The sequence below is a fragment of the Nitrospirota bacterium genome (genome assembly GCA_004296885.1).
In the GTDB taxonomy this organism is placed as follows: domain Bacteria; phylum Nitrospirota; class Nitrospiria; order Nitrospirales; family Nitrospiraceae; genus SYGV01.
Genome location: SCVN01000003.1, coordinates 1 through 57,671 on the forward strand (window position 1 = coordinate 1; position 57,671 = coordinate 57,671).

Sequence of the window (57,671 nt, forward strand, 5' to 3'; positions counted from 1 at the left end):
GGATCGGACCGGCAGGGGGGCAGGTCCGCCGCATACTCGGTCACCACGGTGATGCGGGCCTTCATCAATTCGTTGGACAGGAAATCCAGCACGCCTTTGAGGATCGCGGCGACCGAGCAGAGTTGCAGCGTCGGCTGGATCGGTCTGGCCAGAGTCAGAAACCGCTGGGCGATGCCGCCCATGCGCTGGGCCGCATCCCCGATCTTTTGCAAATCCGGCTCGAGCCCGTCGTACTCCCGGTTGGCCAGTTTTTCCTTCAGCAATTGGAGACGGCCGGTCACGACGAACAGCGGATTCTTGAGTTCGTGCACGATCCCGCCGAGCAGTTGACCCATCGACGCCAGTTGCTCGATCCGCTGCGCATGCCGCTCCATCTGTTTGCGTTCGGTAATGTCCAGCCAGATGCCGATCAATTCCTTCGGCTGGCCGGCCTCATCCCGGACCAGCACCGACCGATCCAACAGCCAGCGGTACCGGCCGTCCGCGCATTGCCAGCGATACTCCGAAGAGGCGCCCCCACGTTCGACCGCCGCGCGCATGCTCGCCAGGGCCGCCGCCCGGTCATCCGGGTGGAGGCGTGAGACCCAGAGGCTCGGGTCGTCGGTGAAGCGTTTCGGCGGAAAGCCGGCGACCTGTTCGATGTTGTCGCTGACCCAGGTCCCGCCGTAGTCGCCGAATGGCCGCGCCGTGTACAGCACCATCGGGACGGAGTGGAGGATCAGCGATTGCCGGGCTTCGCTCTGACGCACGGCCTCCTCGGCCCGCTCGCGCTCGGTCACGTCGTTCAGCGAAAAGACGAGCGACTCCACCGCTCCTCGCCGATCCAGGATGGGGGTCAGCGTCCAATCCCAGTACGTGACGCCCCACTCGGGATGGTCGGGGAAGGCGAAGGGGCGCGCCACGGTCTGATAGGGTCTTCCGGTCCTCACCACCTCCTCGAAAATCGCTTGGGCGTCGGACGGGTAGAATTCGAAGTGGTTGTGGCCGGCGAATTCCGAGACCTCGCGCTGACAAGCCTTGGCGTAGGCCTCGTTGACCCGGATGAAATTGAACGCCCTGTCGAGAATCACCAGCGGGGTGACGGAGTGGAGAAAGAACGCGTCCAGCGTCCGCCCCTGGCTGATGAGCTGCTCGCTGAGCCGCTGACGTTCGGCGCGCAGCCGGAGCTGCCGCACCCCGTACGCCGCGTCGTCCGCCAGCTCAGCGAGCAACTCGACGGCCTCGGCGTCGAAGGCGTCCGGGTCTTGCGAATGAATCTGCACCAGGCCGATCCTGTCCTCGCCGGACAGGAGGGGCAGGGCGATGAATGAGGCGTAACCGAATCGGCTGGCCTCGTCGCGCCAGCGAGCCCAGACCGGGTCGGTGAAAATCCGTCTGGCCGCCGCCGGCCGGCCCGTTCGCATCGCCGTCGCGATCGGTTCCATCCGCTGAAGGTCGGCCCACGTGAAAGTGACCGACGCCAGATAGTCGGCGGGGAACCCATACCGGCTTGTGGATGGCTCGGCCGTCCCCGCGGCAGGCTCCAGCACGCAGACGCAGGCCGTTCGGTATTCCCCCGTCTCCACCAGGATGCGGCAGATCTTTTCCAGGAACGTCGCTTCATCCGAGGCGCGGATCAAGGCTTGGTTGCAGAGGCTGACCATTCGTAGATCCCGGTTGATCCGCTGCAACCGCTCCTGCACCTGCTTCTGCTCGGTGACGTCTCGAGCGACGGCATAGATCAATCCCCCCCTCGCCTGGGCGGTCCACGCCAGCCAGCGATAGGATCCATCCTTGCACCGGTACCGGTTCTCGAAATAGGTGAGCCGTTCTCCCTCCGCCAGTCGCGCCACAACCTGATTCGTGCCGGCTCGGTCATCCGGATGGATGAATTCGGCGAAGGGGACGGCAAGCAGTTCGGTTTCGGAATGGCCAAACGTGCTGACGAATGCCCGGTTAACCCGCTTGAAGTACCCGTCGACGCCCACGATGCACAGGAGGTCCAGCGAGAGGGCGAAGAACCGTTCGAGATCTTCCTCCGCCTTCTTGCGTTGGGTGAGATCGACCCCCATGCCGACGAGGTAACTCCGATCGTCGGCCTGGAATCTGACCCCTGTGAAGAAGAAGGGTTGACTCACCCCCTCCTTCGACACCAGGCCGGCTTCCGCCTCGGCCCGGCCGGTGGCGAAGCATTCGCGAATTCTTTCCGTAATGAGCGCCTTATCGTCTCCCTTGAATAAATCCAATGCCCTCATCCGGCGGATTTCGTCGGCCGTATACCCGCTCGTCGTTTCCAAGTTCCAGTTCCACCGGAGGAAATGCCCGTCCTCGTCGATCAGATAGAAAATCCCCGGCAGACTGTTGAGCGTGGCTTCCGAGAAGCTCTTTTCCCTCATCAAGGCTTCCTGCGCCTGTTTACGCTCGGCGATGTCCCGGAGAATGCCGACCGCGTTCCACCGGCCGCCCAGTTTCACGGCGGAGACCGACAATTCGATGGGGAACTCGCTCCCATTCCGTCTTTGTGCCACAAGCTCCAGAGTCTTCCCCACGACCGGGCCCTGACCCGTCTCTCGGAACTGAGCCCAGCCCCGCCGATAAGCTTCACGGAATCGTTCCGGCGCACAGACCCGGTGCAGCTCCCGACCCAGTGCCTCATGGGCGGGATACCCGAAAATCCGTTCCGCCGCCTGGTTCCAGAAGCTGATCTTCCCTTCATGATCGAGCAGAATGACGGCATCCTGGGCCGACGCGCTGATAGCCCGGAAGGTCTCCTCGCTTGCGCGGAGCGCTTCCTCTGTCTGCTTTCGTTCCCGGTATGAAACCAGGCTGTCGGCCACCGCGTTGATCAGGTTTCTCTCTTCGGCCAAGAAAGGCCCTTCGACTTCATCGGGTTTCTCTTCAAGGTAGACCACCTCGATCGTGCCGCGCTTGCCGTCCGCCGTCTCAAACGCCGCGCTCTGTTTCCACGGGGTCTCGGCGAAGTTCGGCGTGGCACTGGCCTGCCCATCCAGCGTGATGCGAGCCGCGGTGATCTCCGGATATTGCCAGGCCGGGGGCAACAGCGCGGCCAGTTCCTGCAGCAGGTCCGCGGGCAGCTTTGTGCGGTCCTGCAGCAATCGCGCGCTCTTGTAGAGGCAGGTCAATTCCTTGACCCGCTCGCCCCGGTCGTGAATCATCCGGCGCAGCGTCGCGTCCATCTGCTTGCGCGCCGCCAGATTGTTCAGCCATTGCTCCAGCCTGGCCTCCGACCGATCCTTGGCCAGAAAGGCGGCGGGTGGCAGGTAGTAGGGGTTGTCGTGGAGCTCCGTGCCCACCGCCACCATCGGATGGGTGGCCAGGATGTCGAGTTGGACGTCAGGGGTGAACCGACGCCGGTCATATTGGCAGAGCGCCAGGCAGCGGCTCCCGGGAAAGAAGTTGTTCAGCTTGGCTTCGTACTCGATCAGCTGTTCCGAGCCGGGCAGCCCCCGCAAGGCCCAGGTCATCTCGCCGGTGACGCGCAAGGCCGGGTAGCCTTCCGCCACCGCCTGTTCGGTGGCCGCTCGGAGCAACGCGATCATCCGGTCCGGGTCGAACGTCCCCTCGCGCAGGTAGGCCTCCCGAACCGTCAGGATGCCCAACTGGCCTCGCTTCAAGAGGGGGTCCACGTCCAGCCCGTCGTTCCGCAGATACGAGAGGATCGTCTCCGCGGTCCTGGCGTCCACGATGTAGAGAACCTTTTCGCCCTGTTCCAGTCCTTGACGGAGAAACGGGGTGAGCAAGGTCCGGTGCTCCTCCTCGGTCTCGTAGAGCGAACACAAGTGCGCGCCCGGCTTCAAGGTCGAGAGGGTCGGCAAGGCATCGGGTCGTGTGGCGGTTATGTCCATGGTTTCCTAAAGAGCGATCAGCCGTTCACTTTCATCCCTCAGCGTTGCTCTCACGGCTGATAACTGATAGCTGATGGCTGACCGCTGTTTTCAGCCACCGGCAGCCGGACGATAAAGGTCGCGCCTTGACCCACGTCGGACTCGCAGGTCACGGTGCCCCCGAGGGCCATGACGGTTGTGCGGACCGCCCAGAGGCCCAGGCCCGTGCCTTCTTGGGGCGGTTTCGTCGTAAAGAACGGATCGAACAGCTTGAGACGGTGCTCCGGGAGAATGCCGGGCCCGTCGTCTTGTATCCTGACTTCTATCCATCGCTCTCCATCGCCCCTTCCCCGTGTCACCCCTTCACCGTGTCCCGTATCGGCCGACTCGGAGACGGGGAGACGCGGAGACGCGGCGACGCGGCGCTCTCCGCGTCCCCGTGTCCCCGTGTCGGTCACAAGCCGCGCGCTCACCCTCAATGTCCCCTTGCCATGCGCCTTGACCATCGCCTGCATGGCATTCATCATGAGGTTCAGGAACACTTCCTGGAGTTGCTTCGGATCGGCTTGGACCAGGGGCAGATCCGACGTGATGGCGGTGTCGACTCGAATCTGGTTTTTCATCAGTTCGTTGCCCAGAAACTCCAACGTCTGCCTCAGCGCCGTCGGCACGGCGCAGGGCTCCAGTCGCGGCTGGGAAGGCCGGGCCAGGGTGAGAAACCGTTCGGTGATCCGGCTCATACGGCCGGCGGCCGCTTCGATCTTCTCGAGATCGGCCGGCAGCGTGGCGTATTCCTGCTGGAGCAACTTCTCCCGGAACAGTTGCAGATGGCCGGTCAGGATGAAGAGGGGGTTCCGGAGTTCGTGGGCGAGCCCGCCCAACAGTTGTCCGATCGCCGCCAGCCGCTCCAGTCGTTGCCCCTGCGCCGCGATCTCTTTACGGGCCGTGATGTCACGGATGACGACGAACATCATCTCTTCCCCTTGATATAACAACGGCACCGCCGTGACCTCCACATCAATGGGCGTTCCGTCGAGACGGACGTAAGTCTCTTCGAGGAGGGGCGCGGTCGTATGCAGGTCGCGGTATCGCTTGATGCGATCCCGCACGATCGCATGGAACGTCGGGTGAAGGAACTGAAACACTGATTTGCCAAGGACTTGATCGGACTTGGTGGCGCCCAACAACCGCAAACCGCCGCTGTTGATGTAGATGATTTGATCGACCGATGTCCGATTAATGAAAATGCCGTCGGGGCTGGTTTCCACCATGGCGCGAAACCGTTGCTCACTCTCCCGAAGCGCCTGCTCCGCCCGCTTGCGCTCGGTGATGTCCTGAGACAGACCCAGCAGATAGCGGGGTACGCCCTGTTCATCCAGGATTGGAATCTTTTTGGTATGCAGAATTCTCTGGCCCTTATCCCTGGTCTGGATCAGTTCTTCCGGGATGTCCAAGAGCTGCCCTCCGGCCAAGACGTCCCGATCCTTGGCCGCGAAGAAATCGGCTTGCTCTTTCGGAAAGAAGTCGTGATCGCACTTCCCGATCAGCTCCTCCTGCGAGCGGCCGATCAATGCCTCACCGGCCCTGTTGAACAACACAAACCGCAAATCTCTCGCGTCCTTCACAAAAACCATGTCGGGAAGGTTCTCGATGATCGAGTCGAGGAAATGCTGGAGCCGGCGCTGCTCTTCTTCACTTTGCTTGCGGTCCGTGAAGTCATAACAGGACCCGACATACCCGGCGAAGGTCCCGTCCAGGTCGTTGAACGGTTGTCCCACATCCATCATCCAGCGATAGGCCCCATCGTGGCGGCGCAACCGGTACTCCAACACAAAGGGCCTGTGGGCGTCGAACGCCTGACGATAGTCGTGGACGCAGCGGGCCCGATCGTCCGGATGCACCCCTTCCACCCAGCCGTCTCTCAGCTCCTGCTCCAACGTCCGGCCCGTCAAGTCCAGCCAAGTCTTGTTGAACCAGTTGCACTTTGCGTCCAGACCGGCTCGCCAGACGGGGGTCGGGAAGTCATCGAGGAGCTTCAGGTAAAAATCCCGCGAGGCCTCGATCATCTCCTCCGCCCGCTTGCGGTCGGTGATGTCGCGATCCGTTCCGCGATAACCGAGAAACTCTCCGTTGCCGTCGAAGACCGGCATCCCGCTGGTCTCCAGCACGATTCGACGTCCATCCTTGTGGAGGTTCGTGTTCTCAATGCCCGTAAAAGGCGCATGCACCGAAAGGAATGCCTCGAAGGTCACGGCCACGCGCTCGGCTTCATCGGGAGGCATCAACTCGAACGGCGTTCTTCCGATCACGTCCGCCGGCTCATAGCCCAATAGATCTTGAATGCGAGGACTGACATAGGTGTACCGCCCGTTCCGATCAATCTCCCAAATCCAGTCGCCGATTGTCTCGACCAAGGATTGGAACCGTTCTTTAGCCAGACGAACCTCCTGCTCCACCCGCTTGCGCTCGGTGATGTCCGTCAGCGAGCCGACGATGGCCGTCGTCTTGCCGTCGCGAACCACGGGCGCTTCATGGACCTCCACCCAGATGACGCGTCCATCCATCGCCTTGAGTTCCAGTTCATAGGCCGGCTGGGCTTGTCCCGTGTCAATCGCGCGCTGGGTCAGTTCGAAGCCCTGTTGGTTCACCGGATTGTCGGTCAGAAACTCCGTCCATTTGGTCTGCCCCATCGCCGGCGCACAGGCCAGAAGCGCACTGGCTTGCGGGCTCAAGTAGGTCAGAACATGGTCCGGGGTATGGGCATAAAACACGTTCGTGCTGTGCTCGAGAATCTCGCGGAGTTTTTGCTCGGCCTGACGGAGCGTCTCCTCCGCCCGCTTCCGATCGGTGATGTCGCGAGCGATGGTGGAGAAGAGCGTCACCGACCCGTCGGGGCCTTTGTGTGCCAGGACGACCTGGGACACGGGAATCTTCCGTCCGTCTCGCGCCAGCAATTCCGTCTCGCCCGACCACTGTCCTTCGCGCGCCGCCGTGGGGAGTCCTTGTTGCAAGAAATCGGCGGGCCCCTGGGGCTGATCTTCGTCGGCGATCCTGAGTCCGGTCAGATCTTCGTCCTCCCCGAATCCGATCAGCCGCCGCCCGGCCCGGTTCACATACAAGACGTGGCCATCCCCATCGGCCGTGGCGACGAAATCCGAGGTGGAGTCCAGGATCGCCGCCAATTGCCCGTGCTTCTCTTCCAGACGCTTGCGCTCCCATTCCTCCAGCCTGAGCGCGACCTGGTTGGCAATGGCCACGGCAAACGCCTGCTCATCCTGCGTCCAGTGCCGCACCGGGCCGACATGCTCGTGGCACACGACTCCATCCGGCACACCGCCCAGTCGAATCGTCGCATCCATCATGGAACGGATGCCGAGGGGTGTGAGGTAGCTCTCGGAAAACTCGCGCGTCCGCGGGTCGGCATGCGCGTCACTCGCGTCGATGACGTCGGCCTCGGACAGCGCCAGGAAGTAGCCCGGGTAATCGCCGGTACGGAGTTCCTGTCCGGACGAGTGCCGGTCGACGTCCCGTTCGTAGAGGTCCACGCACCGCAGGACCGGGCGCGCCGGGTCGAAACGCCAGATGCTGACGCGCGCGACGCCGAGCGTCTTCGCGGACATTTCGGTGATGCGTCGCAGCGACGCCATCACGTCACCGTGTTGCGTCGCCGCGCGCTTGGTCAGAGCGATGAGCGCGGCGACCTGTCGGAAGCCTCTGGCCACGCCCTCCCGTAACGCCGCCTCCGTACGTTCGTGCTCGGCGATCTCCGTTTCCAGCTTCCGGTTGGCGGTCTGAAGCTGCGCCGTGCGTTCGACGACCCGCTGTTCCAGCTCGGCATTGAGCCGACGGACCTCTTCTTCCACGCGCCGCTGCTCGTCGATGTCCGTGTTGGAGCCGAACCACTTGACGATGCAGCCCGACGGATCGCGCAGGGGGACTGCCCGCGTCTTGAACCACCGATACAGCCCGTCCGCCCGGCGGATGCGGAACTCCACGTCGAACTTATTGCCATCCCGCACCGCTGCGTCCCAGACATTTTGGACATGCCGGCGGTCGTCGGGATGCAGTTGCTCCGTCCACCCGTAGCCGAGCTGGGGGGCCTCCGGAATACCTGTGTACTCGATCCATTGACGGCTCAAGTAGTCGCACCGACCGTCCGGCAGGCAGGTCCAGATCAACTGCGGCAGCGACTCCGTCAGGGTCCGAAACCGCTCCTCTCTCTCGCGTAACTCGTCCTCCACGCGTTTCTGCTCGCTGCTCTGGATGCGGGCCCACCGTCCTTCCCGTTTGATCAGCGCGAACTGATGGTTGGACACCACGTCAATGACCTCGGAGGCGCCGCACTTGTCCAGCGAATAGGTGCAGAGCGCCATCATGCGGAATTGGCCGATGACGCTGTTCACTTTTTGCTCATAGTCGGCGAAGGCGTGCCATTCCTGCGATTCGAGCCAGAAGGTGTTGCCGGTCAACCGCAGCCCCTCGAAGCCCTTGGCCCTCGCCTGCTCGAGCTTCTCCACCCAGCCCCTCAGCACCCGGTCGGCCTCGAAGACGCCGCCCCGGCGATACCAGTCGGTATACGGGATGATTTCCAACTGCCCCTTCGCGAGGTAGCGGTCCAAGTCGGGGACGGCCTGGCGGAGCGCGCTCATGGCTTCCGCCTCGGTCAGCGGCTCCGAGGTCACCCACATGCAGAATTCGTTCTGTGCCAATCCCGCTGTGAAATACGGGACGAGCAGATCGAGGAGATCTTCCTTGGTCTTGTAGAATTGACAGAAGTGCGTGCCCCATGGCACCTCGCCGATGACCTCGATTCCGGTCTTTCTGCACGCGTCTATGGGCATGCTGCTCCCCGCCTGATCAGGTCACTGTCGGACGTCGGCCGCTTCCGGCAGCCACGCGCTGGATTTCCACTCTCAGCGTGGCGCTCCCGGTGGAGGGAGGCTGGGTTTCGCCGGCAGCCGGACGATGAACGTGGTCCCCCGCCCCACCTCCGTCTCGCACGTCACCTGGCCTTTCAGGCTCATGACGATGGTGCGCACCGTCCAGAGCCCCAGCCCCGTGCCTTCTCCCGCCGGCTTGGTGCTGAAAAACGGATCGAACAGCTTGGGCCGGTGCTCAGGGAGAATGCCGGACCCGTCATCTTGTATCCGAACTTCGATCCATCCCTTGCGCAGGGTTGCGGCCACCGTTAACGTCCCTCGACCGTGGGACGAGGCCATCTCCTGGATCGCGTTGAGCAGGAGGTTCAAGAATGCCTCCTGGAGCTGGCGCGGATCGGACCAGATGGCGGGCAGATCCGGCGGCATCTCGACGACGAGACGGATATGGTTTTTCATCAGCTCGTTCGAAAGAAAATCCAGCATCTCGTCCAGGATCGTCCGAATGTCGCATCGGGCCTGCTGGAGCTGAGCGGGCCTGGCCAAAGTGAGGAACCGCTCCGTGACGTGGGCCATGCGCTTCGCCGCGACTTCGATCTTGTCCAGATCGGACGGCAAGGCGCCATAGTCCTGCGCCGCCAGCTTCTCTTTCAATAACTGCAACCGGCCGGTCAGGACGAAAAGGGGGTTTTTGATTTCGTGCGCAATGCCGCCAAGGAGTTGGCCCAAGGCCGCGAGTCGCTCGAGCCGCCCGGCATAGCGCTCCATCTGCTTGCGCTCGGTGACATCGGCCATGATCCCCATGACGCCGGTGATACGGCCTTCCTTATTCCGCAACGAGGCGGCCGAGAGGCTGATTGTGACCGGAGAGCCATCTTTCCGCCGGCGAACGACTTCAAGACCGGTAAAGGCCTGATCGGCCAACACGCGCGTCACAAACTCGCGGTGTTCATCCTGCCTCTCTTCCGGCACCGTGGGAAGGGGCCCTCCCAGCACCTCTTCCGCCGACCATCCGAAGATGCGTTCCGCGGCCGGATTCCAGATCTGCACTCTTCCCTCCGCATCCAACACGGTAATCGCCATGGGGGAAGACTGGATCATCGTGGCCATCCGCTCGCTGGCCTCCTGAGCCTTCCACTCCAAGGCTTTGCGGACCGTGATGTCGCGAGATGCGGCATAGATGAGCTTCTCGCCGTCGACCGACAAGCCGGTTGCGCTGACTTCGACATCTAAGAGGGTTCCATCTCGCCTCCGGTGGCGGGTTTCGAACCGCTGCATCCCTGTCAGTTGAACGAACCTGACGCGGAGCTCTTCCTTCGTCCATTGGGCCTCCCAATCGGCGACGTTGAGGCGAAGGGCTTCTTCAGCGGAGTAGCCCAACATTTCGCAAAACGCGCGATTCGCGAGCACGACGTTGCCCGCCTCGTCGAGGACGTGAATACCGTCCGACGCCGATTCCAGGATGGACTGCAGTCTGAGGCGTTCCCGGAAGAGCGCGTTCTCGACTCGCTTCCGCTCGGTGATGTCGATGCCGAAGGAAACCGACCCGACGATGCGATCCTGCTCGCGCACTTCGTTGTTCTGCCAGACGATGTAGCGTTCTTCGCCGCTTTTGGTCAGGATCGGATTCTCAAAATTTTTGGGGAGCCCGCCCGACGTCAACCGTTGAAACACTTCCCAGACCTGCGGGAAACGTCCTCGAGGCACGACCGTCTCAAACCAACTGCGACCGGCTAACTCTTTGCAGGTATAACCTGTGATGTTCTCGGCGGCCTGGTTGAACACCTTGACGTTGCCGTTCTGATCCAATTCGATGACGATGGCGTTGGCGGTCTGGATCAGGTTCTCGGCATAGTCCTTGGCGGTCCGCAGGGTGATCTCGGCTCGCTTCCGTTCGGTGATGTCCTCGATCATGCAGAGGTGCCGCGGATGCGTTTTGTCTTCGACCGTCACCGGAGCAATCGTCATATTGATCCACACGGCGGCGCCGGCGGGGAGGAGATAGCGTTTTTCCATCTGGAATCCGGTGATGGTCCCGGCATTCAACAGCGCCATATTGTCCAAATCCTTCTGCACATCATCCGGATGCGTGATGCTCATCCAGTCGATGCGGGTCATTTCTTCCACGGTCCGACCCGCAATCTGGGCAAACCTGGCATTCACGGCATAGATACGTCCGGTCAATGAATCGATCAACGCAATGCCCATGGGTGCTTGCTCGAAGATGGTTTTGAACATCTCTACGCTTCGTCGCAGCACCTCCTCCGCCCGCTTTCGCTCGGAGATGTCCGTCATCGCTCCCAGCGAGCGTATGGGCTTCCCTGTCTTATCACGCACGATGTAGGCCCGGTCGCTGATCACCGCGTACGAGTTGTCGCGGCGACGGAAGCGATACTCATAGGAGCAGGTGCGGTCTCCTTTGGCCAGCGCCTCGTGATAGGCCGAGAGGACTCTCTCCCGATCATCCGGGTGCAGCCGATCTTCCCACCACTGTAGGTTCTGGGTCATTTCTTCCGCCGTGTATCCGAATACCCTTGTGAAGCCGATGCTGCGCGTCAGCACCCCGGAGACCATGTCCAAGTTCCAGAACAGGTCGTTGGTCGCCTGCGTGAACAGCCGCAATTGCTGCTCATGCTCACGCAACGCCTCTTCCGCCCGCTTGCGCTCGGTGATGTCGTAGTAATGTTCGATGCGGCCTCCGGCATACGATCCCGTGCGGATCGGCAGGCTCCGATGTTCGAGCCAGCGCTCTTCGCGTCCGTCGGCACCCGGCATATGGCACTCGAAGCGCAGTTCGCCATTGTTGCGCTTGTAGGCTTGAAGAATTCTGGCTGCGAAATCGTCCGGCTGGTCGAAGAGAGACTTGATCCGTTCCTGAATGAGCCGCCGTTTATCCTGTCCGATGACGTCGGCCCGTCGTATCCCGAAATAGCGTTCCATCGCCTCATTGATCCACACCACCCTGAACGAGGCGTCGAGAATGAAGAGGCCGACGGCGGAGGTGTCCAGCACGTCGTTGATCAGGGAGCGATAGCGGGCCTCGGCCTCCCGCGCCGCCCGGCGCTCCTCCGCCTGCGCCAGCACGGCGCGGATCGAGGCGGACAAACGGACGACATGTTCGGAGGACGATTTGAGGACGTAATCGTCCAGGCCGGCCTTCATCGCCTCCACGGCGATTTCCTCGCTGCCGGTCCCGGTGAACATCACCACCGGACAGTCGGGATACCGGCTCTTGACGGCGCGCAGGACCGCCAGGCCGTCCGTCCAGCCCAATTGATAGTCCGTGATCGCGATGTCGAACCCGCCCGCCGCCAAGGCCTGCCGCAGGCCGGCCAGACTGTCCACCTCGCGAATCTTGGCATCGGGCAGGTCCTGTCGCAGAAGATCTCCGGCCAGCTTGCGGATCTGTTCGTCATCGTCGATGAGCAGGATGTTCGGTGGCTGGCTCATGGATGGTCTTTCCGATTCTGGTCAAGCCGATCCTGGTCAAGGGGCCGGGTCTTCCCGGCCGGGAGTGGATCAAGCGACAGGGGAGGCTCCGTCGCCACGGGCAGCCGGACGATGAACGTCGCCCCTTGCCCCGGTCGCGATTCACAGGTCACGGTGCCCTTGAGCGCCATGACGGTCGTCCGGACGGTCCAGAGTTCCAAGCCTGTTCCCTTGCGGGACTCCGGCTTGGCAGAAAACGGCTCGAACAGGCGGGCCACTTGCTCCGGCGAGATCTCGGGCCCGTCGTCTTGCATCCGCACCTCGATCCATCTTTCCACAGGCTCTGATGGCTGAGTGCTGACGGTTGAACGCTGCGCGCTCACCGTCAACGTCCCCTTGCCGTTCGCCCGCATGTGCTCGACGGCGTAGAGCATGAGATTCAGAAACATCAGCCGGAATTGGTTCGGGTCCGCCAAGACTTCCGGGAGATCTGATGCAATCCTGGTGATCAGTTTGATTCGGTCCTTGGCGAAATGATCCGCGAGAAACGCCGCGGCCTCTTCCACGGTGAAGGCCACGCGGCAGGGCTCGGGGTGCGACCGGTGGGCAGCCGTAAAGGCATCCATCTGGCCCAGGGCGGCGGTCAGGCGCTGGACCGCCGCCTGGATTTTCCCGACATCGGCCTTGAATTCGACGCTCTCGGGCTGCGTCAGTTTGCTTTCCAGCAGCTGCAGCCGGCCCGTCAGGATGAACAGCGGGTTCTTTACCCCGTGCGTAATCCCTTCCAGCAGTTGCCGCATGGTCTCGACTCCCGCCAGGCGGATGGATTCGGCTTCCTCCCGTTTGCGAACCGAAATATCCTGGACGACCGCCAGGACATAGCGGCGCCGGTCGGGAGACGGCACCGAGGCCAGCGTCAGATCGCAGGGGACCCGCGTGCCGTCCCGTCTGGTGCCGATGACCTCGACCACTTGTCCGATCAGCGCGCTCTCGCCGGTCTGAAAATAGCGGGTCAAGCCGATGTGCAAGGCCTCCTGCTCGAGCGGGGAGACGAGGGTTTCGATGCGTTGCCCGACCAGTGCGCCGGCCGGCCACCCGAAGATCTGGTGCGCCGCCGGATTGGCAAACACGATGGCTCCGGTGTCGTCGATCTCGACGATCCCGTTGAGGGCGGCGCGCAGGATCGCCACGAGATGGGCCTCCGCCCGCTTCCGCTCTCGATTCGCGACCTTCAGTTGCTCCGCCATCCGGCTATGGAGGAGGCGGATACGCTCGGCCTGCTTCAACCCTTCACGCAGGAGATGCACTTCCGCTTCCAGCTGGTGGATGGTCTTGACCGGCGCAGCCTGCGGCATGTCTGCCCTCGTTTCGCTCTCACTCATAGTCGGGATACAGAAGATCCAGTCCGCACTGCAGGTTCGCCATATAATCGAGTGCGGCCTTCACGTGTTGAGGCCCGATGATGGAGCCGTGCTGCGGAAGGATGGCGTGGATGGTCAGACCGGCCAGGCTCTTCACATACCCCCTGGTGGCCTTGTTCGACGCCATGTATTCAAGGTTGAAGAGGTTCATGCTGATGACATGGGTCTCGAAGTCCTTCACGACCAGCTCCCAGTTCATGTCCAGAGCGCCCCAGATGTCGCCGGAAAACAGGAACCCGGAGAACGTGTCGTAAGTCGTGATGGCGCCGGGGAAATGCAGAAAGGGGGCGGGGATGAACCGGAGTTCGCCGCCACTGGGCAACGCATAGGTGGGATGCTGTTCCACATCATAATAGCGGTACTCTCGTTGTCCATGGTGCGGCACGATGACGTGCGTGCGCGGCGAGGTCATGACCAGCATGTCCGGATTCAGGTTCAGCCAATCGACCATGGACGCGCAGACATCCGGATCTTCATGGCACAGCACCATGCCCGTCACCTTGGCCGGATCGAACACTTGCGCCACTCGGGCCTTCACCTGCTCGAAGTAGGCCCGGCTGCCCGGGTCCACGAGGATGGCCTGGTCCCGATCGGTAATCAGATAGGTGTTACAGCGGAACGCGACCTCCTCGAGGCTTCCCACCCAGTAGATCGCCTGCCCGCTCCATTCATAGAGCTTGACCGGCGCCTCGCCCTGAAAATTCAGGCCCTCCAGCGTTCCTCCCCATTCCATCATCGTCGCCGTCTCCTCATCCGCCTGCGCACCAAGACCAACGCGTCAGTGTAGATGGCCTTGAGTTATTACGCAAGTCTGCTTAGTGCACACCGGCGCCGGCCCGGTCGCGAGTATCGGTTTCCCGCACCATCCAACGCTCCTCAGCCTACGTCGGAACTGGGTGTGCCGAGCCCGGCGGCCGGCGGCGGATCAAGCCGCAGGGGAGGCTCCGTCACCACGGGCAATCGGACGAGAAACGTCGCGCCTTGCCCTTCCTCCGATTCGACCTGCACCGTGCCATGCAACATCATCAAGTTGGATCGGACGATCCAGAGCCCCAGGCCGGTTCCCTCCCCTGGCGGCTTCGTGGTGAAGAACGGTTCAAACAGCTTGTTCCGCAGTTCCGGCGGGATGCCCGGCCCGTCGTCCTGGATTCTGACTTCTATCCAGTCGCCTTCGGCGGCCGACGCGGAAACGGGGAAACGCGGCGACGCGGCGCTCTCCGTCTCGCCCCTTCCCCGTGTCTCCGTGTCTCCGTGTCCCGTATCGGCCGACGCGGCGACGCGGCGAGGGGGAGACGCGGCGATCTCCGCGTCCCCCGGTCCCCGTGTCCCCGTGTCGGTAACAAGCTGCACACTCACCGTCAGCGTCCCTCGGCCACGAGTCTTCTCCATCGCCTCGATGGCATTCCTCATGAGTTGGAGAAAGATATCATCGAGCAGCGCCGGGTCGGCCTCGATGTCCGGAAGGTCCTGTGGGTATGCGGCAGCCACCTGGATATGCTTCCGCTCGAGTTCCTCGCCAAGACGGTCCAACGTGCGCTTCACCGCCGCCATGACCGAACTGCGCCCCTGATTCGGCAACACCGGTCCGGCCAGATGCAGGAACTGCTGGACGATGGCGGCCAGACGTTTAGCGGTTTCCTGCGTCTTGTGGATGTCGGCCATGACCGCATCGTAATGGTATCGTTGCGCCGTGTCCTCGAGCAGTCGCTGTTGTCCCATCAGGATGAAGAGGGGGTTTTTGAGTTGATGGGCGATGCCGCCCAGCACTTGTGTGAGCGCGGAGAGGCGATCAAACTGCCGCATCTGCGTCTCCAGATTTTTGCGCTCCGCCAGATCGATCATCATGCCAAGATAGCCGACCACCTCGTTGGAGACATTGCGCAAAAGGGATACCGAGAGTTCCACCGAGACGATTCTCCCGTCTTTCGTCACGCGTTTCGTGTCCAGAATGCGCACGAACTTCTCCTGCCTGGCTCGATCCATGATTGATTGCAGCTCGTCCCGCTTCGATTCCGGCACGGTCGGCAAAGGCCGCCCCAGCACTTCCTGCTCGGTCCATCCGAACAGGGCTTCGCATGCCGGATTCCACAAGACCACGTGGCCGGCGGCGTCGAGGATATTGATGCCGATGGGGGCGCTGCGGACGAGCGCCTGGAGCTTGGCCAGCGTTTCTGCGAGGGCCGCCTCGGTCTTCTTCCGTTCGACGAACTGCGCGACGCTCTGCGCCACGTTGTGCATGGCCTGGAGCACGTTCTCGGACAGAGGTTTCCTGGCGAACATGGCCATCACGCCCAGCATGCGGCCCTCCAACAGCAGGGGGTACCCGGCAAAGGCCACCATGCCTTCCCGCTTGGCCCAGTCCTGCTGAGGGACACGGGGGTCTCCGATCACGTTGTTCGTCAAGTGGGGCTTTTGCTCCTGGGCGATGAGCCCGATCTTGAACTGGCCGACGGGAATCCGGTAATGAGCCCCCTCCAGATTGGTATACAAGCCGGCGCTGGCACGCATCACCAGCTCCGTTCCGGAGGGATCGAGCATCCAGACGCGGGCGAATGCCCCGTCCAGATAGCGGACCATCGCCTCGGTGCATCCTTGGAGCCCGCCGGCGAGGGAGCCTGATGCCGCCAGTGTTTCTGCGATGGCGGCCGCAAAGGCCTTCAACCGGACCTGTTCCATGAGCTGTTCCTGATCCCGCTTGCGCTCGGTGATGTCGCGCACGGCGGCTTGCAGCACCGGCTTTCCCCGCCGCTCGTACCGGCTGAGCAACACGTCTGCCGGGAACAGGGAACCATCCAGCCGTCGGTGCAGCCACTCGAAGAACTGCGTGCCTTGCTCGTAGGCCTTCGCGATCCGGTCCTTGGCGCCAACAAGAGATTCGCCGCCGTCAGGCTGCGTAGGAGGCGACAGTTGCCACGGAGGGACGCCGATGAGTTGCGCTTTCGAAGCAGCACCGAATAATTGCACCGCGGCCGCATTGCAGTCGAAGAACCCCTGGTGATCCAATAACAGGAGGGCGTCGCGCGAGGAGTCAAACAACGCGCGGTATTGTTCTTCGGAATCCCGCAGCGCCGCCTCCGCCCGCTTGTGCTCCGTAATGTCAGCCATAATCCCCAAGATGCCGGAGATGTTGCCGTTGACATCGTGTAGCGGCGCCGTGGATAAGCTGATCTCCACCGGGGAGCCATCTTTCTTCCGGCGGACAACCTCAACGTTGGAGAAGGCTTCGTTCCGGAGGACGCGCGTGCGCAACGCACGAGATTCCTCCAGCTTGTCGGGCGGGATGAACGGCATCGGACCTTCCAAGACTTCTGCTTCGCCCCACCCGAAAATCCGCTCCAAAGCCGGATTCCACATCTTGACCAGCCCATCACGATCGATCACCAGCACGCCGAGCGGCGAGGCCTGAATGATTGCGTGGAGCGCATCGTTCGAGGATCGTAGTGCCTCCGCCACCCGCTTGCGCTCAGCGACCTCTCCCTGAAGTGCTCCGTTCAGACGATTCATCTCCGTGTTTCGCTCCTTGAGGTCTCTCAAGAGGTTCTGCACGTTGTCGGACTGTTCGACAACGCATTGTTCCTGCACCTCCAATAATTGCTCCAATGCAGAGATCGTGGATCGCAGTTGGGCCACGTCCTGTTGTTCCTCCCTCTTCATTGTGAAGTCCTTTCGGGAGTCACCTTGGATGGTCCGTCTTGGTGGAATACACGATCTTTATCGAACGGCAAAATCGCTGTCTTGACGCTCAAGGAGAGCGTCCGAAACATATTGGCCGTTTCGGTGGGAATGGAAACTTTGCTGAACATGATGACGGAAAAGAGTCGCCCGGAAGGGAGCAGGCCACCAAAACCGAGGCAGGAACAAATCCCGTATGGGATAACGAACTCTTTCTGGGCGGGAATATAGGGGCTGCCTCGTGCATTGGGCACATGGAACACGTTATAGCTCCTCTGCTCAGCCTCCAATATCAAATCCGGCGCCGGGGACAATATTGTGGCTATATCTAGTCCCGATTGTTTGATGAGTTGAGCGATCATCGGTGCCTGCTCCACAACGGCCTTGCTGACCAACGGGATAGCCTGGTGTCCCATGGAATGTCGGACGGAATTCCACTCCGCCTTTTCTCCCACGGTTGCCAGCAAGGCGAGGCACGTGACATCTTGCAGATGTGGATTCTGCCCAAGGCGGCGCGCGAATCCCTGGCGATCGTTGCTGAGCTGACCGTAATTGCAGGTGACGAAGAATCGCACCAGCGCACAAGCCTTGTCATCTGAATTGGCTATGACGAACTCATTGTATAAGTAGCTCACGATGGAGGATGCCACTTCCTCCATGTCGGCAGCAGTTTTCCCGGCCTTCCGGACCCAGCCACTGCAAAGCGCCATGTCCTTCAGGGTAAAATTTGTGAGGTCGTAAGGCATCGGGTACCTCGCAAGCGTACAGCCGCCTAACACTCCTTCATCCGGCCTGGGTTATAAGACCCTGTGCTCTCGGAACAACAGCACGGGGGAGGACGGGCGCTGGAGCGCGGCCCGTGGGGCACTGCCCAGCAGAAACCGCGTCGCACCACGGGCACCTTTTTTCGCCTCCACGCCAGCGCCCTGCTTTCCATGTCCGCCGCCGTCGACGATAAGGCTGACCCTTCGCCTGGATCTCATATCTCTGGGTCTCACCCAGAGCTGGAGCCAGGACACAGCAGAAGAAGCAAGAGAAATGCCCAGAGAAACAAAGAGTTTGCTTGTGACGTTCTCCAGTGTTTTCACGAGTATGAGAGGTCAGGCTATGTATGCTCGATAAGGCTGCTAAGTATGACCAAGCGCCCAGCTTGGCACTGTCGCCTTTAGCTACAGTTAGTCCTGCACAGTAAGTCGCATAATGGACCAGACCAAGGGCCATGGGCCGCCACTCATGCTCCGTTCGAACTTGCACTGAGTCTGATCGCCGATGCCCGCTTGTTGCCTACCGAAGCACCAGCACCGGGCAGGGGGTCCGGTGCAGGACCGTATGCGACGCGCTGCCCAGCAAAAACCGCGTGGCGCCCTTGCGGCCGCGGGAGCCCATCAGGATCAGGTCCGGTTTGGTCGCCCCGGCCCAGCCGATGATGGCATGGCCCGGATCGCCCAAGGTCACCGAGCCGGAGGCCTTGTACCCTTGCTTGGCGAGCTTCGCCGCGATGCCGTCTACGAAGTCCCTCGCGCTCGCAACGGCCTTTTCCTTCAGCGCCTCCGAATCCGAAATTCCCACCGGCCACAGAGGGGAGGCAAAGGGCAGGATCGTCAGGACGTTCACCTCGACCGGCTCCTTGAACGGTTTGGTCGCCAGAAACTTCTCGGCCTTCTCCGCATCCGCTGGCCCCTCCACCGGCACCAGGACGGTACGCAGTTCCTTCATCGGCCGGTTGACCACCAGCGTGGGGCAGGGGGCCTGCGTGACGATGCGGTGCGACACGCTGCCGAGCAGCACTTCCTGCACGGGCCCCAGGCCGCGCGCGCCGAGCACGACCAATCCCACCCGCTCCGCTTTGGCCACATCTAGGATCACGTCGGCCGGATGTCCGACTTCCATCCGTTTGGTCGGCGCCCCCGTGTTGAAGGGCAGGATCGAAACGGTGCGGTCCAGCAACCGCTGGCCGTCCTCTTTCATGGCCCGTTCCACCGTCGTGTAGAGCTCCTGCGAGACTTCCGGCATCATCATGGGATAGGCTGGCTCCGGGACGTTCACCGCATGGAGCACGATCAACTGCTCGGCCGGCGCGAAATGGCTCAACGCCCGCGCCGCCTCGAACGATTGATCCGATCCGTCCACCGCGAGTAGGATTTTCATACGGCCTCCTTAGTTCATTGGCAATTGCCAGAATTGTCGAGTGCCAGAATTTATTGATTGCCACGATTGAAGAATTGCCAGGATGAAGCATCGCCGAGATTGAAGGATTGCCATGAGTAACGGACTCGGACAATTTTGGCAATCCTGGCAATCGCTCAATCGTCAATTCTTCCGAATCGTCAATTCCGATCAATTCATCGCCAGTCTCCCGTCAGGTAGAACGGCGCCCAATAAAAGGGGTCGCCGAACCGTTCCGTCGTCAGCATCGCCACCTGCGCCTGTTGCAGCGCCTCGTCCTTGGGCATCGTGCGAAGATTCTTGTAGAACGTCTCCATCAGCTTGGCCGTGGAGAGATCGCTCACGCTCCAGAGACTGGCGACGATCGAGGGGGCGCCGGCGTAGATGAAGGCCCGGGTCATGCCGATCACCTCGTCGCCGGATGTCGCCACCCCCAACCCCGTCTGGCAGGCGCTCAGCGTGACCAGGGAGGGGTGCAGGTCGAGCGCAAAGATTTCGCTCGCGGCCAGGCGGCCGTCGTCCCGTGTCTGGCCGTCCGCGGCCAGCCGCAAGCCGGAATAGAGCGGGTCCAGTTCGCTGAACTCGGCGTGGCTGGCAAAATGCAGCACATCATAGTTGCCGCTTTCCTTCTTGGCCGCCGCTTTGGTCGCCGCGGCCCGCAGGCGAACGGTGGGGGAGGGGTAGAGGGCCGCCAGCGCCTCCACTTCCGCCTGGGCATAGGGGAGGTCCAGTTCGGGGTTGCCGAGGTCCGGATTGCCGAAAGCCAGCAGCGTGCTCCCTCTCGGGTGGGCCTTGGCGAGGGCATACTGGAGCACCGACGCGCTGGGCGCCATAAACAGCGGATAGTCCTGGATCAGGTACCGGTCTCCCGATGAGAGGGCCTGAAAGGGGAGATAGTGGAGGCTGTCGTAAGGCACAAGTCCCACCCGTTTCCCGTGGATGGACGATTGCACCGGCGCGATGAGCAGCGCATAGAGCTCCCGCGCCGGCGCCTGCTGCGCCGCCCGGTCCCGCGCGGTGATCGCATCGCGGAGTCGCTTGACCTTGGCCGTCAATTCCACCCGACCCACCGGCACGGTCCGCACCGAGATGGCCTTGGCTTCGACGACCCAGATGTAGAGACGGCTGTCCGCGGGATAGTATTCCAGGAGCGTCACGTCCGGCGGCAGCGAACGACGGAGCTCTTCGTACGTCAACGCCGCCGGGCTGATCAACGAGGCCAGTTCCGGCTCCTCCCGTTTGATCTTCAACACGATGCCCCGATACTGTTCCGTGAGTTGTTGCGTCGCTCCGCGCAGGCCCGGGTCGCCGGAGCCGTCCGGCCTGTTCGACTGCGGCGCCGCCGCTTCCATGCGCTCCCGCCGGCTTGCCTGTGCGAACAGGTCTCCGGCCGACGCCCGGAGCGCCTGTTCCTCTTGCAGCAATGCCCCCTTCCGGAACCGCAGGTCCTTGGTCGCCAACAGATCCATCAAACCCCGCGCCTTGGCCCGTTCAAGCGCCTCGAAGCCGGCCTCGGCCCCGTGGAGTTCCGTCGCCAGCTGGATCAGCTCGCCGTAGATCCGCTGCTTGTTGGCTTGGAACAGGCGCTTGTTGAAGTCCGTCTCGAGCAAGGACCGGATCGAGTCCAGATTGTCGGCCGCCCCGAGATAATTCCGGTAGGCTTCCTCCTTCAGCAAGGCGATCAGATCCTTCAGCCCGGCGGTCGCAGCCGGGACGTCCTTCGCCGCCTCCAGCTTGTTCAGGGTTTGCGTGAAGCGGGCCGAGGTGTCTGCGTCCAGGAGCCCGCGCAAGGCTTCGGTCTTCCCCGCATAGCGGGCGAACAACTCCCGCTTCATCGTCTCCCCCTTGGCCGGATCGGTGCTCGCCGCCAAGGCGGGAAGTTGCGCGTCGAGCCGGCGGGCGTCCTTCACGAGTTCCTCGGCGAATTTCGACCGGATGTGCCACTTCAACTCCTCCAGCCCGCCCGCTTCCACGCGCGCCAGGGTCGTCTTCAGCAGGTCCGCGCCTTTCCGGTAGTCGCCTTCCAGCACATAGGAATAGGCCGTCAGCCCTTCGGCCACCACGTCGCCGAAGTTCAGCCGCGCTCGCTTGAAATGTTCGCGGGACCGTTCGATAAGGGCCCGCCCTTTGGCCAGCTCGCCGAGGTTGATGTAGGCATCGCCCACCATTAAGGTGACCCAGCCGAACCCCTCGGCATAGCTGATCTGCTCCCGCTCCGGCGCCAGCAGCACGGCCGGTGCGATATCGGTGAAGTGCTGGATCGCCTTCTCCCCCTGACGGATGGTGGCGTTGAAGTCGCCGCGGAAATAGTAGATGGTGGTTTTTCCACCTTCGGCTGAGGTCACGCCTTTGAGCAGGATGACGTCGGGCGGCAGGCCCGGGTTCTTCATGGCTGCGTCAATCACCGCCTCGCGGTCTTTCCCCCGGAACAGATGTGCGCGACGATCGGACAGGAGGGTCAGCGCCTGGTCTGCGTCCGCCAGCCCCCGGTCGTAGCTGCCGAGCCTGGCTTCCACGGCGCTGAGCCGCGCATAGGTCACCGACGCAAAGTCCTCCTGCGGCGCGAGCGAGGCTGACTCCCTGAGCAGACGGATCGCTTCGGCATACCGGCCCAGGTCCGCCGACATCCAGCCCAACTGGCTCAGCCCGCGGGCCGCCTCGTCTTTATTGCCGGCAGTCTTGGCCTGGGCGATCACGTCCCGGAACGCCGCTCCGGCCTGTCCGTAGTCTCCGTCGAAATAGAACCGATCGGCCCGGTTGAAGGCGTCGGAGTACCGGGGATCCGGCTTGAACCCGCCGCCCGTCATCGTGGCCGCGACCGCATACCTGCCCGACGCCGTATAGGCAGCCAGGAGGTCGTCCCCCTGCACCTCCACGCCGATCTTGGCGAAGGCGGCTTTGGCCGTCGCCAACCGCTCCTGCTCCTTGGCCTGATTGCCCTGGTTGCGGTAGGCCCGGCTCACGGCGGCCGCGGCGACGCCTTGCCCCCGGTAGAACTCCGGCTTCTCTCCGGATGGGGCCATGGTCACGAGGAATGAGAGGGACTCGAACTGTTGCAACGCCCGGTCGCCGATGTCGATCGCGCGCTGATCCTCCCCGAGCAGGAAATACGACACCGCTGCCGCGGATTCCGCCATCGTCACCGTCTTGATCATTTCGACATCGGGCGGATACCCGTGGTGCGCGATGGCGTAGTCGAGGACGGCGGTCCGATCGTCGATTCCGGCCCGTCCCTTCCACTTCTCCGCGGTGAGCGCCAGCGCCTTCTCCGCCGACTCGACCCCCTGCCGGTAATTGCCCGACTTGGACTGGATGACGGACAGCCGCGCATAGTGGAAAGCGGGATCGAGGCCGCTCCCCTCGGCGAGGGCGATGGCCTGCTTGGTTTCCCGCTCGGCTTCGTCGAAGCGCATGCCTTCCGCCTCGGCCCAGGCCAGCAGGCTGCGGACCTCGATGATCGCCCGAGGATCGCCCTTCTGTTCGGCTTCCCGGACCGCCTCGGTCAAGACGCGGATGGACTCGTCGTAGCGCCGGTCGAAGAGGAGGGCTTCGCCTTCGCGATGCTTGGCGGAATAGTGCGGGCCGCCGCAGGCGACCAGGAGTATGACGATTGCCAGAATTGCCACGATTGACGATGGCCAGAATTGACGAGTAGACGGAATTGACGATTGAGGAATTGCGCAAGATTGAGTGATTATCGGATTCCGACAATCTTGGCAATCATGGCAATTTTCAATTCTGGCAATCATGGCAATCGTCAATTCCTTTGAATCGTCACTCTCTTTCCTGCGTCGTGAGCTGGATCACGGCTTCGGCCAACTCCTGGCCGCCGCCGTGGCCGCCTGATCCGGTCGTCGGCGCTTTGGCCTTCAGTTCGATCCCGCGCACGCCGCCCCGAATGTCCTTGAGGTACTGACGGGCATCGGCCGTGGCCTGGCTTTCCGTTAGTTCCCGTCCGAAAGGCTGGGTAGCGGCCAGGGCCTTGATCGCTTCGGCGCCGAAGGGAGCCTTGACCAGAAATTCATAGGGGCTGTCGGGACCGCCGAAGGCGTAGGTCTGTCCGGCGCGGATCAGCGCCTGCTGGGCGAAGAGGTTCGGCACCAGGTGCACCACCTCGCTGTTGGCCTGGTAATAGTCCAGCTTGAGATAGGTGTCCCGCTCGCTCCAGACGTAGATGACCAGCCGCTCGCCCTCGCGAAAGGCCGCCGGCTCCTTGTTGGTCCAGACTTTCAGGCGAAAGGCCGAGGGGCCGCTCAGCAGCGGCACTTGGGCCGCCTTGGCCGTTTCCTTGGCATTCACCCGCTGGTTGATCAGCGCGGCCACGTCGGCCGGATCCAACTGGGCCGTGATCGCGACGCACATCTTGCGGCCTTCCTGCTCCTCTTTCAGGATCTTCATGTTGCGCAGCGACGCACGGCTCAGGCTTTTGATGACGTCTTCGGTGAGCTGATAGTTGGACACCGTGGTCGAGGACTCGACGAACACCCGATGGCTTTCGATCGCCCGTTGCTTGGCCAGGCCCAGGGCCATGGTTTTCGCTTCGAGCAGACTCTCCCGGTCCCCGTACTGGTAACAGGCGTCCCCGTTGACGGTCTCCAGGCTCGCGGCCTCGACCGGACCGCCCGCGAGCAGCGCGCAGGCGATCACGACGAACACGATCCAACCTCTGTACCCTGCAAGCATCGAGCCCCTCCCTTCTTCGCTATCGGCCATCAGCGTTCAGCGCTTCTTGACTCGACGGGGAGACGCGGCGACGCGGAGATACGGCGACCTCGTTTCCCCGTGTCGCTCTTCTTCCGCATCTTCCGGTCCCCGTGTCGCCCCCTCATCCCTTCTTCGCGTCATTCGTACCGCAACGCGTCGATCGGATTCAGCCGCGAAGCCTTGTTGGCCGGGTACAAGCCGAAGAAAATGCCGACCCCCACCGAGAACAGGAACGCGATCGCCACCGCCTGCGGCGAGACGATGATCGGCCAGCCGGCGATGGTCGTGGCCAGGCGCGCGCCCAGGATGCCCGCGAACACGCCGACGATCCCGCCCAGCGTGCTGAGAATCACCGCTTCCACGAGAAACTGCAACAGGATGTGCCGGCGTTTGGCCCCCACCGCCATCCGGATGCCGATCTCGTGCGTCCGCTCCGTGACCGAGACCAGCAGAATGTTCATGATGCCGATGCCGCCCACGAGCAGCGAGATCGAGGCGACGCTGAGCAGCATCAGCATCATGGTGCGGCTTGCCCCGGCCAGGGTCTTGGCGATGTCCTCCATGGTCCGGATCGTAAAATCGTCCTCCTCGGCCGGCTGCAGCCGATGCCGCACCCGCAGCAGGTCCTTGATCTCCGGCACCACCGTGGCCGCCTGCTCCCGCTTGGCGGTCGCCACAAGAATCACCCCCACCGTCCCCAGGAACTTGGTGCCCAGCACCTTGCGCTCCGCCGTCGAAAAGGGGATGACCACGGTGTCGTCCTGATCCTGGCCCGTCAGGGTTTGCCCCTTCGGCACCAGCAGGCCGATCACGCGGAGCGGCACGTTCTTGATCCGGATCTGCGCGCCGATGACCTCTTCGCCTCGCTCGAAGAGGTTCTCCGCGGCGGTCTTGCCGAGGACCGCCACCTTGGCGCCGTTGTCTTCGTCCGACTGGGTGAAGAAAGTCCCCTCGGCCACCGGCCAGTCCCGAATCTCCGAGAAGGTCTCGTTCGCGCCGAGCACGACGGTGCTCCAGTTCTTGTTTTCGTGCACGACCTGGAGCACGGCGCGGGTGACATAGGTGACGGCGGAGACCCCGTCGATTTTTTTCTCGATGTCCCGCGCGTCGCCGACCGTCAGCGTGGACATGCCCCCCAACCCGCTGCGCACGCCGCTGACCGTAGTGGCGCCGGGGATCACGATGAGCACGTTCGTGCCCAGGCCGGCGATCTGCGACTGGACCGAGGCGGTGGCGCCTTGCCCCAGACTCACCATCGCCACCACCGCCCCCACGCCGATGATGATGCCGAGCATCGTGAGTCCCGCCCGCAAGGGATTGCGGGCCAGCACGCGAAACGCCACCTGGATGGTCATCAACAGGAATTGCATGATTGGATCATTGACGATTGCCAGAATTGCCATGAGTGCCAGAATCGCCGAGATTGAAGGATTGCCATGAGTGACGGATTCTGACAATCTTGGCAATCGACAATTCTGCGCAATTCATCAATCGTCAATTCTTTTTTCACCGCATCTGCGGCCCCATGCCGAAGCCGGGCGGCAGATTCTTCTGGTCCTTCCCTTCCGATGCCTCCAGGCCGACGATCACGGCATCGCCCTGCCGGACCTGTCCCTCCAGCACCTCGGTGAACTGCGCGTCCGCGATGCCGATCTTGAGGGAGGCGGCCTGCGGCCGGCCCTGGCTGTCGAGCAGCCACACGTCCGTTTTCTTTTTTTCGATGGGCGTCCCGACCGGCTTGAACCGCAGCGCCGCGTTGGGCACGCGCAAGGCCTCGTCCTTCCGGGCCGTCACGATCGAAACGTTCGCCGTCATGCCGGGCTTGAGCTTGAGGGCGCGGTTGTCCACCTCGATCACCACATCGTAGGTCACCACGTTCTGAATGCTGATCGGGGCGTTCCGGACCTGGGTCACGCGTCCCGTAAACGGTTCCTTAGGGTAGGCGTCCACGGTAAAACTGGCCTCCTTCCCCTCGGCCACGCCGCCGATATCCGATTCGCTCACGTTGGCGTCCACCTGCATTTTGGTCAGGTCCTGGGCGATGACGAAGAGCGTGGGGGCCTGCAGGCTGGCCGCCACGGTCTGCCCGACGTCCACATTGCGCGACACGACGATCCCCTTGACCGGCGAATAGATCGTGGTATAGCCCAAATCCAGCTCGGCGTTGGACAGGGCTGCTTGGGCTTGATCCAACTGAGCCTGGACGATCTCCACCTGCGCCTCTGCGTCGCGAAAGTTGGTCTTGGCCAGGTCCAGGTCCGCTTGGGTCACAAACTCCTGCCGGCGCAGGATCGTCATGCGATCCAGCTCGAGCTTGCGCTGAGCCAGGGCTGTCTGGGCCTTGACCAGCGCGCCGTTGGCGTTTCGCAGGGACGCCCGAGCCTGACTGACGCGCGATTGAAAGATCGCCGGGTCGATCTGCGCGATGACCTGCCCTTGCGTCACCTCCGAGTTGAAATCCGCATAGAGCATTTTGATCTTCCCGCTCACCTGGCTGCCCACTTGTACGGAGATCACAGGGTTGACCGTCCCGGTGGCGGTCACGAAGGCGCTGATGGGACCCCGGTCGACGAGCGACGTCTTGTAGCGAATCGGTTGGTCATCCGACGCCAGCCACCACCAGAGGGCAAGGCCGGCAAAAATCCCCATGCCGGCGATCGAGAGCAGCACCCCCCATCGGAGACGTTTACGCAGAGGCGGTCGAGGCGCAGGGGAGACAGGGAGGGGACGAAGCGGCTCCGCCGCCGGCACGAGTTCCGACTGCGTGACGACCGGCCCCCCGGTTTCCGGAAGGAGGCCATCCGCCGCCGATGTCTTGTCCTCGGGATGCATTCTTACCGTACCCTTCTCCATCTCCCATGAGGAGAGAGCAAGACAAGTGCCGAGACTCGCGGCGTTCGGATCGCATAAAACCTAACAGATTAAAGAACTTAGACGTGCGGCCCCACGGACCGAATCGGGGCTTCGACAGATTGAGGAGAATTGCCCCAGACCAAGGCCCGCGGCTGCGGCAGAGCGGGGCAGAACCATATTGACGATTGACGAATGCGCAGAATTGTCGATTGCCAAAAATATTGATTGCCAGGAATTGGGTGATTGCCAAGATTGTCAGAGTCCGTCACTCATGGCAATTCTGGCAATCATTCAATTGTCAATTCTTCCGAGGTGTCGCAGAAACCACCGCTTGGCGAGATCGGCCACTTGTTCGAGCGTGCCCGGTTCCTCGAACAGATGTGTGGCGTCCGGCACGATCACGAGTTGCTTCGGACAAGTCAGCAGGGCCAGGGCCTCTTCGTTCATCCGGATCACCGGTCCGTCCTCGCCGCCGACGATCAGGAGGGTCGGAGCCAGGACGTCGGGCAGGAACGGCGCGGCCAGATCGGGCCGCCCGCCGCGCGAGACGACCGCGGTCACCGACTCGGGCGCGCGGGCCGCAGCCTGGAGCGCAGCCCCGGCTCCGGTGCTGGCCCCGAAATAGCCGAGCGGCAGATCTTTCGTGGCCGGATTGCGGGCCAGCCAGTCCGTGGCGACCATCAGCCGGTCGGCGAGCAGATCGATATCGAAGACCTTCCGCCGGTCGTCGGCCTCCTCGTCCATCAGCAGATCGAGCAGCAGCGTGGCGAGGCCTCCTTCCATGAGCGTCCGCGCGACGAATCGGTTGCGCGGGCTCAGCCGCCCGCTGCCGCTCCCATGCGCAAACAAGACGACGCCTGTGGGCTTCTCCGGAAGACCCAGGTCGCCCGCCAACCGGACCGTGTCCGCCGCGATGGTCACCGAATGCATGTTGAAGGGATGAGTCATGGAGATTGTCGTCGGCAGTCTTTTCCTACCGAGAGACGCGGTGACGGGGAGACACGGTGACGCGGCGATCTCCGTGTCGCCCCCTCGCCCCTTCTCCGCGTCCCCCCATCTCCGTGTCCCCGTGTCTCTTTTCCCGCTCCGCGTCAGGTTACGAAGAGGTCACAGCAGCGCCGTGGCGATGCTGAGATAGATGCCCACGCTGAGAATGTCCTGGAGGACCGTCGCGATCGGCCCGCTGGCCAGCGCCGGGTCCGCCCCCAGCCGCACAAACCCCAGGGGGAGCAGGCTTGCCATCAGAGTGGCCACGAGGGCCGTGACCGCCAGCGTGATCCCCACCACGGCCGCCAACAATCCGCGTCCATCGAAGACCAGCAGTCCTGCTGCCGCCATCCCCCCGACCGTCCCTCCGATCAGCAGGCCCAGCCATCCTTCCCGCAGCAGTTGCGCGGCGAGCGGCACCTTGCCGTAGGCGAGGGATCGCACGAGGACCGTTTCGGTCTGGGTCCCGACCGCGTCGGCCATGTAGACCACGAGCGGCAGGAAGAACGCGAGCACAATTTCCCGCTCCAGGGCCGCTTCGAACAGGCTGGCCACTCCGGCGGCCAGCCACCCCCCGCCCAATCCCAGGACCAGCCAGGGCATCCGGGCTTTGAACGACTCGATGATGCCGTCCTGTTTGGTGGAAAGCGGATGGGCCGGGTCGACCCCTGCCATATGCAGCAGATCGTCCATGTGTTCCTGGTGAAGCTGCGCCAGCAGGTGGCCGATGGGAATGGCGCCGATGAGTCTGCGCCGGGCATCGACCACGGCCACGTCCGCATCGTGCCGCTCGACCGCGGTCAACGCCACGGATTCCGCATTGTCTTCCGGATGGACTTCCACCGGCGGGTCGCCGCGCAACCCGTCGAGTCGATCGCCTGGCTCGGCGAGAATCAGCGCTTCGATAGGGACCTGGCCGACCAGCCGAGATTGATCGTCAACCAGGTAGAGATGGCCGGCTTCCTCGGAGCGGGACCGACGGATGGCCGCCAGGGCCGCTCCCACCGTATCGGTCGGATGCGCCCGCGGCACCGCTTGGGTCATCAGGTCGGCGGCTGTCGGCATAGGCGATTGTGGTTGGATCGTGACCGCAATCCGTGGGCCGTGTCTTCACACACCCAGCGGGACCGATTCGGCGATCCTGGACGGCCGCCGCTTCAGCCGCCGGATGAAACGGGTCAGGCGAGAACCTTGCGCAAGCCGGTGTTGGGCTATGCCCGGCTCGATCACCTCCCCGCAACTCACGCAGCGCCAGGCCCGCAGCCACAGGGGTCCGCTACTGAGCTGCATGTCCGTGAAATGGTCCACCACCATGAGTCCGCGGCAACGTGGGCAGCGCATCGTCCTTCCTCCAGCTCAAGCATTGACGATTGCCAGGATTGGGTGATTGCCACGATTGATGATTACACGGAATTGACGATTGACGGATTCCGATAATCTTGGCAATTCTTCCAAATCGTCAATCTTGGCAATCCTCCGATCCCTTCAGTGGCATTCGGTCGGACAGAACAGCACGAAGTAGATCACGATGACGACACCGAGCAGCACCGCGCCGAGCAGCCACCATTGCGCACGCGTCATCTTGTCCTCCCCGTCGACTTCGCTCCCGGCCCTGTCGCCATAAAGGGATGAGCAAAAGTGGTGCCACTCGAAAACGATGCATGCAGAACGATGAATGATGCACGAACGGACTCACATTCCCCCATTCCACATTCATCATTCATCGTTTCTCGTTGGGTGATTGTGGTCTAACGCTACAGGGCCATCTTTCCGACTGTAGCAGGACTCCCCCGGCAGGGGACGAAAGTCACAAGAGCCTATAGCTGATGGCGTATGGCAGGAGAGAAAGGCCTTTGACTTCAAGCTATTAGCCATCAGCCATCGGCTCTTTGTTCTCTGCTCATCGTGGCACCACCCTTGCTCACTCTGTTGAGAGAGAGGTGCTTGTGGCCGGCAACGAACGAAAACTGTGCGTACTCTGTACGGAGCGCGACACCTGTCAGGGCAAGTATCAGATGCCCGGCGGACAGGCTTTTCACTGCCTGGAGTACCAACGGGAGGCCGCGTCCGCGTCGGCCGGACGGGGCAAGCGTAACGTACTGATCATCGGTCCGGCGGGAACGGATCGGACCAGGCTCGTCGAGGAGATCGCGCTCCGGACGGGCGCCAGGCGAAACGGCTATTACACGAAGGTGGTCAAGGACGGGCTCTTTCGGTCGCACGCGGAGTTGGTCCTCTTGTCGGACGGCGTCGCGAGGACGCTGCCTGCCGCCACTCGCGAGACAGTGGACCGGCAGCTGGTCCCGCTGCTCGAGACAGCGCTGCGGGCGGACGCGGCCGGGCTGCTCGTGCTTGATGAGGTGGGCGCCCTGCAATGCGGGTCGGCTCTGTTTCGCCGGCTGCTGGTGGATTGTTTTACCTCGGACAAGAATGTCCTCGCCACGATGAGCCTGGGCGGGCGGGATGAGGCGTTTTTGCTCTCGCTGGAGTCGCGGGCGGACGTCACGGTCCTTCCTATGAGCGACAGCTGGCGAGACAGTTTCGCAGACCTGGTTGCGTGCCTCCTGAGCGGTGATCCGGCACCACAACCCGAACCGGCCTATTAAGAGGAGACGCCATGGCAGGAACGTTGTTTCCAAAAATACTCGTGCCGGTGGATTTTTCGCCTTGCTCCGAAGAGGCCTTTCGGGTGGCTTTGTCGCTGGCCCGTGCCTATCAGTCGGAGATTGTGCTGCTGCACGTGGTGGACATGTCGGCTCTCGATCGGCTAAACCAATTGGGACTGGCCCTGCCGTCCGAAGAGGCGAAGCAGAAGAGGCGGCTTCGGCATCAGGCCCGCTTGAACGCCAGGCGGCTGCTCCGGTCGGACGAGGCAAAGGGCCTGTCCATCACCAGACTGCTCGCGGAAGGGTCGCCTTTTGTAGAGATCGCGCGAGTGGCCCGCAGCGAACAGGCCGGCCTCGTCGTCATGGGCAGTTACGGGGGGCAGGGCGGGCGGGTCGAGAAAATCTTCTTCGGCAGCACGGCGGAAAAAGTCGTGCGGACGGCCGGCTGTCCGGTCCTGTGCGTCCCCCTGCCGAGCAGACCAAAACCGATTCAACGGCCGGGTGAACGGCTCAAGGAGGCACGATGATGGAGACAACGCACGCACGACACCTTCACGCTCCGCTTTCTTCCCGCCGCCGGCTGCTCCGACTCCTGATGGTCGCGGGCCTCGTGGGGGGCTTGTTCGTTCCGGCCGGCGCACAGACCGAACAAGTTGTGGAGGTGACGATCAAGGACTCGACGTTCCTGACCAAGCAGGTGCCGCTCCAGTTGAACGTCCCCACGCTGATCCTCGTGCGCAATACCGACGACATCCGGCACGATTTCGGCTCCGCCATGTTCCAGCGCACCATGACCCGCGCGGAAATCGGCGGCGTGATTCCCTATGGGCATGGCATTGAAGGGGTCTATCTGGACCCGGGCAAGGAGGCCTCCCTTCGGTTCACGATCGAACGGCCCGGCCGTTTTGAGTTCCGATGTTCGATCCACCCGCAGATGAAAGGGGAACTGCTCCTGTTGACCGCCGGCACGGTCTGACGGGCGGCCGGACTGGCTATGGCACCGCTGATCACAAACATCCTTCTGGCGACCGACTTTTCCGATTGCGCGGCCCTGGCGCAGGACTATGCCCTGCTGTTGGCGTCCACTTGGAAGGCCGACCTGGCGATCCTCCATGTCCTGGAGTTCCAACCGGGCATGGACCCGGAGCTGCCGGTCAATCACGTGTATTTGGAACAGTTGCGCAAGGACGCGGAGCAACAATTGACAGACCTGCGCGCGCAGCTCGCCCGGCGAGGGCTGGCGGGGGAATCCCGCCACGTGACCGGCATCCCCAGCCTGCGGATTGCGCAAGAAGCCACCGAAGCCGGCGCGGACCTGGTCGTGCTCGGAACCCACGGCCGAACGGGCCTGGCCCATGTCTTGTTGGGCAGCACCGCGGAGCGGGTCATCGCCTCCGCTCCCTGCCCCGTCCTGACGGTCAGGAGGCAAAGAGAACCGGCACGGCCGCAGGCCGCGCTCCCGTCGATCAGGCGCCTGCTGGTTCCGGTGGATTTCTCCGACCATTCTCTCGAGGCGCTCGAATATGCGGCGCGGGTGGCCAAACAATTCGGCGCGGCGCTGACCCTCCTGCATGTCATAGAGCCGGTTGCGTACGGATTGGATTTCACGCTGTCGATCGGGGGGGATGCGCGGGAGACCAGAGCCGGGCTGGAGGCTCGCTTGGCGGACCTGGCCGCACCGCTCCTGGCGCAGGGATTGGCCGTGAAGCCTCTCGTGCGCGGCGGCACGCCGGCCGACTCCATCCTGGACTGGACAAGGCACCAGGCCTGTGATCTGATCGTCATGGGTACTCATGGACGGCGAGGCCTGGCGCACCTGGCCGGCGGCAGCGTCGCGGAAGCCGTGCTCCGGCGGGCTCCCTGCCCCGTCTTGACCGTCAAAAGCCCGAAGTTCAGCCCGGGGCACCAGCGGCACTAGCCCCCTTTGATTCGGTATGAGAGGACTGCATGGCCATCAAGAAGACACAGCCCAAAAAACCGGCTGCCAAGCCCGGTGCCCGCACCAAGGTCGCCCCGACACCCGGTCGGCCTCCGTCCACACCCGTCATTCCACCCGGCAATCCGCCCGGTCGTCCGATGGAGCTGCCCGACGGCATGTGGGAACGGATCGCCAGAAAGGCCTATGAATTCTGGGAGCAACGGGGCCGACGAGCAGGACACGACATGGAAGACTGGCTCGACGCGGAGACCCAGGTGATGGAAGAGATTCATGAAGCCCGCGAGTGATCCCCCGACGGCAAGGCCGGAAGCCGACGTTCCACTCGATCCGTCGCTGGCCTCATTGCTCGCTCGATTGGAGCGTGTGGCGCAGGAGCCGGGATTCCAGCTGCAACGTGCCGCCGCCCTGGGCCAAGCCCTTCGCCCCTACGCCGAATATGCGCGCATGCTCCCGATCGCGCCCCTGGCGGAAGAACTCGCGTTGGCCAACCTGTATGTCTACGCCGACTATTTCCCGACCGACGGACAGCTGTCGCTGGTCGAACAGGTGCGGGACATGATCGAGGTCCATGTTCCACAGGAAGAGCGAGCCTGGCTCGACCCGCTTCGCCATTCCTATATGGATCTGCTGGAGATCGTCTCGACGGCCGGCGAAGGGCGTCGGGGGACGTTGGCGCTGCGCTCGCTCGGCGAACGCAAGGAATTTATCGTCGAGGCGGGCCCCTTCGGCGCCACCGTGGAAGCGGGGCAAGTCCTGCTCACCCGGTTGATCCGCCTGCCGGATCGTTCCGTGCTGCCGGGCGTCGCCCTGGTGCTGTCGGCCATGGTCGCCCGCTCGATCTTTGGCGGCGCGGATGAGTGGCGGCGCGCCATGGAAGCCCAGTCCGGCACCTTCGCGCTCGGCGACTGGCAGGAATTCGCCAAGGGCTACGGACATATCCTGCTGTGGCAAGTGGCCCAGGCTCGGCTGGGGACCTTGATACTGGCCGATGAGCGGTTGCAATATCGGACGGTCCAAGGCAAGCCGCTGCTCTACGCGGTGGCCCTCTATGACCACCATGACTATCGTTTCCTGGCGCAGCAACTGGCGGAGCAGCCGGACTTACAGCCCGACGAGCGCGAAAACGGGACGGACAGCCGGACCGTCTGGACGCAGCACGAGTCCGACGACCAGGGCCGAGCCGTCATGGTCGCGCGGCTGACGCTCACCCCGACGCAACTGGTCGTCGAGGCCGATGCCAAGGCCAGGTTGGATTCCCTGAAGCATGTCCTGGCCTCGACCTGTGGGTTCTCGCTTCATTTCCGGGGAGAGAGCACCCAGCCGCCGAACCATGAGCTGCCGGCCATGGATCTCTTGATGGACACGCCCCCTTCCCGATCCCTGGTGGTCCCGCTCGAGGAAGAGCAGCGGCTCCTGAGCACCTTCTTGGAATCGATCTATTTGGAATGGGCCGAGCGGCCGGCGCCGGCCCTGGGAGGGCAGACTCCTCGCCATGCCGCGACCCACCCGCAGCAACGCGAACAGGTGGCGGCGCTCATCGAGCAACTGGAGCGTGAAGACTTGGCCCGTCGCCGGACCGGCAAGCCCGGCTACGATTACAACCGGCTGCGGGCGCATCTGGGACTGCCCGAGGTCCACGTATGAGCGAACCGGTCCTGGCAGCCATCCTGACCCGTCACCGAACCAGCCCCCCCAATATCTTGCACACCCTGTTGGAGATACAGGAGACTCTGGGTTCCGTATCGCCGGGCGCCATTCCCGAGATCGCCCGATCCCTGGACGTCACCGAAGCGGACGTGGCCGGTGTCCTGTCCTACTATCCGGAGCTGCGGACGGCCAAGCCGGGACGGCACGTGATCCGGGTCTGCTTGGGAGAATCCTGCATGGCCAACCATGGCGCCACGGTGCTGGCACGCGTGCGCGCGCACCTGAAGATCGAGGTGGGGGAGACAACCCGGGACGGCCGGTTCACGCTGGAGCGCGTCTATTGCGTCGGGAACTGCGCGGTCGGTCCCAGCCTCATGGTGGATGGAGAGGTGGTCGGCCGAGTGAGCCCGGATCAGGTCCCAGCGCTGCTGGATAGCTATCCATGAGCCGTCAGCATTCGGCTTTCAGCTTCCTGGCTGAAGGCTGACCGCTGATTGCTGAAAGCCTTTTATGACGCGCCTCTACCTTTCCAATGACACCTCGGCCCGCGCCGCCGGCACGGAACGATTGGCGCAAGCCTGGGCGAGCGCCCCTGGCCTTGAACTGGTGCGAACGTCCGCCCGCGGGGCTTTTTTCCTCGAGCCCTTGGTCGAACGAGACCTGCCCGGCGGCCGGATGGCCTGGTCCAACGCCACGCCCGATGACCTGCCGAACATCCTTGCCGGGATCGGCGGGACTCCCGTCAACCGCATTGCCTTTCTCGCCGACCAACAGCGGGTGACCTTCGCCAATTTCGGGATGACGAGACCCCTGGCGCTCGAGGACTACGGATCTCTTGGCGGATGGCAGGGACTGGAGCGGGCGGGCAGCCTTTCACCTGACGCCATTATCGGAGAGTTGAAGACCTCCCGCCTGCGCGGGCGTGGCGGGGCCGCCTTCCCGGTGTGGAGCAAATGGCAGGTCGCCAAGGACGCGGCGGCGGACCAGAAATATGTCGTCGCCAACGCGGACGAAGGCGATGCCGGCACCTATTGCGACCGGATGATCATGGAGGGTGAGCCCTTCCGCCTGATCGAAGGGATGCTGATCTGTGCGCGAGCCATCGGGGCGACGCGCGGGTTCATCTATTGTCGCCAGGAATATCCGGCGGCGGCGCGGACCTTGCGCGAGGCGATCGCCGCCGCGGAGCGGGCCGGATGGTTGACGGACGAGCGCGGTCGGTTCCATCTGGAGGTCTTCGTCGGCGCCGGATCCTACGTCTGCGGCGAGGAAACGGCGTTGCTGGAGTCATTGGAGGGACGACGGGGCGTGGTCCGGGCCAAGCCTCCTTACCCGGCCCTGTCGGGCCTCTATGGAAAGCCCACGATCGTGAGCAACGTTCTGACCTTCGCCACGGTCCCGAGCATTCTGGCCAGGGGCGGCGACTGGCATGCGTCGCTCGGCACGGAGGGGTCACGCGGCACGATGGCGCTGCAGATCGGCGGCCGGGTCAAGCAACCGGGCTTGGTGGAGATTCCCTTCGGCGCGACGCTGGCCGAGGTCATCGAGCGGTTCGGCGGCGGCATGGCTGCCGGCGCCCGCTTCAAGGCGGTGCAGATCGGCGGACCGCTGGGCAGCCTGTTTCCCGCCTCCCGCCTGGACATTCCCATCTGTTACGACGCGTTCAGCAAAGCCGGGGCGATTCTCGGGCATGGCGGGATCGTGGTCTACGACGACGGGACCGACATGGTGGAGCTGGCCCGTCATTTCATGGCCTTCACGGCCGACGAATCCTGCGGCAAATGCACGCCCTGCCGGATCGGCTCGGTGCGGAGCCGCGAAATTCTCGAGCAGCTCCAGGCGGGCCGCAGCCGGCCGGGAGACCTCGACTTGCTGGCCGATCTGGGCGAGACGATGAAAGGGGCCAGTCTTTGCGCGCTGGGCCAGCGGGCGCCCTATCCGGTCCTGACGGCGATCGAACATTTTCCGGATGAGTTCCGGTAACCGACGCGGAGAAGGGGCGAGGGGGAGACGCGGAGACCGGAAGATGCGGAAGAAGAGCGACGCGGAGATACGGGGAAGGGGCAACACGGAGATCGCCGCGTCGCCGGCAGGAAAAAACAGCCGATGATTGAACGTCAATGACTCAAATGGATACATCATCCATCCATATCACGATCGACGGCCGCTCCGTGACTGCCACGGCCGGCGAGACGGTCTACGCCGCGGCTCGGAGAGCCGACATCGCCATTCCGAGTCTCTGCGCCTCGCCCCACCTGGCGCCGTTCGGATCCTGCCGGCTCTGCCTCTGCGAGGTGGAAGGCCAGAGCGGCACCCCCGCGTCCTGCACCACGTTGGTGCGGGAGGGGATGGCGATCCGAACGGAGAGCGAGCGGCTGGCCACGCACAGGAAAAATATCGTCGAGCTCTATCTCTCCGAGCAGCCGGCGGGGACGGAGCAGCCGGAACCGCTCCGGCAGCTGGCGGCCCACCTGGGACTCACCGAAGTGCGTTACGCCTCGGGCTCGCAGCGTACCGCCTACAGAGACACCTCCAATCCCTTTTTCTCCTTCGACAATGCCCGCTGCATCTCCTGCGCCCGCTGCGTCCGGGCCTGCGACGAAATCCAAGGGACGTTTGCTCTCACCATGGCGGGGCGGGGATTTGAATCAAGACCCATTGCCGGCTCGCAGTCCTTGAGCGGCGGGACGAACGGCTTCGCCTCCTCCAACTGCGTCTCCTGCGGCGCCTGCGTAAAGGAATGTCCGACCGGAGCCCTGACGGACCAGACCGTTCTTGAACGAGGCGCGCCGACCAGGCAGGTTCGGACCACTTGCGCCTATTGCGGCGTGGGCTGCACCTTCAACGCCGGCGCCAGCGGCGGCCGGATCATCAGCATGGTGCCGGCCGACGACGGCCCGTCCAACCAAGGCCATGCCTGCATGAAGGGCCGGTACGGGTGGACCTACAACTATGCGCCGGATCGGCTGCGCGTCCCGCTGTTGCGCCGAGGCTCGTCCTGGGTGGAGATCACGTGGAACGAGGCGCTGGACCAGGTGGCGCGGGAGTTCACCAGGATCAAACAATCCCAGGGGCCTGACGCGCTGGCGACGATCTCGTCGAGCCGAGGCACGAACGAGGAGAACTATCTCTTTGCCAAATTCATGCGCTGCGTGGTCGGCACCAACCACATCGACAACTGCGCCCGCGTCTGCCACAGCGCCACCGTGACCGGCATGATGGAGGTTCTGGGCGCCTCCGCGGCGACCAACTCGATCCGGGACTTCGATCTGGCCAAGCTGATTCTGGTCGTTGGCGCCAATCCCACCGAGTCCCACCCGGTCGTCGGGGCCAGGATCAAGCAGGCGCACCGGCGAGGGACGACGCTCATTGTGATTGACCCGCGCCGCACGGAACTGGCCCGCCTCGCGGACATCCATTTGCAGTTGAAACCCGGTACCAACGTGGCGCTGCTGAACGGCCTCGGCCATGTGATCGCCCAGGAAGGGCTGCTGGACCGGGCTTTTATCGATGCGCGAACGGACGGGCTCGCCGATTGGCTGGAGACCGTCGGGGCCTGCACGCCGGAGCACACCGAACAGATCACCGGCGTCCCGGCCGAGTTGATCCGCAAGACCGCCCGCCTCTACGCCCAAAGCGGCGCCTCGTCCTGCGTCCATGGATTGGGCGTGACCGAGCATCGGTGGGGTAGCCACGGGGTGATCGCTCTGTGCAATCTGGCGCTGGCCACCGGCAACATCGGCCGGCCCGGAACCGGCATCAACCCCCTGCGCGGCCAAAACAACGTCCAAGGCGCGTCGGACATGGGCTGCCTCCCGACCTATTTCGCCGGCTATCAGAGCTTCGACGATCCGGCCTTGGCCGCCCGCCATCTGACGATCACCGGACGCCCCTTGCCCGCCACGCGCGGGATGAAAACGCCGGACATGTGGGACGCGGCGCTGGAGGGGCGGTTAAAAGGGCTCTGGATCATCGGCTACGACGTGGCCCAGACCGACCCGAACCTCACGAAAGTGCGCGAGGCACTGAGTCGGCTGGAGTTCCTCGTCGTGCAGGAACTGTTTCTGACCGAGACGACCAAGTTCGCCCATCTGGTCATCCCCGGCGCCTCGTTCCTGGAGAAAGACGGCACCTTTACGAATCTGGAGCGGCGGATTCAGCGCATCAGGAAGGCCGTGGACCCACCCGAGGGAGTCTTACCGGACTGGCAGGTGGTCGGCGAGGTGGCGACCCGGATGGGCTATCCCATGTCCTATGGCCATCCCTCCGAGATCATGGACGAGATCGCGCAACTGACCCCGACCCTGGCCGGCGTCTCCTACGAGCGGCTGGAAGGGGAGGGACTCCAATGGCCGGTGCCCTCTGCCGCTCACCCGGGCACGGCCCTCATGCATGGGGACCGGTTCCCGCGCGGGAAGGCCACGTTCGTGCCGGTGGATTATCTGCCGCCAAGCGAATCGCCGAACGAGGCTTATCCGTTTACCCTCGTAACGGGCCGCATCCTGCAACATTATAATTGCGGGGCGCAGACCCGTCGGACCGATATCCTGCAACTGGTGGATGCCGACGTGCTGGAAATGCACCCGGAGGACGCAGCCCGTCTGAACGTCGCCGACGGCGAATCGGTCCGCCTCGTGAGCGAGCGGGGCGAAGCACAGTTGCCGGTGGCGGTGAGCGAGCGGGTCCGCCCGGGCGAACTCTTCACGAGTTTTCATTTCCCGGCTATCGCCATCAATAGGCTGCTCTCGTCGAGCGCCGACGAGAGTTCCAAATGTCCGGAGTACAAGGTCTCCACGGTCCGGGTGGAAAAGCTGACGCCGGCCAGACAGACCGCGCCGGCCCATGCGAGATTGATCACATGAATGAACAGCCTTCAGCGAACGTTTCACGTTTCACGCTTCACGCTTCACGGTTTGCATGATCTACACCATTACCTTGAATCCGGCGCTGGACCATTACCTCGAGGTCAAGAGCCTCGACATGGACGACGCCAACCGGGTGCGCGCCGAATCGCTCTACGCGGGGGGGAAGGGCATCGACGTCTCACGCGCCATCCGGCACTTGGGCGGGGACAGTATGGCGCTGGGCTTCATCGGCGGGCACAACGGCCGGATTCTGGTGGACCTGCTCAAGCGGGAGGGCGTCACGTCCTACTTTACGTCCATCGAGCAGGAGACCAGACGGGACATCATCATCAGCGCCAAACGGCCCGTCGCGCAGACCCTGCTTCACGCCAGGGGACCGTCGGTCGATGCCGAGGAATGGCGTTGTTTCCTGGCGCACCTACGCTTGTTGGACTTGCGGGACGCCTACGTGGTCGTCGGGGGCAGCCTCCCGCGCGGAGTCCCGCCCGACGCCTACCGTCAGATCATTACCTTGGTGCAACGGCGAGGCGCTAAGGCGATTCTGGATGCGGATGGTCCCTGCCTGAGGGCCGGCCTGAAGGCACGGCCCTTTGCGATCAAGCCGAACGTGCACGAACTTCAGCGCGCGCTCAGGCGTCCGCTGCGCACCGACGCCGAAATCCTGCGCGCCGCGGCGACCCTGCATCGGGCCGGCGTGGAGATCGTGATCATTTCGCTCGGCCGCCGGGGCCTCCTCGTCGTGAGCGGTCGGGGCAGCCGGCTCCTGGCATTGCGCACGATTCCTCCCACGGTGACCGTCCGGAGCCGGGTCGGAGCCGGCGACTCTACGGTGGCCGGCTTCATTTTCCGGTTGGCCAGAGGGAAAGAGATCGAGGACTGTGCGCGGTTCGCCACCGCCTGCGGCACGGCGGCGACCCTGGCCCCTGGCAACCAGCTCTGTCGCTTGTCGGACGTGCAGCGGCTCTTGCCGCGCGTCAGCATTAAACCATTGACGATTCAGAAGAATTGCCAGGATTGATGATTGAACGGACATGACGATTGACGGATTCCGATAATCTTGGCAATTCTTCAATCGTCAATTTTGGCAATCATGGCAATCGTCAATTCTTCCAAATTCAGGCTTGGGAGGGGAGAAAGATGAAAATCGTACTGGCGGTCGACGGTTCCAAATATTCGCGCTGGGCAACCGAATGGCTGGGGTACTTGCCCCTGCGCGCCAAGTCCCAGACCCAGGCGCTCCACGTCCTCGACTTGGCGGCGTTGCGGGCCCCCTTCATGGTCCAGCCGGTCGTCATCGGGAACGAACCCTTCATCCACGATGAAATCCGGCGGATGGAAGCGAAAGCCAAACAAGTGGTGGCCGACACGGCCTCGCAACTGGCGTCGCTCCGCATCCCGGCCAAGGCGCGCTCGGTCAACGGGCCCATCGCGCCGGCAATCCTCAAGCAGGCGGGACGCAAGGGCTTGGTGGTGCTCGGCAGCCGGGGCATGGGCGCCCTGGACCGGTTCATGCTGGGCAGCGTCTCCACCCAAGTCACGCAGCATGCCCCCTGTTCGGTCCTCGTGGTCAAGCAGCCGCCCCGCCCGATCCGCCGGATCCTCCTGGCGACGGACGGCTCCAAGCCCTCGGAGAAAGCCGTCCGGTTCCTGCTCCGCGAGATCCGGCCCCAGGCGACCGGGCATACGGTCGAAATCCTGGCCATGCACGTCATTCCGTTCCTGAAGTATCCGGAGCTCAAGGAGATCGGCAACGCGCTGGTCCACCGCGATGCGGTCAAGCTGGCCAAAGCCGGCTACGAAGTGGAGGAAATCTGCCAGCTCGGCCAGCCGGCGGACGAGATCATGAAGGTGGCGGACCATCGGAAGGTGGACCTGATCGTCTCCGGCGCGAAGGGCCTGGGCGCCGTCGCGCGCTTCCTGCTGGGCAGCGTGTCGACGAAACTGGTGCAGCACAGCACCTGCTCGATCCTGGTGGTGCGATAGGCAATGGGCTTAGCATAGAGGAAGCGACTCAGAAAAAGGGATGCGGGGGCCGTTCAAAACGAGTCTCCTTGTCTGGGCGGACTTCCCACGCATGTCCTCCTATGCGCCATTGGCCGTTCTCATACACCATGTAGTGAATCTCTCCAAACCAACTATCGATATTGACCCGTTGGCCGGTCTGGTTGGAGATTCCCCAGAGACTTCCAGTACAGATGATCTGAGCCGTGGGAGGAGTTTTGTCGGCCTCGACCTTAATTCTGGAAAACATGTGAGTGGTTGAGAAATCGCGATGCTCCTGCAGTAAGTCCTTCCACACGCTCCGCAACGTGGTCTCATTGAAGCCATGGTGCTTATAGTGCTTTGAATAGAGCACCATCACTCCATCTAAATCCCCGCGCCGTAGAGCATCTTCAGCCCGCTTAAATGCAGACGTGATTTCGTCTACTGTCTTTTGATCGGCTTGGATGTCGGCATTATGCGCGATATAGGTTCCGCTGAGGTCAGGGATAGCGTGCCTTGGTTCGAGCAACTGGCATCCCTGAAGCCCAACGCCTACCCCTAGGAAGGCTCCGATTGTCGCTAGCGCTATCCTCCAGTGCATAATCCCCTCTTTGTTTAATGGTACCATACGCGCTTGCCCTGTCAGCTCTTGGGGCTTCTCCACGTTTCACCCAATAATGACAGCCAGACTCTAAGATTTCTGACGCGTTGGTGATCGTATCGTCTTGGGTGTAAAAATGGGATCAAAATGAGGGCAATGCCTGTCAAGTTGGAAGAAAAACCATAGTCTTGCCTCCTTCAACTGGTCAGGGGTTACTGACACCCTGACCAGTTGAAGGATACGGGTGGGGGATTCCATCGCCGAGCGTTCCCGCCTCGTTTGACCGTCTTGGAGCGTTGAGGGATTCGGGCAATCGCTTAATTGAGCACGTTATGCGGTCGTTGCGCACGGTGTTCGGACGCCAAGGCGTCTGCTTCATCAGCTGCTTGCCTATAGCTCTTCGCAATCTGCCGACAATGGGCGGCATGTTGACTGGCACCTTCCTTTGAGTCTGGCTCCGGGTGCTTTTCATAGAACTCTGCCATGAAGTCCCAGTGCTTCGCCTCCTCACGAAGCTCCTGAGCTTCGTGGGTGTAATGCGCTGTCAACCCCGCGTGATCGTGCTGATCGATCAAGCGCTTGGCAGATGGTTCTGCACAACCCTGTACGACCAGGATCAGGGCAAAAGCCGCTGGCACCAACAGGAGTCGAAAGTTAATCATGGATAAGCCCTCCTTTCATCGAAGTGACGGTGCGTGAAGAGGTGTTGTCCTGTTTTGTGATGAGGAGCCCAAGCTCAACATAATATCTTTACTTTAGCAATCACGATGCCATGTTATTGAGTCCGCTGCTGGCAAGGCCGCGCAACCGTTGAGATTGTTGGGCCAATCTCGAAGATTGTCCGGTGAACCGCAACCTAGGCAAGTGCACACGTTGTCGCAAAATGGGGCAGGTACCAGGGAGAGTGTGGCGACGGTTGCTACATCGGGCTCGAATCGGATGATTGAGTCTGCCTTGACATGTCCAGTCGAAAGAGAGAAACTAACACATCTATGCTGGCACTAGGTTAGTTTATGGGACTTGTCTTGTCCAAAGTGACACACTTGCGTTTCAGTTCATTTGCCATGGTGCTCTTCTTCATCTTTTGCCAGGTGATCGGGGCCATGTGTGCCCTGCCCGATGTCGCTCTGGCACAGGATCAGACGATGATTTCAGAACAGGGAATGGTCTGTCCCATGGATTCAGGTCTCATGTGTCCTGCCTCGCTCACGTCTTCTCCAGATCGCCAGGTAAAAATTGGGGCTGCTCTGGATGCAGGCCATGTGTTCGTCGCTCGTGTGAACGGCTCCGCTGCCTGCATTTTTTTCGCTGCATGGAGCGGGGCTCAGGCTGTGTCGCTGCAGTTGCCGTTTCCCTCGTCTCCTTCTATCCAAGTCCTCCGGATCTGATTCGCACCTCCACGCCTTGTTGCCGACCGCTCTGCCGCAGAGGCGGAGTTGGCGTTACCTCGTTTTCAACGCACGCTGGAGGTGCTGCCGTGAAACGCTTACTCTCTCGTATTCCACCTTGGGCTTTGCCCGCCCTTGCGCTCTGCCTCTTGGACCTCGCATCGGTTTCGGCGAGCGGGGCTCAAGAGCGTACGGCAGCCCCCATGGATGGAGCCGCCCACGCCTCTCATAACGAGCCACGCATTAGCTTGCAGAATCTCGTGCAAGAACTTGAGTTGGCGAGCCCGGAGATCAAGGTGGCCCGTCAACGGTGGGAGGCAGCAAAAGCCGTCGTGCCGCAGGTGCAAACCCTCCCAGACCCAAGGCTCCAGCTCGGGTACCAACGGATGCCCATGACCGAACCCCTCCAAGGTGCCATGTATGGCTTCGGGCAGGAGATTCCGTTTCCAGGCAAGTTGAAGCTCCGCGGCGAGGTTGCCTCGAAAGAAGCGGAGCGTCTGGAGCAAGAGTACCTCGCTGTCAGGCTCCGACTGGTCTCCAGCCTGAAAGAGACGTATTTCACATTGCACTTCATCCACAAAAGCACCGAAATTGTGGAGAAGAACAAAGCCCTGTTGATCCAGTTTGAGAAAACTGCCAAGGCTCGGTACAGTGTCGGGCAGGCGGCTCAGCAGGATGTCTTCCGTGCCCAGGTGGAGATCTCGCGCGTTCTGGATCGCCTCGCCGTGCTGGAGCAACAGAAAGAGAGTCTGCACGCCGCGATCAACCGCCTGCTGAATCGGCCGCCCACCGACCCACTTGGGACACCAGATGAGATCCAGGTTCCACTCTTGACATTGCCGCTCCCTGAACTGGTTCGGCGGGCGGAAGCGTTCTCGCCTATTTTACTGGCCTCGGCCAAGGGCATCGAGCGGAGTGAGCAGGCCGTGTCCCTCGCCCATCGCCAGTATTATCCGGACTTCGATCTGAATGCCTTGGGGACCCGCAATGACCGCATCAACGACAACGGGTACCAGGTGATGCTTGCGATCAAAATCCCTCTCTTCTATGAAACGAAGCAGCGCCAGGGCGTACGAGAGGCCCTGGCCGGTTTGGCCGGCGCGCGCGAGGACCTCACCGCCACGCGGCAGGACATCCTCTTTCAAGTGAAGGACGCCTTTGTGCAAACCCAGCGCGCGGAGCGGCTCATCACCATCCTCCGGGATGCGATCATTCCACAGTCCTCCCTGGCCCTGCAGTCCGCGCAGGCGGGCTACGCGGTCGGCAAGGTGGATTTTCTCACGCTCTTGAATAGCCTGCTCACGCTTCAGGAGAGCCAGTTGGAATTGCACGGAGAAATGGTCGCGCATGAGAAGGCGGTGGCGAGGCTGGAAGCGGTCACGGGCGGTCCATTGGCCGGCAAGGACAAGGAGAGGAGGTAACGCCATGACACGCCGGACCCTGATCAGCACCGTCCTCCTTCTGGCCATCGGCCTCGCTGCGGTCCTCTGGCTGATGAGCCGACCGACAGTCCTTCCTCCCGCAGGCTCGACGCCGGATTCCATGGCCGACATGCCCGGCATGGACATGGGCGAAAAGCCGCGACCAGAAGGAAAGACGACGGACAGCAAGCCGGCTCCCGCATCGGAGGAGGCGCCGGGTGTGGTGACGATTCCACCGGACCGGCTGCAGACGATCGGCGTGAAATACGAGCAGGTGGCGAGACGTCCACTGGAGAAAGTGATCCGCACCGTGGGTCGCGTGGCAGCGGACGAGCGGCGATTGGCCAAGGTCACCATCAAGTTCCACGGCTGGATCGAGCAACTGCTCGTCAGTGCGATCGGCGACCACGTCAAAAAGGGACAGGTCCTGTTCACCATCTACAGCCCTGATTTGGTCGCCACGCAAGAGGAATACTTGCTGGCCTTACAGGGGCAGAAGCAACTTGGGACGAGCGAGTTTCCGGAGGTGGCGCGGGGCTCCAAGGACCTGCTGGAGGCCGCACGACGCCGGTTCCAGCTCTGGGACATCAACGAAGAGCATATTCGAGAGCTTGAGCAGACCAGCAAGGTCATGCGGACACTCCCCATCCACTCGCCCATCACCGGGACCGTGATCCGGAAGGAAACACTGGTCGGCGCGCACGTGGAGCCAGGCGCGGAGTTGTACACGATCGCCGACCTCTCGCACATCTGGATCTTGGCGGATATTTACGAGTACGAGTTGGCCTTCGTGAAGAAGGAACAGAAAGCGGCGGTGACGCTCTCCTACGAACCGGGGACGGTGTGGACTGGGCGTGTCGGGTTCGTCTATCCCACGCTGGACCCGAAGACCAGGACCGCCAAAGTTCGATTTGAGGTGGACAACTCCAACGAGAAGCTGAAACCGGACATGTACGCCAATGTGGAGCTGACGGTGAACCTAGGGACCCGGTTGTCGGTGCCGCAAGAAGCGGTGATCGAATCAGGCCAGAAACAACTCGTGTTCATCCATCATGGAGGCGGGCGCCTGGAGCCGCGCGTCATCAAAACCGGGGTGAAGACCGGTTCCCACTATGAAGTCGTGGCCGGCCTCAAGGAAGGGGACCACGTGGTCACCTCCGCGAATTTCCTGATCGACAGTGAAAGCCGCCTGAAAGCGGTCGTGGAGAGCATGGGCGGGATGTCGGAAATGAAGTGAGGGAACGCGACACGGTGACGCGGAGACACGGCGATCCCCGCGTCCCCCCGTCACTCTTTCTCCGCGTCGGGTGAAAAATGGTCGAACACATCATTGACTACTGTGCAAGAAATCGTTTTATCGTCTTTCTGCTTGTCTTTACGACGGCCGTGGGCGGGCTCTGGGCCATGAAACAGACCCCCATCGACGCCCTGCCGGATATCTCCGATACGCAGGTGATTGTCTATACCACCTGGCCGGGCCGCTCGCCTGACCTGGTCGAGGATCAGATCACCTACCCGATCGTGACCGCGCTGTTGTCCGCCCCCAAGGTCACGGTCGTGCGCGGATTCTCGGACTTTGGCTATTCCTATGTCTACATCCTCTTCAAAGACGGCACCGACATCTACTGGGCACGCTCGCGGATTCTGGAGCGGTTGAATCAGCTTGCCGGACGGATGCCGGAGGGAGTCACGCCGCAACTCGGTCCGGACGCGACCGGCGTCGGCTGGGTCTTCCAATATGCGCTTGTGGACGAGACCGGTCAGCAAGACCTTGCCTCGCTGCGCAGCTTCCAGGACTGGTATCTCCGGTACTGGCTGCGGGCTGTGGAAGGGGTCGCCGAAGTCGCCAGCGTCGGCGGCTTTGTCCGCCAGTACCAGGTCAACCTGGACCCCACCAAAGTTCTTGCCTACCGCCTCTCCATCCCCTCGATCGTGGAAACGATCCGACAGAGCAATAACGATGTCGGTGGGCGGGTCGTGGAATTTTCAGGAATTGAATATGTGGTCCGGGGGCGCGGCTACATCAAGAAGCCCGAGGACATCGAAGAAATCGCGGTGGGCGTCAACGAAAGCGGCACGCCGATCCTGTTGCGGGACGTGGCCACGGTGAAGCTCGGACCGGACATGCGGCGCGGCTTGGTCGAACTCGACGGGAAGGGCGAGGTCGCGGGCGGGATTGTGGTCATGCGCTTCGGCGAGAACGCTCTCACCGTGATCGAACGCGTCAAAGCCAAGCTCACAGAACTCGAACCCTCCATGCCCAAAGGGATCAAGGTTGTCACGACCTACGACCGCAGCAACCTCATTCACGAATCCATCGCCACGGCGAATGAGAATCTGGCTGAAGAGCTGATTGTCACCGGGGTGCTGATCGTCGGATTTCTCCTCCACATCCGTTCCGCAATGCTCCCCATCCTCACCCTGCCCCTGTCCATCCTGATCGCCTTCATCCTCATCTACTTCCTGGACATTGGGATGAACATCATGTCGCTCGGCGGCATTATCGTGGCGATCGGGGACATGGTGGACGCCCCGATCGTCATGGTGGACAACGCGCACAAGCGGTTGGAGGAATGGGAACGAAACGGCAGACTCGGCGACCGGACGCAAATCCTCATCGATTCGGCCAAGGAAGTCGGACCGGCGATGTTCAGCTCGTTACTCGTGATCGGCGTCTCCTTCTTGCCTGTCTTCGTCCTCGAGGCGCAGGAAGGCCGAATGTTCAAGCCGCTGGCCTTGACCAACTTCCTAGGCATTGCCGCCTGCGCGGTGCTGGCCATCACGCTGATTCCGGCGTTGCTGCCGACTTTCACGCGCGGCCGGATCTTCCCCGAGCAGCGGCACCCCGTCAGCCGCCTCTTGCAGCGTCTCTATACGCCCGTGTTGCGTGCGGCGCTGCACCACCGGTGGATGGTCGTGGTCTTGTCGATCGGGCTGCTGGCCAGCGTCATCCCTGCCTACCAGCGCATGGGCTCCGAGTTCATGCCACCGCTGTATGAGGGAACCATCCTCTATATGCCCACGACACTCCCCGGTCTCTCGGTCACCGAAGCCGGCCGGCTCCTCCAATTGATGGACCGGAAGCTCCGAGGGTTTCCCGAAGTCGAGTGGGTCTTCGGCAAGGCCGGGCGGGCGGAAACCTCCACGGACCCGGCCCCGTTCAGCATGATGGAAGTCGTGGTCGAACTAAAGCCCAAAGACCAATGGCGACCGGGACTGAGCTATGAAGGCCTCATAGACGAGATGAACCGGGCACTGCAGTTTCCAGGGGTAACCAACGCCTGGACGATGCCGATCAAGAACCGGATCGACATGCTCACGACCGGCATCCGAACCCCGGTCGGCATCAAGATTTTCGGGGCCGATCTCAACGAGATCGAGGGCATCGGCAAACATCTGGAGATGGTCCTCCGGGAGGTACCGGGGACGCGCAGTGTCTATGCGGAGCGGGTGTCCGGCGGATACTTCCTGGACTTCGACATCAATCGGAAGGAGATCGCGCGGTACGGACTCAAGTTGATGGATGTGGGCCGGATCATCGAGACGGCCATCGGCGGGGAAAATATCGCGACGACCATCGAGGGGCGCGAACGGTACCCGATCAACGTACGCTACCTTCGCGAGCTGCGCGATGATCCGGAAAAGCTGCGACGGGTGCTCGTGGATACCCCGACCGGTGCCCAAGTACCCCTCGCTCAACTGGCCACGCTCCGGTTCGTGAATGGACCGCCGATGATCCGGGACGAAAATGGCCGGCTGGCCGGCTACGTCTACCTGGACATGGCCGGCCGAGACGTGGGCGGGTACGTCGCGGATCTCAAGCGGGTGGTGCGTGAACAGGTGCAGCTGCCGCCGGGCTATACGATCACCTGGTCGGGCCAATATGAATTCATGGAGCGGGTCAAAGAGCGGCTCAAACTGGTGGTGCCCCTCACCCTGGTCATCATCTTTGTGATGTTCTACTTTACCTTTAGCTCGGTGGCCGAAACGGGGATGGTGATGTTCGGGGTGCCGCTCTGTCTGGTGGGCGCCTTCTGGTATCTCGCTGAACTGGACTACAACATGAGCATCGCGGTCTGGGTTGGGATCATCACCGTGGTCGGGACCGGAGCGGAGACCAGCTCGGTCATGCTGGCCTATCTGGATGAGGCCTGCCAGCGGCGCAAGGCGGCAGGGGGACTCGCGACGCTTGAAGATCTCATTGAGACCGTGCACCGAGGAGCGGTGGAGCGCATCCGGCCGATGATGATGATCGGCCTGGTGGATGTCGTCGGATTGATTCCAGTGATGATGGCCACAGGCACCGGGGCCGACGTGATGAAACGCATCGCGGCGCCGCAAGTCGGGGGCGTGTTTTCCGCCATGCTCCTCACGCTCATTGTCATTCCGCCTATCTATGTGATGTGGCGCTGGCACGTCGAGGGGAAGACATTGAAGAGCGAGGGGGACTGAGGATGGGCCGGACGCGCGAACCTTGCGGTATTGAGCGCGTCGAAGGCCGGGAAGTAGGATGAGGCCCGAGGGCCACTAAACGAAAGGAGGTAGGGTGAGGTACACCAAGACTCTGGTCGCGGCGCTGATGGCGGCGGCGTTGGCGGGAAACGGATGCCAACCCGCACCCAAGTGGACGGTCTTGCCCGCGCCGACCGGCACGAATACCGCTGCGGCTCATCACAACGACGAGGGCATCCACGCCTATGCGCAAGGCCAATGGGAGGCAGCGAGACAGCACTTCGCCGCAGCGATCACGGCTTCGCCCGACCTGGCCGAAGCCCATTACAACATGGGAAAGACTCTGTATCGCCTTGGCGCGACGAAGGAGGGAGACGCGCATTTCATCTCCGCCGCCAATTTGGCGCCCGGCAACAAGGTCATCTGGGATTCCCCTCCCCTGAAGAACGTGTATGTCCCCTCCAAGGAAGCCACGATTCCCGGATTCTCCGACGGGCACGCCGGACACAGTCATTGACCGCCCTGATGATGCTTCCAGTTTGGGGCATTTCTGACCTTCGAATCCTGCCTGGCTGCCCCTTTCCGCCACCGTGCAATCCCGTTTCCTGAGTCATAGGGTCTTCCTGCTTGAGAAAATCGAGCCGAAACAATAGGATCAGGCCTGCTCCGCACCGCCCCTCTTGGCATCCTGCTTGCTGCAACTGTTGGGGTGGAATGCATGAGACAGCCTCGAATCTTTCAGCGCCTCGGAAGAATCTCCTTAGCCCTCCTTGCCACATTGAGCGTCGTCGCGTTGGGCCTCGGCAGTCTCACGGGATGTACCAAGGAGAGCGATGAGGTCCCCGGCGCCAAACCGGCCGTGGCCACGGCCGGCCCGCGGCTCGTGCGCCTCAAGCCGGAGGCCGCCGCGGCGGCGGGGGTCGAGGTCCGCCCGATGGCCCGCAGCGAATTCCGGATGCACCGGGACTTTCCCGCCACGGTCCAACCCAACAAGAATAAACTGGCCGAGGTGACCGCGCTGGTGCGAGGGCGCGCCACGGACGTCTATGTGGATGTCGGAACCGATGTCGCGGGCGGGGCCTTGCTCGCCACGCTGTACAGCAGCGATCTCGGCTTGGCGCAGTCGACCTACCTGAAAACCGCCGCCAAGCTCCATGAGGCCGAACTGGCCTATGAGCGAGCTCGAGGCTTGCTGGAAGACAAGGCGATCAGCTTGGCCGAGTTCCAAAAGAAGGAGGCGGAAGCCAAGAGCGTCCGCGCCGAAGCGCGGGAGGCACGGGATCGCCTGCACGTCTTGGGCATGCAGGAGCCGGAGATGCAACGATTGGACCGTGAGCACACCATCTCCGCCTACGTTCCGATCCATGCCCCGTTCACCGGCCGCGTGATCGCACGGAACCTCGCCAAGGGGGAAGTCGTCGAGACGTCCCACGAGCTGTTTACGGTCGCGGATCTCTCGGAGGTCTGGGTGGTCGCGAACGTTCCGGAAAAGGACGTGCGGTTCATTCACCGCAACCAAACGGTCGAGGTCCGGCTCGCGGCCTACCCGCAGGAGGCGTTCCAGGGCGCCATCACCTATGTGGGGGATGTCCTGGAGCCGGCGACCAGAACGATGAACCTGCGGGTCACCGTCCCGAACCGTGACGGGCGGCTCAAGCCGGCAATGTTCGCCACCGTTCGCGTGTACACCCATATCGAAACCGGCGTGCTGACGGTGCCCTCGGCGGCGATCCAGCGCGACCAACAGCGCGCCTTGGTGTTCGTGCAGATCGAGCCCGGGACATTCGAAGCCCGCCCGGTGACCCTCGGGGACGAGAGCGGGGAGATCACCAAGGTGCTGGGAGGCCTCCGCGAAGGAGAGTCCCTCGTCACCCAGGGGGCGTTTGCGCTCAAATCCGAGCTCGAACACCATAAGATCGAAGAGACCCGATGATCGCGGCGCTCCTGGCATTCTCGCTCCGTCAACGCATCCTCGTGGTCGCCGTGGCCGCGGTGTTGGCCGTCGGCGGGCTCTATGCGTTCGAGTCCCTGCCGATCGACGCCTTCCCCGACGTGACCAACATCCAAGTCCAAGTCCTCACCGACGCGCCGGGCCTCTCGCCCGTGGAAGTCGAACGGTTCATCACCTACCCGATCGAACTGCAGGTGACCGGCCTGCCGGGCCTGGCCGAAATCCGCTCGATCTCCAAATTCGCCCTGTCGCAGATCACCGCGGTCTTTCACGACGACGTGGACATCTACTTTGCGCGCCAGCTCGTGCTCGAGCGGCTCATGTCGGTCCGGGAGCGCCTGCCGAAAGGGACGGAGCCGGTGATGGCTCCGGTCACGACCGGCCTGGGGGAAGTCTATCAATATTACCTGGACGAGCCGGGGGCGCAGCCTGACGACCAGGCGTCCATCGAGGCGCAGCTGACCGATCAGCGCACGATCCAGGACTGGGTGCTCCGCCCCCTCCTCAAAAGCGTGCCGGGCGTGATCGACGTGAATGCATTGGGCGGGTTCGTCAAGCAATACCAGGTGCTGGTCGATCCGGCCAAGCTGCGGAAATACGACTTGACGCTGCACGAAGTCTTCGACGCGGTGGCAAAGAACAACGCCAATGCCGGCGGCAACATCCTGGAGCAGCACGCGGAGCGGGCGATCGTGCGCGGGCTGGGCCTGATCAAAACCACGGCGGACATCGACACCATCGTCGTCAAAGAGACCGGCGGGACGCCGGTATTCGTGCGCGACGTGGCCGATGTGCGGATCGGCCACGCCGTGCGCCATGGCGCCGCGGTGGTGAACGGGGAGCGGGAGGTGGTGGCCGGCATCGTGTTGATGCTGCGCGGCGGCAACGCCAGGGAGGTCGTGCAGGCGGTCAAGGCCAAGGCGGAGGCTATGCGCCGCGAACAGGTCTTGCCCGTCGGACTCACCCTGGTGCCCTTCTACGATCGCATCGAGTTGGTCACCGCCGCGGTCCACACGGTCCGCGACGCCTTGGTCGAGGGCATCCTCTTGGTCGTGCTGATTTTGTTCCTCTTCATGGGCACCGTCCGATCCGCCCTGATCGTGATCGCCACGCTCCTCATCACGCCGCTGATTACGTTCATCGTCATGGGCCGGATGGGGCTATCGGCGAACCTCATGTCGCTCGGCGGACTCGCCATCGCGGTCGGCGAAATCGCGGACGGTTCGGTGGTCATGGTCGAGAACATCCACCGTCACCTGTCGCAACCCGGCGGGCCGCAACGCCCCCGCTGGGAGATCGTGTTCCAGGCTTCGAAAGAAGTGGGCCGGCCGTTGCTGTTCGGCATTCTGATCATCAGCGTCGTGTTCCTCCCGCTCATGACCCTCCACGGGATGGAAGGCAAAATGTTCGCGCCGTTGGCCTACACCATCGTGATCGCCCTCCTGGTGTCCGCCCTGCTGACGCTCACGTTGTCGCCGGTCCTGTCGGCGCTGCTGTTGCGGGCCGGATGGGCGGAAGATACGCGGCTGACGGTCTGGGCGAAACAGCTGTACCTGCCCGTGCTCCGCTGGACGCTGGCTCATCGTGGAACGGTCATCGCCGCCGCGACCGCGCTCCTCATCCTCAGCCTGGCCTTGGTCCCCCTGGTCGGGCGTGAGTTCGTTCCGATCCTGGACGAAGGGGCGCTCACCCCCCAGATCGTCCGACTCCCGTCCGTCTCCCTGCCGGAGTCCATCGACATGGAGAAACGGGCCCAGATGGTCCTCCGCCAATTCCTCGAAGTGCGGCTGGCCGTGAGCAAGATCGGCCGCTCCGAGATCGCCAACACCCCCGAAGAGCCCAACGAAAGCGATCCGGTCGTCCTGCTGCATCCGAAGGAACGCTGGACCACCGCGCACACGAAGTCGGACTTGGTGGACGCGATGCGGCGGAAACTGGCCGACGTGCCCGGCATCTCGGTCCTGATGAGTCAGCCGATCCAGGAGCGCGTCGATGAGTTGATCTCCGGCATCAGGACCGAATGCGCGGTCAAGCTCTTCGGGGACGACCTGGAGCTGCTCAAGGAGAAGGCCGACGAGATCGCCGCGGCTCTGCAGACGATCAGGGGGGTGCGGGACGTGAAAGTCGAACAGATCGCTGGCCAGCCCTATCTCACGGTGGACATCGACCGAAACAAGATCGCCCGTCACGGGATCAACGTCGCGGATGTTCAGGAGATCATCGAAACGGCCGTGGGCGGCAAACCGGCCACGGCCGTCTACGAAGGCGTGCGCCGGTTCCAATTGATCCTGCGCTTCCCGAAGGAGTATCGCAACGGGGTGCGCGCGATCGGCGAGATTCGCGTGAAGTCGGCCGCCGGCGCCTTGATCCCGATGAGCGATCTGGCGACGATCGAATGGCGGGAGGGGCCCGCCCGCATCAGCCGCGAACAGGCGCGGCGGCGCATTTACGTCGGCTTCAACGTGGTCGGGCGCGATATCGGCGGCGTGGTCGATGAGGGACGGCGAACACTGGCCGAGTCCATCCGGCTCCCGCAAGGCTACCAGATCGTCTGGGGCGGGGCCTTTGAGAACATGGAGCGCGCGATGAACCGTTTGCTGGTCGTCGTCCCGATCACGATCGGATTGATCTTCCTGCTGTTGTTCTGGACATTCCATTCGCTGCGCTACGCCACGCTGATCATGTTGAACCTTCCCTTCGCCTTGGTCGGCGGGATTCTCTCCCTGTGGCTGACCGGCCAATACCTGAGCGTGCCGGCGTCGATCGGATTCATCGAACTGTTCGCGCTCGCGGTGGGAAACGGAATCGTGCTGGTTTCCTACATTCACCAGCTCCGCCAGGAAGGCCGGTCCGCGGACGAGGCCACGGTGATCGGCTGCTCGCTGCGGCTGCGGCCGGTGCTGATGACCATGCTGACGACACTGCTCGGGCTTTTTCCTCTGGCCATCGCCCAAGGGATCGGTGCCGAGGTCCAACGGCCCCTCGCCACCGTCGTCATTGGCGGCCTGTTCACCTCGACGCTCCTGACCCTGGTCCTGTTGCCGGCCCTGTACCACTGGTTCGAGGACCCCCAGACCGAAGCGTCTGACGTCGGTTAGACGCTTCCTTGTCGAGAGCGGGGACGCATCATGCCCTCACACTGGCACACATTTCGGCCCGAGGCGCTGGCCCAAGAACTGCGGTCAAGCGTGCATGCAGGGCTGACCGAGGAAGAGGCCTGCCTCCGACTCTCGCAGCATGGGTTGAATGAACTGCCCGAAGCCCCGCCCGTTTCTCCGTTCACGCTGTTCTTCGCGCAATTTTCAAATCTCATCATCTGGGTCCTGATCGGCGCGGCGATCCTGTCCGGCCTGCTCCAGGAATGGGTGGATGCCGCGGCCATCCTGGCCATCGTGTTCCTCAACGCAATCCTCGGCTTTGCCCAGGAGTACAAGGCCGAACGGTCGCTGGCGGCGCTCAAGCGACTCTCGGTCGCGACCGCACGCGTGATCCGGGGAGGGACCCTCCGGTCCATCCACGCCCGCGAACTGGTCCCGGGCGACCTGATCCAGGTCGAAGCGGGAGACCATGTTCCGAGCGACACGCGCCTCGTCTATGCGACGGGCCTGCGCGCGCAGGAAGCGGCGCTCACGGGCGAATCCACGCCCGTCGACAAGTCCGCCGAGGCTCTGCCCGACGCGACTGCGGCCTTGGCCGATCGGCGCAACCTGCTCTTCCTGGGCACCGATATCATCGCCGGCAAGGGCCTCGCGCTGGTGGTCTCGACGGGCCTCCGGACAGAACTGGGGCGCATCGCCTCCATGATCCAGAAAGCCGGAGGGGAGGGCACCCCGCTGCAGCGGCGGCTGGAACAGCTGGGACACCAGCTCCTCTACCTGTCGCTGAGCATCGTCACGGTCGTCTTCCTGCTGGGACTCCTGCGGGGAGAACCGTTGATCGGGATGTTCCTCACCGCGGTCAGCCTAGCGGTCGCGGCGATACCGGAAGGGTTGCCGGCCATCGTCACCATGACGTTGGCATTGGGTGTGACCCGGATGGTGAAACGCCATGTGTTGATCCGACGCCTGCCGGCCGTGGAAACGCTGGGCTCCACGACGGTCATCTGCACCGACAAGACCGGCACGCTCACCAAGAACGAGATGACCGTCACACGCCTATACGCGGGCGGACGCATCTTCGAGGTCACCGGCGAGGGCTACGCGCCGATCGGGGAGGTTGTGGGAATGGTCAAGGCTGAGGTTGAGGTCAAGGAGACCCAGGAGGCGTCGGTCTTACCTCAACCTCGACCTCAACCTGAGCCTGGATCGAGCAATGCTTTGCGGGAGCTGCTGACCGCCGCCGTCCTGTGCAACGGCGCCACGCTGCGAGAAGAACGGAGCGTCTGGCAGATCGTCGGCGACCCGACGGAGGGCGCGCTTTTGGTGGCGGCAGCCAAGGGCCGCCTTTTCAAGGATCAACTGGAAGCGGATCACTCCTTCCTGGGCGAGGCTCCCTTCGATCCGGAACGAAAAATGATGACCGTGGTCCGGAAGACCGCCCAAGGAGTTGCGGCCTATGTAAAGGGAGCCCCGGACCTGCTCTTGCAGCGGTGTACGCGTCGGATGACGGCCGATGGACGGGTGGAGCCTTTGAGTGCCTCCGACAAGCAGCAGATCATGGCGATGAACAGTGCCTTCGCGCAAGATGCTTTACGGGTGCTGGGGCTCGCCGAACGGCCCCTGGAGCAGAAACCCGACGCGTATCGCGCGAGCGACATCGAACAGGATCTGATTTTTTTAGGCTTGGTCGCGATGAAAGATCCGCTACGGCCGGAAGCCCTCGTCGCCGTGAACGCCTGCCGCGAGGCGGGCATCAGAACCGTCATGATCACCGGGGACCATCGGGACACGGCGGCGGCCATCGCCGGGGAGTTGGGCTTGCTGGATGGAGGGGACACGATATCCGGCGCGGACCTCGACCGGCTGTCGGACGAGGAGTTGGGGCGACAGGTCGAGCGGTTCTCCGTCTATGCCCGGGTGTCCGCCGAACATAAGCTCCGCATCGTCCGGGCCTGGAAGGCCCGCGGGGCGATCGTGGCCATGACCGGCGACGGGGTCAACGATGCGCCGGCCGTGAAGGAGGCGGACATCGGCATCGCGATGGGACTCACCGGCACCGACGTGACGAAAGAAGCATCCGCCATGGTCGTGACCGACGACAATTTCGCTTCCATCGCCGCGGCAGTCGAGGAGGGACGCGGCATTTACGACAATATCCAAAAATCCGTCCACTACTTGCTGTCCTGCAATATCGGCGAGGTGCTGGTCATGCTTCTGGCCACGCTGATCGGACTACCCCTGCCGCTGCTGCCGGTGCAGATACTCTGGATCAACCTGGTCACGGACGGATTGCCGGCCCTGGCCCTGGCCGTGGACCCGGCGGACCCGGACCTCATGAGACGACCCCCGCGCCGGCCCGACCGCCGGTTCATTTCGAAGGAACGGATCATCTTTCTGTTTGTTCAAGGCCTGTTCATGGCGCTGGTCACGACCGCCGCCTTTGCTTATTGCTTGTACGGTATGGACCAAGATCTCGATCGGGCCAGGACCCTCACCTTCACAATTCTGGTCATGGTCCAACTCTTCCATGCTTTTAACTGCCGGAGCGATCGCCATTCCCTGTTCACCATCGGATGGCTGACGAACAAGCCTCTCTTGTGGGCCGCAGCCAGCTCGGCCGCCTTGCAGGCCGTAATCCTTCTGACGCCATGGACCCGCGACCTTTTCAAGGTCGCCCCCTTTGATCCCGAACATTGGCTGCTGGCGCTGGGCCTGGGCCTGACCCCGTTGACGGCGATGGAGTTGTGGAAACGAGCGGGCGGGCGGAGGCCGGGGCCGGCGAAGTGACGATCGGGTCTACCGAGCAGGGGCGGCCGAAGGAATACGGGGGAGGGGCGTGGTGAACTGGCCGTTTTTGCCGTACACCGTCAACTGCGCCGGCGCCGCACCGCCGGTCCGAAGAAAGATGTGCCAGAAGTCGCTGATGTTGTAGAGCTGGATGTTGTCGATGGCGGTGATGACATCGCCGAACGACAGGCCCGCCTCGGCCGCCGGCTTGGACGATTCCACCTGAACCGCCAGCACCCCCCGGTCAACTTCCAGGTTGAAACTGGCCACGATGCTCGGGGTCACGGTGACCGGCACGAACCCCACATCCGGCCGCATGACGGCCCCTCGGACCAGCATGGACTGAATGTGGGGAGCGGCCGCGTCGATCGAAATCGCGTAGCTGATGGCCTGAGCCGCCGGCGCCACGGCCGCATTGATGCCCACCACCTGCCCCGATAGGTCCACGAGCGGTCCCCCGCTGTTGCCGGGATTGATGGCCGCGTCGGTCTGAATCAAGTCGTAGAGGGTCTCGCCGTTCGGCGCAAGGATCGAACGGTCCATGGCGCTGACCACCCCCACCGTCACCGTGGAGCCGCCTTTCAAGGCGAAGGGATTGCCGATCGCCACGACCGTCTCGCCGATCTGGAGTTCGGCGGTACGGCCCAGCTTGGCCGCCACCAAGTCCTTGGCGTTGATTTTGATCACTGCCAGGTCCAGGAGAAAATCGCGCCCGACGACGCGGCCGGGCGTCATGCGCCCGTTGTGCAGGCCGACCACGACGCTCTTGACCCCCTCCACCAGGTGATTGTTCGTCAGGATGAACCCGGCTTCATCCACGATGAGGCCGGACCCGGAGCCGGGCGGGGAGGGGTGCTGCACCGCGCTGGGCGGCACGCCCCGGCTCATGACGGTGACGACCGACGGCCGCACCATCGCCACGACCTCCGGCACCGTCATCGGCTTGGGCTTCGCGCCGGCGGTGCCGTTGTCGGCAGACCGGGCCTCCGCGACCCAAAGC

General features: G+C 63.0%; 37 protein-coding genes (1 of these 37 running past the window's edge). 19 read left to right on the top strand and 18 right to left on the bottom strand.

Annotated elements, in window-relative coordinates; all coding sequences use genetic code 11:
- The 15 genes from EPO61_01465 to EPO61_01535 form a co-directional block, all read right to left on the bottom strand.
- Positions 1-3,845, bottom strand: a 3,845-nt coding sequence (locus EPO61_01465; GenBank protein TAJ10507.1) for a PAS domain S-box protein, incomplete at its 3' end; no start/stop codon positions are given.
- A 50-nt stretch (positions 3,846-3,895) separates the two neighbouring features.
- The gene (locus EPO61_01470; protein ID TAJ10508.1) at positions 3,896-8,665 is read right to left on the bottom strand and encodes a PAS domain S-box protein; all 4,770 of its coding nucleotides are present in this window, start codon (positions 8,663-8,665) and stop codon (positions 3,896-3,898) included.
- 72 nt (positions 8,666-8,737) lie between these two features.
- On the bottom strand, positions 8,738-12,151 hold the full coding sequence (locus EPO61_01475) for a PAS domain S-box protein (protein TAJ10509.1): 3,414 nt from the start codon (positions 12,149-12,151) through the stop codon (positions 8,738-8,740).
- A complete protein-coding gene (locus EPO61_01480) occupies positions 12,148-13,512 on the bottom strand; it encodes a PAS domain S-box protein (protein ID TAJ10510.1) in 1,365 nt (454 codons plus the stop codon). The genes EPO61_01475 and EPO61_01480 overlap by 4 nt, the downstream gene beginning before the upstream one ends.
- On the bottom strand, positions 13,505-14,287 hold the full coding sequence (locus EPO61_01485) for an MBL fold metallo-hydrolase (protein TAJ10511.1): 783 nt from the start codon (positions 14,285-14,287) through the stop codon (positions 13,505-13,507). The genes EPO61_01480 and EPO61_01485 overlap by 8 nt, the downstream gene beginning before the upstream one ends.
- A 140-nt stretch (positions 14,288-14,427) precedes the next feature.
- Positions 14,428-17,205, bottom strand: a complete 2,778-nt coding sequence (locus tag EPO61_01490) for a PAS domain S-box protein (protein ID TAJ10512.1) — start codon at positions 17,203-17,205, stop codon at positions 14,428-14,430.
- Complete coding sequence (locus tag EPO61_01495) at positions 17,202-17,969, bottom strand: hypothetical protein (protein TAJ10513.1); 768 nt, start codon at positions 17,967-17,969, stop codon at positions 17,202-17,204. The genes EPO61_01490 and EPO61_01495 overlap by 4 nt, the downstream gene beginning before the upstream one ends.
- A 538-nt stretch (positions 17,970-18,507) precedes the next feature.
- Complete coding sequence (locus tag EPO61_01500; GenBank protein ID TAJ10514.1) at positions 18,508-19,371, bottom strand: universal stress protein; 864 nt, start codon at positions 19,369-19,371, stop codon at positions 18,508-18,510.
- Between the two features lie 194 nt (positions 19,372-19,565).
- On the bottom strand, positions 19,566-23,138 hold the full coding sequence (locus EPO61_01505; GenBank protein TAJ10515.1) for a CHAT domain-containing protein: 3,573 nt from the start codon (positions 23,136-23,138) through the stop codon (positions 19,566-19,568).
- A gap of 25 nt (positions 23,139-23,163) precedes the next feature.
- A complete protein-coding gene (locus tag EPO61_01510) occupies positions 23,164-24,102 on the bottom strand; it encodes a DUF4384 domain-containing protein (GenBank protein TAJ10516.1) in 939 nt (312 codons plus the stop codon).
- Between the two features lie 128 nt (positions 24,103-24,230).
- Positions 24,231-25,463 carry an FtsX-like permease family protein gene (locus EPO61_01515; GenBank protein ID TAJ10680.1) on the bottom strand — a complete coding sequence of 411 codons (1,233 nt, stop codon included), beginning with the start codon at positions 25,461-25,463 and terminating at the stop codon, positions 24,231-24,233.
- Between the two features lie 136 nt (positions 25,464-25,599).
- Positions 25,600-26,946 carry an efflux RND transporter periplasmic adaptor subunit gene (locus EPO61_01520; protein ID TAJ10517.1) on the bottom strand — a complete coding sequence of 449 codons (1,347 nt, stop codon included), beginning with the start codon at positions 26,944-26,946 and terminating at the stop codon, positions 25,600-25,602.
- 291 nt (positions 26,947-27,237) lie between these two features.
- Positions 27,238-27,894 (bottom strand): alpha/beta hydrolase, encoded by a 657-nt coding sequence (locus EPO61_01525; GenBank protein TAJ10518.1) that lies wholly within the window; start codon positions 27,892-27,894, stop codon positions 27,238-27,240.
- Positions 27,895-28,053: 159 nt separating this feature from the next.
- Entirely contained in the window at positions 28,054-28,998 is a 945-nt protein-coding gene (locus EPO61_01530; protein TAJ10519.1) for a magnesium transporter, read from the bottom strand.
- A 45-nt stretch (positions 28,999-29,043) separates the two neighbouring features.
- On the bottom strand, positions 29,044-29,274 hold the full coding sequence (locus tag EPO61_01535; protein TAJ10520.1) for a hypothetical protein: 231 nt from the start codon (positions 29,272-29,274) through the stop codon (positions 29,044-29,046).
- Between the two features lie 605 nt (positions 29,275-29,879).
- Between EPO61_01535 and EPO61_01540 the strand changes: the two genes are divergently transcribed.
- The 11 genes from EPO61_01540 (at position 29,880) to EPO61_01590 (ending at position 40,973) form a co-directional block, all read left to right on the top strand.
- Positions 29,880-30,539: a hypothetical protein gene (locus tag EPO61_01540; GenBank protein TAJ10521.1), complete on the top strand. Its 660-nt coding sequence runs from the start codon at positions 29,880-29,882 to the stop codon at positions 30,537-30,539.
- An 11-nt stretch (positions 30,540-30,550) separates the two neighbouring features.
- The gene (locus EPO61_01545) at positions 30,551-31,066 is read left to right on the top strand and encodes a universal stress protein (protein TAJ10522.1); all 516 of its coding nucleotides are present in this window, start codon (positions 30,551-30,553) and stop codon (positions 31,064-31,066) included.
- Between the two features lie 68 nt (positions 31,067-31,134).
- Positions 31,135-31,515, top strand: a complete 381-nt coding sequence (locus tag EPO61_01550) for a hypothetical protein (protein ID TAJ10681.1) — start codon at positions 31,135-31,137, stop codon at positions 31,513-31,515.
- A gap of 18 nt (positions 31,516-31,533) precedes the next feature.
- A complete protein-coding gene (locus EPO61_01555) occupies positions 31,534-32,457 on the top strand; it encodes a universal stress protein (GenBank protein ID TAJ10523.1) in 924 nt (307 codons plus the stop codon).
- A gap of 29 nt (positions 32,458-32,486) precedes the next feature.
- Positions 32,487-32,765 carry a DUF2934 domain-containing protein gene (locus EPO61_01560; protein ID TAJ10524.1) on the top strand — a complete coding sequence of 93 codons (279 nt, stop codon included), beginning with the start codon at positions 32,487-32,489 and terminating at the stop codon, positions 32,763-32,765.
- Entirely contained in the window at positions 32,749-34,122 is a 1,374-nt protein-coding gene (locus EPO61_01565; protein TAJ10525.1) for a hypothetical protein, read from the top strand. Before EPO61_01560 ends, EPO61_01565 begins: the two co-directional genes overlap by 17 nt.
- On the top strand, positions 34,119-34,571 hold the full coding sequence (locus tag EPO61_01570; GenBank protein ID TAJ10526.1) for a formate dehydrogenase: 453 nt from the start codon (positions 34,119-34,121) through the stop codon (positions 34,569-34,571). The genes EPO61_01565 and EPO61_01570 overlap by 4 nt, the downstream gene beginning before the upstream one ends.
- A 64-nt stretch (positions 34,572-34,635) precedes the next feature.
- A complete protein-coding gene (locus tag EPO61_01575; GenBank protein ID TAJ10527.1) occupies positions 34,636-36,108 on the top strand; it encodes a formate dehydrogenase in 1,473 nt (490 codons plus the stop codon).
- Between the two features lie 137 nt (positions 36,109-36,245).
- On the top strand, positions 36,246-38,987 hold the full coding sequence (locus EPO61_01580) for a formate dehydrogenase subunit alpha (GenBank protein TAJ10528.1): 2,742 nt from the start codon (positions 36,246-36,248) through the stop codon (positions 38,985-38,987).
- Between the two features lie 55 nt (positions 38,988-39,042).
- Complete coding sequence (gene pfkB / locus EPO61_01585) at positions 39,043-40,008, top strand: 1-phosphofructokinase (protein ID TAJ10529.1); 966 nt, start codon at positions 39,043-39,045, stop codon at positions 40,006-40,008.
- A 119-nt stretch (positions 40,009-40,127) separates the two neighbouring features.
- Positions 40,128-40,973 carry a universal stress protein gene (locus EPO61_01590; protein TAJ10530.1) on the top strand — a complete coding sequence of 282 codons (846 nt, stop codon included), beginning with the start codon at positions 40,128-40,130 and terminating at the stop codon, positions 40,971-40,973.
- 28 nt (positions 40,974-41,001) lie between these two features.
- Here EPO61_01590 and EPO61_01595 read toward each other — a convergent pair whose 3' ends face one another.
- Positions 41,002-41,601 (bottom strand): hypothetical protein, encoded by a 600-nt coding sequence (locus tag EPO61_01595; protein TAJ10531.1) that lies wholly within the window; start codon positions 41,599-41,601, stop codon positions 41,002-41,004.
- A 290-nt stretch (positions 41,602-41,891) separates the two neighbouring features.
- Complete coding sequence (locus tag EPO61_01600) at positions 41,892-42,236, bottom strand: hypothetical protein (protein ID TAJ10532.1); 345 nt, start codon at positions 42,234-42,236, stop codon at positions 41,892-41,894.
- Positions 42,237-42,587: 351 nt separating this feature from the next.
- Between EPO61_01600 and EPO61_01605 the strand changes: the two genes are divergently transcribed.
- The 8 genes from EPO61_01605 (at position 42,588) to EPO61_01640 (ending at position 56,671) form a co-directional block, all read left to right on the top strand.
- Positions 42,588-42,962 carry a hypothetical protein gene (locus tag EPO61_01605; protein TAJ10533.1) on the top strand — a complete coding sequence of 125 codons (375 nt, stop codon included), beginning with the start codon at positions 42,588-42,590 and terminating at the stop codon, positions 42,960-42,962.
- Positions 42,963-43,165: 203 nt separating this feature from the next.
- Entirely contained in the window at positions 43,166-44,383 is a 1,218-nt protein-coding gene (locus EPO61_01610) for a TolC family protein (protein TAJ10682.1), read from the top strand.
- 223 nt (positions 44,384-44,606) lie between these two features.
- Positions 44,607-45,620, top strand: coding sequence for an efflux RND transporter periplasmic adaptor subunit (locus EPO61_01615; protein TAJ10683.1), 1,014 nt, complete (start codon positions 44,607-44,609; stop codon positions 45,618-45,620).
- A gap of 77 nt (positions 45,621-45,697) precedes the next feature.
- On the top strand, positions 45,698-48,835 hold the full coding sequence (locus EPO61_01620) for an efflux RND transporter permease subunit (protein TAJ10534.1): 3,138 nt from the start codon (positions 45,698-45,700) through the stop codon (positions 48,833-48,835).
- A gap of 94 nt (positions 48,836-48,929) precedes the next feature.
- Positions 48,930-49,352 carry a tetratricopeptide repeat protein gene (locus EPO61_01625; GenBank protein TAJ10535.1) on the top strand — a complete coding sequence of 141 codons (423 nt, stop codon included), beginning with the start codon at positions 48,930-48,932 and terminating at the stop codon, positions 49,350-49,352.
- 201 nt (positions 49,353-49,553) lie between these two features.
- Entirely contained in the window at positions 49,554-50,768 is a 1,215-nt protein-coding gene (locus EPO61_01630) for an efflux RND transporter periplasmic adaptor subunit (protein TAJ10536.1), read from the top strand.
- Complete coding sequence (locus EPO61_01635) at positions 50,765-53,884, top strand: efflux RND transporter permease subunit (GenBank protein TAJ10537.1); 3,120 nt, start codon at positions 50,765-50,767, stop codon at positions 53,882-53,884. The genes EPO61_01630 and EPO61_01635 overlap by 4 nt, the downstream gene beginning before the upstream one ends.
- Before the next feature lie 30 nt (positions 53,885-53,914).
- Entirely contained in the window at positions 53,915-56,671 is a 2,757-nt protein-coding gene (locus tag EPO61_01640; protein ID TAJ10538.1) for a cation-translocating P-type ATPase, read from the top strand.
- Between the two features lie 9 nt (positions 56,672-56,680).
- Here EPO61_01640 and EPO61_01645 read toward each other — a convergent pair whose 3' ends face one another.
- On the bottom strand, positions 56,681-57,671 hold the 3' portion of the coding sequence (locus tag EPO61_01645) for a trypsin-like serine protease (GenBank protein TAJ10539.1). The gene runs 161 nt beyond the window's last position; 991 of the gene's 1,152 nt are visible here — the last part of the coding sequence; its start codon lies beyond the right edge, outside the window; the stop codon is at positions 56,681-56,683.

Excerpts from the sequence above, each read along its gene's own strand:
- EPO61_01470 (TAJ10508.1), bottom strand. The coding sequence starts at position 8,665 with ATGCCCATAGACGCGTGCAGAAAGACCGGAATCGAGGTCATCGGCGAG.
- EPO61_01475 (TAJ10509.1), bottom strand. The coding sequence starts at position 12,151 with ATGAGCCAGCCACCGAACATCCTGCTCATCGACGATGACGAACAGATC.
- EPO61_01480 (TAJ10510.1), bottom strand. The coding sequence starts at position 13,512 with ATGAGTGAGAGCGAAACGAGGGCAGACATGCCGCAGGCTGCGCCGGTC.
- EPO61_01485 (TAJ10511.1), bottom strand. The coding sequence starts at position 14,287 with ATGATGGAATGGGGAGGAACGCTGGAGGGCCTGAATTTTCAGGGCGAG.
- EPO61_01490 (TAJ10512.1), bottom strand. The coding sequence starts at position 17,205 with ATGAAGAGGGAGGAACAACAGGACGTGGCCCAACTGCGATCCACGATC.
- EPO61_01495 (TAJ10513.1), bottom strand. The coding sequence starts at position 17,969 with ATGCCTTACGACCTCACAAATTTTACCCTGAAGGACATGGCGCTTTGC.
- EPO61_01500 (TAJ10514.1), bottom strand. The coding sequence starts at position 19,371 with ATGAAAATCCTACTCGCGGTGGACGGATCGGATCAATCGTTCGAGGCG.
- EPO61_01505 (TAJ10515.1), bottom strand. The coding sequence starts at position 23,138 with ATGATTGCCAGAATTGAAAATTGCCATGATTGCCAAGATTGTCGGAAT.
- EPO61_01510 (TAJ10516.1), bottom strand. The coding sequence starts at position 24,102 with ATGGCCGATAGCGAAGAAGGGAGGGGCTCGATGCTTGCAGGGTACAGA.
- EPO61_01515 (TAJ10680.1), bottom strand. The coding sequence starts at position 25,463 with ATGCAATTCCTGTTGATGACCATCCAGGTGGCGTTTCGCGTGCTGGCC.
- EPO61_01520 (TAJ10517.1), bottom strand. The coding sequence starts at position 26,946 with ATGGAGAAGGGTACGGTAAGAATGCATCCCGAGGACAAGACATCGGCG.
- EPO61_01525 (TAJ10518.1), bottom strand. The coding sequence starts at position 27,894 with ATGACTCATCCCTTCAACATGCATTCGGTGACCATCGCGGCGGACACG.
- EPO61_01530 (TAJ10519.1), bottom strand. The coding sequence starts at position 28,998 with ATGCCGACAGCCGCCGACCTGATGACCCAAGCGGTGCCGCGGGCGCAT.
- EPO61_01535 (TAJ10520.1), bottom strand. The coding sequence starts at position 29,274 with ATGCGCTGCCCACGTTGCCGCGGACTCATGGTGGTGGACCATTTCACG.
- EPO61_01545 (TAJ10522.1), top strand. The coding sequence starts at position 30,551 with ATGGCAGGAACGTTGTTTCCAAAAATACTCGTGCCGGTGGATTTTTCG.
- EPO61_01550 (TAJ10681.1), top strand. The coding sequence starts at position 31,135 with ATGGTCGCGGGCCTCGTGGGGGGCTTGTTCGTTCCGGCCGGCGCACAG.
- EPO61_01555 (TAJ10523.1), top strand. The coding sequence starts at position 31,534 with ATGGCACCGCTGATCACAAACATCCTTCTGGCGACCGACTTTTCCGAT.
- EPO61_01560 (TAJ10524.1), top strand. The coding sequence starts at position 32,487 with ATGGCCATCAAGAAGACACAGCCCAAAAAACCGGCTGCCAAGCCCGGT.
- EPO61_01565 (TAJ10525.1), top strand. The coding sequence starts at position 32,749 with ATGAAGCCCGCGAGTGATCCCCCGACGGCAAGGCCGGAAGCCGACGTT.
- EPO61_01570 (TAJ10526.1), top strand. The coding sequence starts at position 34,119 with ATGAGCGAACCGGTCCTGGCAGCCATCCTGACCCGTCACCGAACCAGC.
- EPO61_01575 (TAJ10527.1), top strand. The coding sequence starts at position 34,636 with ATGACGCGCCTCTACCTTTCCAATGACACCTCGGCCCGCGCCGCCGGC.
- EPO61_01580 (TAJ10528.1), top strand. The coding sequence starts at position 36,246 with ATGACTCAAATGGATACATCATCCATCCATATCACGATCGACGGCCGC.
- pfkB (TAJ10529.1), top strand. The coding sequence starts at position 39,043 with ATGATCTACACCATTACCTTGAATCCGGCGCTGGACCATTACCTCGAG.
- EPO61_01590 (TAJ10530.1), top strand. The coding sequence starts at position 40,128 with ATGAAAATCGTACTGGCGGTCGACGGTTCCAAATATTCGCGCTGGGCA.
- EPO61_01595 (TAJ10531.1), bottom strand. The coding sequence starts at position 41,601 with ATGGTACCATTAAACAAAGAGGGGATTATGCACTGGAGGATAGCGCTA.
- EPO61_01600 (TAJ10532.1), bottom strand. The coding sequence starts at position 42,236 with ATGATTAACTTTCGACTCCTGTTGGTGCCAGCGGCTTTTGCCCTGATC.
- EPO61_01605 (TAJ10533.1), top strand. The coding sequence starts at position 42,588 with ATGGGACTTGTCTTGTCCAAAGTGACACACTTGCGTTTCAGTTCATTT.
- EPO61_01610 (TAJ10682.1), top strand. The coding sequence starts at position 43,166 with ATGGATGGAGCCGCCCACGCCTCTCATAACGAGCCACGCATTAGCTTG.
- EPO61_01620 (TAJ10534.1), top strand. The coding sequence starts at position 45,698 with ATGGTCGAACACATCATTGACTACTGTGCAAGAAATCGTTTTATCGTC.
- EPO61_01630 (TAJ10536.1), top strand. The coding sequence starts at position 49,554 with ATGAGACAGCCTCGAATCTTTCAGCGCCTCGGAAGAATCTCCTTAGCC.
- EPO61_01635 (TAJ10537.1), top strand. The coding sequence starts at position 50,765 with ATGATCGCGGCGCTCCTGGCATTCTCGCTCCGTCAACGCATCCTCGTG.
- EPO61_01640 (TAJ10538.1), top strand. The coding sequence starts at position 53,915 with ATGCCCTCACACTGGCACACATTTCGGCCCGAGGCGCTGGCCCAAGAA.